The 42,737-nt window shown below is 71.9% G+C and carries 36 protein-coding genes and 2 pseudogenes (1 of these 38 only partly in view); 15 read left to right on the top strand and 23 right to left on the bottom strand.

The window, feature by feature from the left end:
* On the bottom strand, positions 1 to 1,018 hold a 1,018-nt coding region (locus tag ABZV94_RS06300; protein WP_356337768.1), incomplete at its 3' end, for a TIM barrel protein.
* A 114-nt stretch (positions 1,019 to 1,132) separates the two neighbouring features.
* The gene (locus ABZV94_RS06295; protein ID WP_356337766.1) at positions 1,133 to 2,017 is read right to left on the bottom strand and encodes a shikimate dehydrogenase; all 885 of its coding nucleotides are present in this window, start codon (positions 2,015 to 2,017) and stop codon (positions 1,133 to 1,135) included.
* A gap of 165 nt (positions 2,018 to 2,182) precedes the next feature.
* Here ABZV94_RS06295 and ABZV94_RS06290 point away from each other — a divergent pair, with 165 nt between their 5' ends.
* Together ABZV94_RS06290 and ABZV94_RS06285 are read left to right on the top strand one after the other, a co-directional pair.
* A complete protein-coding gene (locus ABZV94_RS06290) occupies positions 2,183 to 2,848 on the top strand; it encodes a TetR/AcrR family transcriptional regulator (protein WP_030983784.1) in 666 nt (221 codons plus the stop codon).
* Positions 2,849 to 3,035: 187 nt separating this feature from the next.
* The gene (locus ABZV94_RS06285) at positions 3,036 to 4,400 is read left to right on the top strand and encodes an MFS transporter (protein ID WP_356337764.1); all 1,365 of its coding nucleotides are present in this window, start codon (positions 3,036 to 3,038) and stop codon (positions 4,398 to 4,400) included.
* A gap of 84 nt (positions 4,401 to 4,484) precedes the next feature.
* On the opposite strand, the gene ABZV94_RS06280 is transcribed toward ABZV94_RS06285, so the two are convergent.
* A complete protein-coding gene (locus ABZV94_RS06280; RefSeq protein WP_356337762.1) occupies positions 4,485 to 5,075 on the bottom strand; it encodes a TetR/AcrR family transcriptional regulator in 591 nt (196 codons plus the stop codon).
* An 81-nt stretch (positions 5,076 to 5,156) separates the two neighbouring features.
* Here ABZV94_RS06280 and ABZV94_RS06275 point away from each other — a divergent pair, with 81 nt between their 5' ends.
* Positions 5,157 to 6,056, top strand: a complete 900-nt coding sequence (locus ABZV94_RS06275) for an NAD(P)-dependent oxidoreductase (RefSeq protein WP_356337759.1) — start codon at positions 5,157 to 5,159, stop codon at positions 6,054 to 6,056.
* A gap of 474 nt (positions 6,057 to 6,530) precedes the next feature.
* On the opposite strand, the gene ABZV94_RS06270 is transcribed toward ABZV94_RS06275, so the two are convergent.
* Positions 6,531 to 6,968, bottom strand: a complete 438-nt coding sequence (locus ABZV94_RS06270; protein WP_356337757.1) for a PPOX class F420-dependent oxidoreductase — start codon at positions 6,966 to 6,968, stop codon at positions 6,531 to 6,533.
* An 89-nt stretch (positions 6,969 to 7,057) separates the two neighbouring features.
* Between ABZV94_RS06270 and ABZV94_RS06265 the strand changes: the two genes are divergently transcribed.
* From ABZV94_RS06265 to ABZV94_RS06255, 3 genes are all read left to right on the top strand, one after another.
* A complete protein-coding gene (locus tag ABZV94_RS06265; RefSeq protein WP_356337755.1) occupies positions 7,058 to 7,642 on the top strand; it encodes a TetR/AcrR family transcriptional regulator in 585 nt (194 codons plus the stop codon).
* A complete protein-coding gene (locus tag ABZV94_RS06260; RefSeq protein ID WP_356337753.1) occupies positions 7,639 to 8,988 on the top strand; it encodes an MFS transporter in 1,350 nt (449 codons plus the stop codon). Before ABZV94_RS06265 ends, ABZV94_RS06260 begins: the two co-directional genes overlap by 4 nt.
* Positions 8,989 to 9,202: 214 nt before the next feature.
* Positions 9,203 to 10,426 (top strand): serine hydrolase domain-containing protein, encoded by a 1,224-nt coding sequence (locus ABZV94_RS06255; protein WP_356337752.1) that lies wholly within the window; start codon positions 9,203 to 9,205, stop codon positions 10,424 to 10,426.
* A 12-nt stretch (positions 10,427 to 10,438) separates the two neighbouring features.
* Here ABZV94_RS06255 and ABZV94_RS06250 read toward each other — a convergent pair whose 3' ends face one another.
* The 4 genes and pseudogenes from ABZV94_RS06250 to ribA all read right to left on the bottom strand — a co-directional run bounded on the left by ABZV94_RS06250 (position 10,439) and on the right by ribA (position 13,890).
* Positions 10,439 to 11,596 (bottom strand): saccharopine dehydrogenase family protein, encoded by a 1,158-nt coding sequence (locus ABZV94_RS06250; protein ID WP_356337750.1) that lies wholly within the window; start codon positions 11,594 to 11,596, stop codon positions 10,439 to 10,441.
* Complete coding sequence (locus ABZV94_RS06245; RefSeq protein WP_356337747.1) at positions 11,593 to 12,651, bottom strand: saccharopine dehydrogenase; 1,059 nt, start codon at positions 12,649 to 12,651, stop codon at positions 11,593 to 11,595. Before ABZV94_RS06245 ends, ABZV94_RS06250 begins: the two co-directional genes overlap by 4 nt.
* Positions 12,648 to 12,977, bottom strand: a pseudogene (locus tag ABZV94_RS06240) (FAD-dependent oxidoreductase); the annotation flags it as partial. The gene ABZV94_RS06245 and the pseudogene ABZV94_RS06240, both read right to left, overlap by 4 nt.
* Before the next feature lie 241 nt (positions 12,978 to 13,218).
* Complete coding sequence (gene ribA, locus ABZV94_RS06235; protein WP_356337745.1) at positions 13,219 to 13,890, bottom strand: GTP cyclohydrolase II; 672 nt, start codon at positions 13,888 to 13,890, stop codon at positions 13,219 to 13,221.
* Positions 13,891 to 13,928: 38 nt separating this feature from the next.
* On the opposite strand from ribA, the gene ABZV94_RS06230 reads away from it, so the two are divergent.
* On the top strand, positions 13,929 to 14,705 hold the full coding sequence (locus tag ABZV94_RS06230) for a creatininase family protein (protein ID WP_356337743.1): 777 nt from the start codon (positions 13,929 to 13,931) through the stop codon (positions 14,703 to 14,705).
* A 158-nt stretch (positions 14,706 to 14,863) separates the two neighbouring features.
* Here ABZV94_RS06230 and ABZV94_RS06225 read toward each other — a convergent pair.
* From ABZV94_RS06225 to ABZV94_RS06205, 5 genes and pseudogenes are all read right to left on the bottom strand, one after another.
* A pseudogene (locus ABZV94_RS06225) lies at positions 14,864 to 15,715 on the bottom strand (lysylphosphatidylglycerol synthase transmembrane domain-containing protein); the annotation flags it as partial.
* 212 nt (positions 15,716 to 15,927) lie between these two features.
* Complete coding sequence (locus tag ABZV94_RS06220; protein WP_356337779.1) at positions 15,928 to 16,887, bottom strand: class I SAM-dependent methyltransferase; 960 nt, start codon at positions 16,885 to 16,887, stop codon at positions 15,928 to 15,930.
* Positions 16,888 to 17,126: 239 nt separating this feature from the next.
* On the bottom strand, positions 17,127 to 18,308 hold the full coding sequence (locus ABZV94_RS06215) for a glycosyltransferase family 4 protein (RefSeq protein WP_356337741.1): 1,182 nt from the start codon (positions 18,306 to 18,308) through the stop codon (positions 17,127 to 17,129).
* Entirely contained in the window at positions 18,305 to 18,703 is a 399-nt protein-coding gene (locus ABZV94_RS06210; RefSeq protein ID WP_356337738.1) for a 6-carboxytetrahydropterin synthase, read from the bottom strand. Before ABZV94_RS06210 ends, ABZV94_RS06215 begins: the two co-directional genes overlap by 4 nt.
* A gap of 114 nt (positions 18,704 to 18,817) precedes the next feature.
* The gene (locus tag ABZV94_RS06205; RefSeq protein ID WP_356337736.1) at positions 18,818 to 19,801 is read right to left on the bottom strand and encodes a zinc-binding alcohol dehydrogenase; all 984 of its coding nucleotides are present in this window, start codon (positions 19,799 to 19,801) and stop codon (positions 18,818 to 18,820) included.
* 107 nt (positions 19,802 to 19,908) lie between these two features.
* Between ABZV94_RS06205 and ABZV94_RS06200 the strand changes: the two genes are divergently transcribed.
* The 3 genes from ABZV94_RS06200 to ABZV94_RS06190 all read left to right on the top strand — a co-directional run bounded on the left by ABZV94_RS06200 (position 19,909) and on the right by ABZV94_RS06190 (position 24,607).
* On the top strand, positions 19,909 to 20,682 hold the full coding sequence (locus ABZV94_RS06200) for a CDP-alcohol phosphatidyltransferase family protein (RefSeq protein ID WP_356337734.1): 774 nt from the start codon (positions 19,909 to 19,911) through the stop codon (positions 20,680 to 20,682).
* 434 nt (positions 20,683 to 21,116) lie between these two features.
* Entirely contained in the window at positions 21,117 to 23,963 is a 2,847-nt protein-coding gene (locus ABZV94_RS06195; RefSeq protein ID WP_356337732.1) for an ABC transporter substrate-binding protein, read from the top strand.
* A 41-nt stretch (positions 23,964 to 24,004) separates the two neighbouring features.
* Complete coding sequence (locus ABZV94_RS06190; protein ID WP_356337730.1) at positions 24,005 to 24,607, top strand: HD domain-containing protein; 603 nt, start codon at positions 24,005 to 24,007, stop codon at positions 24,605 to 24,607.
* 24 nt (positions 24,608 to 24,631) lie between these two features.
* On the opposite strand, the gene ABZV94_RS06185 is transcribed toward ABZV94_RS06190, so the two are convergent.
* Entirely contained in the window at positions 24,632 to 24,931 is a 300-nt protein-coding gene (locus ABZV94_RS06185) for a hypothetical protein (RefSeq protein WP_356337727.1), read from the bottom strand.
* Positions 24,932 to 25,464: 533 nt separating this feature from the next.
* Between ABZV94_RS06185 and ABZV94_RS06180 the strand changes: the two genes are divergently transcribed.
* Positions 25,465 to 27,261 carry an HNH endonuclease gene (locus ABZV94_RS06180; protein WP_356337725.1) on the top strand — a complete coding sequence of 599 codons (1,797 nt, stop codon included), beginning with the start codon at positions 25,465 to 25,467 and terminating at the stop codon, positions 27,259 to 27,261.
* A 75-nt stretch (positions 27,262 to 27,336) separates the two neighbouring features.
* On the opposite strand, the gene ABZV94_RS06175 is transcribed toward ABZV94_RS06180, so the two are convergent.
* Positions 27,337 to 29,223 carry a DUF2075 domain-containing protein gene (locus ABZV94_RS06175; RefSeq protein ID WP_356337724.1) on the bottom strand — a complete coding sequence of 629 codons (1,887 nt, stop codon included), beginning with the start codon at positions 29,221 to 29,223 and terminating at the stop codon, positions 27,337 to 27,339.
* A gap of 133 nt (positions 29,224 to 29,356) precedes the next feature.
* Here ABZV94_RS06175 and ABZV94_RS06170 point away from each other — a divergent pair, with 133 nt between their 5' ends.
* Genes ABZV94_RS06170 through ABZV94_RS06160 form a run of 3 tightly spaced genes read left to right on the top strand, consistent with a single transcriptional unit; the run spans position 29,357 to position 30,259 of the window.
* On the top strand, positions 29,357 to 29,791 hold the full coding sequence (locus ABZV94_RS06170; RefSeq protein WP_356337777.1) for a hypothetical protein: 435 nt from the start codon (positions 29,357 to 29,359) through the stop codon (positions 29,789 to 29,791).
* Positions 29,792 to 29,795: 4 nt separating this feature from the next.
* Positions 29,796 to 30,131 carry a hypothetical protein gene (locus ABZV94_RS06165; protein WP_356337721.1) on the top strand — a complete coding sequence of 112 codons (336 nt, stop codon included), beginning with the start codon at positions 29,796 to 29,798 and terminating at the stop codon, positions 30,129 to 30,131.
* Complete coding sequence (locus tag ABZV94_RS06160) at positions 30,128 to 30,259, top strand: hypothetical protein (RefSeq protein WP_356337719.1); 132 nt, start codon at positions 30,128 to 30,130, stop codon at positions 30,257 to 30,259. Before ABZV94_RS06165 ends, ABZV94_RS06160 begins: the two co-directional genes overlap by 4 nt.
* 183 nt (positions 30,260 to 30,442) lie before the next feature.
* Here ABZV94_RS06160 and ABZV94_RS06155 read toward each other — a convergent pair whose 3' ends face one another.
* From ABZV94_RS06155 to ABZV94_RS06130, 6 genes are all read right to left on the bottom strand, one after another.
* A complete protein-coding gene (locus tag ABZV94_RS06155; protein WP_356337717.1) occupies positions 30,443 to 30,958 on the bottom strand; it encodes a hypothetical protein in 516 nt (171 codons plus the stop codon).
* Between the two features lie 32 nt (positions 30,959 to 30,990).
* Positions 30,991 to 32,865, bottom strand: a complete 1,875-nt coding sequence (locus ABZV94_RS06150) for a discoidin domain-containing protein (RefSeq protein WP_356337716.1) — start codon at positions 32,863 to 32,865, stop codon at positions 30,991 to 30,993.
* Between the two features lie 129 nt (positions 32,866 to 32,994).
* Positions 32,995 to 34,359, bottom strand: coding sequence for a GH1 family beta-glucosidase (locus ABZV94_RS06145; protein WP_356337713.1), 1,365 nt, complete (start codon positions 34,357 to 34,359; stop codon positions 32,995 to 32,997).
* Between the two features lie 29 nt (positions 34,360 to 34,388).
* Positions 34,389 to 35,228, bottom strand: coding sequence for a carbohydrate ABC transporter permease (locus ABZV94_RS06140; RefSeq protein WP_356337775.1), 840 nt, complete (start codon positions 35,226 to 35,228; stop codon positions 34,389 to 34,391).
* Between the two features lie 31 nt (positions 35,229 to 35,259).
* Positions 35,260 to 36,246, bottom strand: a complete 987-nt coding sequence (locus tag ABZV94_RS06135; RefSeq protein ID WP_356337711.1) for a sugar ABC transporter permease — start codon at positions 36,244 to 36,246, stop codon at positions 35,260 to 35,262.
* A gap of 5 nt (positions 36,247 to 36,251) precedes the next feature.
* Positions 36,252 to 37,568, bottom strand: a complete 1,317-nt coding sequence (locus ABZV94_RS06130; protein ID WP_356337709.1) for a sugar ABC transporter substrate-binding protein — start codon at positions 37,566 to 37,568, stop codon at positions 36,252 to 36,254.
* Positions 37,569 to 38,027: 459 nt separating this feature from the next.
* Here ABZV94_RS06130 and ABZV94_RS06125 point away from each other — a divergent pair, with 459 nt between their 5' ends.
* Positions 38,028 to 39,221, top strand: a complete 1,194-nt coding sequence (locus tag ABZV94_RS06125) for a phospholipase D-like domain-containing protein (protein ID WP_356337707.1) — start codon at positions 38,028 to 38,030, stop codon at positions 39,219 to 39,221.
* Positions 39,222 to 39,318: 97 nt separating this feature from the next.
* On the opposite strand, the gene ABZV94_RS06120 is transcribed toward ABZV94_RS06125, so the two are convergent.
* Both ABZV94_RS06120 and ABZV94_RS06115 read right to left on the bottom strand, forming a co-directional pair.
* Positions 39,319 to 42,192, bottom strand: a complete 2,874-nt coding sequence (locus ABZV94_RS06120) for a DUF3962 domain-containing protein (protein WP_356337704.1) — start codon at positions 42,190 to 42,192, stop codon at positions 39,319 to 39,321.
* 87 nt (positions 42,193 to 42,279) lie between these two features.
* Positions 42,280 to 42,737 carry the 3' portion of a signal recognition particle gene (locus ABZV94_RS06115; protein ID WP_356337703.1) on the bottom strand. The gene runs 2,980 nt beyond the window's last position, so the window shows 458 of its 3,438 coding nt (coding positions 2,981-3,438); the start codon falls outside the window, past its right edge; the stop codon is at positions 42,280 to 42,282.

Genomic DNA, 42,737 nt, shown 5'->3' with positions numbered 1-42,737 from the left:
GCCGGGTGCCGGCGCGGCGCGCGGCCGGGCCGGTGTTGACCAGGACCCGGGCCGATCCGCGCTGCCACAGGTCGACGGGTTTGCCGCGGTGCCGGGCGGCCCGGGTGAAACCGAGGACGCCGAGCAGGGCGGTGACGGGTTCCGCGTCCGGGGTGAGGAGTTCGGCGAAGGCGACGCCGTCCGGGACGACCGGCGCGGGCAGCTCCGCGACGCCGGCGGCCTCCTGGAGGAGCAGCAGGGAGCGGTGGGCGTCGACGGCGGTGGGACCGGCGTCGGCCTGCCGGAAGACGTCGTTGAAGACCTCCAGGGAGAGCGGGCCGGTGTAGCCGGTGCGCAGCACGTGGGTGAGCAGGTCCGCGAGGTCGAAGCCGCCCTGGCCGGGGAAGCAGCGGTAGTGGCGGCTCCACTGCAGGACGTCCATGGCGAGCAGCGGGGCGTCCGCCAGTTGGAGGAAGAAGATCTTCTCGCCGGGGATGTCCTCGATGCCCTTGGGGTCGCTGCCCCGGGAGAGGATGTGGAAGCTGTCCAGGCAGGTGCCGAGGGCCGGGTGCCCGGCGGCCTCGACGATGCGCCAGGCGTGGTCGTACGTACTCACGTGCCGCCCCCAGGCGAGCGCCTCGTAGGCCACCCGGATGCCGAAGTCGGCGGCCAGATCGGCGAGTCGGCCGAGCTGCTCGGCGGCGAGGGCGTCGTCGTCCAGGGCGTCCGGTGAGACGCTGGAGCAGACGAGCACGGTGTCGGCGCCGAGCCGCCGCATCAGCTCGAACTTGTGGCGGGCACGGCGCAGGTTGCGCGCGAAGACCTCGTCCGGCACGGCCTCGATGTCCCGCATCGGCTGATAGAGGTCGACGGCGAGACCGAGGTCGGCGCAGCGGGCCCGGATCTCCTCGGGCGGAAGGGGGCTGGCGAGGAGGTCGTTCTCGAAGATCTCCACGCCGTCGAACCCGGCACGGGAGGCGGCGGTGAGCTTCTCGGTGAGGGATCCGCTGAGGGAGACGGTGGCGATGGAGGTGTGCACGGGGGGACTCCTTGGGATTCACGGTGCCTGTGCCGCGCGCCGGAGGGTGCGGGGGCTGTGTGCGACGGGTGGCTCCGCCGGGTGGGTGCGACCGCCACGACGGGCCCGCGGCCGTCAGCCGGCAGCGCTCCCCGAGCGCTCCGCCCCGGCCAGTTCCCCTATGTCGGCCAGCATCCGCCCGGTGTCCGGCTCCCGCCCGGTGAACAGCCGGAACGCGTCCGCGGCCTGGAAGACGGCCATCCCGCCCCCGCTCAGCACGGCGCAGCCGGCCGCCCGGGCGGCCCGCACCAGCTCCGTCTCCAGCGGCCGGTACACCACTTCGGCGACCCACAGGCCGGGCCTCAGCAACTCCGCCGGCAGCGGCAGACCGGGGTGGGCGGCCATACCGGTCGGCGTGGCGTGCACGAGGCCGTCGGCGTCGCGCAGCGACGCCTCCAGCCGGTCCGCCGTCGCCGTCCCCGCCCGGCCGGGGCCGAAGTGCCGCTGGAGGGAGGCCGCCAGGGCGGCGGCCCGGTCGGGCAGGGCGTCCACGACGGTGACCCGGCCGGCGCCGAGGGTGAGGACGGCGTGCGCGACGGCCGCACCGGCGCCGCCCGCGCCGAGCTGGACGACCCGCTCCATGGGGGCGTCCGGCAGACCGCGGGCGAAGGAGGCGGCGAAGCCGGTGACGTCGGTGTTGTGGCCGACGGCCCGGCCGCCGTCGAAGACGACGGTGTTGACCGCGCCGAGCGCCTCGGCCCGCGGGTCCAGCGCGTCCAGGTGCGGCAGGACGAGCTGCTTGCAGGGGTGGGTGATGTTCAGCCCGTCGAAGCCGAGGTCGCGGGCGGCGCGGACCAGGTCGCCGACCGCCTCCGGCGGCACGCCGAGGACATCGGTGTCGAGGAGCCGGTACAGGTACCGCAGGCCCTGCCGGTCCGCCTCCCGGTGGTGCAGGGCCGGGCTGAGCGAGGGGCCGATCCCGGCCCCGACCAGCCCGACGAGATACGAGTCCTTGGCCACGCGGGAACCTCCCGAGGCGGAGCTAATGTACGAACCAGTACGTTAGCTATATCAGCCGGCCGGGTGGTTCGGAAGACCCCCGCCGGGCGCCGGAGCACTGCTTCTACAATCACCGGCACGCGAACGAGCGCGCCGCCCCGGCGCCTCACGGCCCGAAGGACACCGATGACCAGCGTCGACGAACCGGTACGACCCGGCGGGCGGGTGCGCGACGCCGCCCGTACCAAGGCCGAGATCCTCGACGTGGCCACGCAGGAGTTCGCGCGGGCGGGGTACGACGGCGCCCGCGTGGACGAGATCGCCGCCCGCACCCGCACCACGAAGCGGATGATCTACTACTACTTCGGCGGCAAGGAGCAGCTGTTCACGGCCGTGCTGGAGCGGGCGTACGGGGTGATCCGGGACGCCGAGCAGGAGCTGGACGTGGACCACCTGGACCCGGTGGCCGCGATCCGGCGGCTGGCCGAGCTGACCTTCGACCACCACGAGCGGCACCCGGACTTCATCCGGCTGGTCAGCATCGAGAACATCCACGGTGCCGAGCACATCGCGGCCTCCGAGAAGCTGGGCCGGATCGGCTCCCCGGCGCTGGACGTGATCCGCCGCATCCTCGCCGCCGGGCAGGAGTCCGGGCTGTTCACGGCCGACGTGGACGCGGTCGACCTGCACGCGATGATCAGCTCGTTCTGCTTCTTCCGGGTCGCCAACCGGCACACCTTCGGCGCCCTGTTCGGCCGGGACCTGGTGGACCCGGCGCAGCGCGAGCACTACCGGACCATGCTCGGGGACATGGTGATCGCCTACCTGACGGCGGAGCGGGCGGCCGGCTGACGGTTCCGCGGGCGGGCCCGGCGGGCCCGGGACGCACGAACCCTTGACAGCGGGGAAACACGGGCGCAACATCCCACCCACCCCGACTAACTACCCAGTGGGTTAATTAGCCGCCGCGATCCGGCCCCGCCCCCGCTCACTCCCCCTCGCCTCCGCAGGGTGGAGTCCTCCCCGAAGGAGCACCGCCGTGTCCGTCCCCTCCCCTGCTCCCGACCCCGGCTCCGCCGCCCCGCCCGGCCAGCCCTGGAAGGCGGCCACGGCCGCCTGGATCGGCAGCGCACTGGAGTACTACGACTTCTTCCTGTACGGCAGCGCCGCCGCCCTGATCTTCCCCAAGGTCTTCTTCGACGCCTCCGACCCGGCGACCGCGACCCTGCTCTCGCTCGCCACCTTCGGCGTCGCCTATGCGGCCCGGCCCCTCGGCGCGCTGGTCCTCGGGCACGTCGGCGACCGGCTCGGCCGCAAGAAGATCATGGTGTTCACGCTGGTCCTGATGGGCCTGTCGACGTTCCTCATCGGCTGTCTGCCCACCCGCGCGCAGGTCGGCACGCTCGCACCCGTCCTGCTGATGCTGTGCCGCGTCCTTCAGGGCGTCTCGGCGGCCGGCGAGCAGGCCGGCGCCGGCTCGATGAGCCTGGAGCACGCGCCGCCGGACCGGCGCGGCTTCTTCACCAGCTTCACGCTCAGCGGCACCCAGGGCGGCCAGCTCATCGCCACGCTCGTCTTCATCGCCGTCGCCCAGCTGCCCGAGGACCAGCTGCTGTCCTGGGGGTGGCGGGTGCCGTTCTGGCTGAGCGTGGCCGTCGCCGTCGCCGGCTGGGTGATCCGGCGCCGGCTGCACGAGACCCCGGCCTTCGCGCGGCAGGCGGCGGACGGGGGCGTGGCCCGGCTGCCGCTCGCGGTGCTGCTGCGCGAGCACTGGGCGGACGTGCTGCGGGTGATCGCGGGCTCGCTCGTCGCGTCGGTCAGCACGGTCTTCACGGTGTGGGCACTGGCGTACGCCACGAGCGACACGGTCGGCATGTCCCGTACCGCGATGCTGTGGGTGGGCGCGCTGGCCAACCTGGTCGCGCTCGGCGCGATCCCGCTGTGGGCGACGCTGTCGGACCGGATCGGGCGCCGGCCGGTGTATCTGATCGGCGCGGCCGGCAGCGCGCTGGCGATGACCGGTTACCTGTGGGCGATCTCCACGGGCTCCTATCCGCTGACGCTGGTGCTCGGCGTCGTGGCCTTCGGCATCGTCTACAGCGCGGCGAACGGCGTGTGGCCCGCCTTCTACGGCGAGATGTTCACGACCCGGGTCCGGCTGTCCGGCCTCGCGATCGGCACGCAGACCGGTTTCGCGGTGGCCGGGTTCGCGGTCACCTTCGCCGCCGAGATCGCCGGTCCGGGCGGCGACGACTGGGCGGCGGTGGCCCTGTTCACGGCCGCGCTGTGCGTGCCGCCGGTGCTCGCCGCGCTCACCGCCCGCGAGACCCACCGGGTGCCGACGGAACTGCTCGGCGAGCGGGCCGCGCGGAAGGCGTCCCGCCGGGAGCGGGTTCCGGCCTGACACAGAGCGGGTTCCGGCCTGACACCGAAGGGTGCCGGGGGTGCCGGGGGTGCCGCTCTCCCGCGGGGGCGGGCGACCGGGCGATCAGGAGCCTGTGGCGGCGTCGAGCAGGGGGCCCAGTTCCTCCACGACCGTCGTGAGGGGCCGTACGTCCCGCTCGGCGCGCGCCATCAGGATCGCGCCCTCCAACGCGCTGATCATGAGGGTGGCGAGGGACTCGGCGCGCGCCGGTGGGACGCCCATGTCCGTCAGCGCCTCGGCGACCGGGCCCCGCCAGGTCGCGAACGCGGTGGCCGCCGCCTGACGGGTCGAGTCGCCGGAGGTGGCGCAGTCGACGGTGGCGGCGGCGACCGGGCATCCGCCCGCGAAGCCGTCGGCCGTGTACTCGTCGGCCCACTGCGCGGCCATCGCCGCGAACAGGCCGCTCGGCGTCGGCCGGTCGAGTCCGGCGAGGAAGCGGGCGATCCGCTTGCCCGCGTACCGGCCGGCCCACGCGACCGCCTCGTTGACCAGCTGTTCCTTGCCGCCCGGGAAGTAGTGCTGGAGGGAGCCGCGCGGTGCGTCCGCGTGCGCGGCGACCTCGCGCATGCCGGTCGCGGTGACCCCGTTGCGCCGGATGAGCTGGGCCGCGCTGAACACCATCCGCTCCCGCGGTCCGCGCCGCGCCTGCGTCATCGTCGACCTCCGTTCCGTTCGCCGCCACTCTATGACCGTCGTCATAGCGACGGCTACTATGACCGTTGTCATAGTCGGTCCGTGGCGCGGAGGCGGCCTGTCATGCACGTCGGATTCATCGGTCTCGGAGTGATGGGCCGGCCCATGGCCCTGCGCCTGGCGTCGGCCGGCACCCCCCTGGTGGTCTGGAACCGGACCCCGGAGCGCGCGGAGCCGCTGCGCGCCGCCGGCGCCGAGGTCGCCGCGGACGCCGGCGAGGTGTTCGCGCGGGCCGGGGTGGTGCTGCTGATGCTCGCCGACGAGGCGGCGGTGGACGCGGTCCTCGGCCGGGGCACGCCCGAGCTGGCCGCTCGGGTCGCGGGCCGCACGGTGGTCCACATGGGCACGACCTCCGCGGAGTACTCCCGCGCGCTGGAGGCCGACGTCCGCGCGGCCGGCGGCCGGTACGTCGAGGCGCCGGTCTCCGGGTCCCGGGTGCCGGCGGAGGAGGGGCAGCTGGTGGCCATGCTCGCCGGGGAGGAGGCCGCCGTGGCCGCCGTACGGCCGCTGCTCGCGCCGATGTGCCGGGAGGCGTTCGCGTGCGGTGCGGTGCCGGGCGCGCTGCTGATGAAGCTCGCGGTGAACATCTTCCTGATCACCCAGGTGACCGGCCTGACCGAGGCGTTCCACTTCGCCGAGCGGCAGGGCCTGGACCGACGGCTGTTCCTGGACGTCCTGGACGCGGGCCCGATGGCCAGCGGGGTGTCCCGGATGAAGGCGCCCAAGCTGCGCGAGCGGGACTTCGCGGTGCAGGCGGCGGCGCTGGACGTGCTGAAGAACAACCGGCTGATCGCCGAGGCCGCCCGCAAGGCGCATATCGCCTCGCCGCTCCTCGACGTGTGCCACACCCTGTTCGAGGAGACGGTGGCGCAGGGGCACGGCGGCGAGGACATGGTCGCCGTCCTCCGGGCGATCGAGGCTCGGACCGCCGAGGCACCGTGAACGGACGGGCCGGGCACGGGTGCCGGTGCGGGTGGGGGGCGGGTGCGGGGGCCGGTTCGGGTGCGGGGTGAGCGGCCCGCACCGGCCGCCGGGCCGACTTTCCGAGAGGCCGACTCTCCGAGGGGCCGTGAGCCGGCGGCCGGGCGCGCGCCGGCGCTATGAGGCGCCGCGAGCCGGGAGCCAGATGTCGACCGGCTCCGCGAGGCGCCGTGAGCGGGCAGCCGGGCACGGGCCGACTCTGAGAGGCGCCGTGAGCCGTCGACCGGGCGTGGGCCAACTTTCCGAGGCTCCGCGAGCCGTCGACCGGGCGCGGACCGGCGTTACGAGGCGCCGCGAGCCGGGAGCCAGGCGTCGGCCGGCTCCGCGAGGCGCCGTGGACCGGCGGCCGGGCATGGGCCGACTCTGCGACGCGCCGGGGAGCCGGGAGCCAGGCGTCGGCCGGCTCCGCGACGCGCCGTGAACGGGCCGTCGGTGTCAGCTCTTCGGGATGCCGTATGCCCGCTCGACGTGGAGCCGCACCACCAGGCGGCGGTCGCGGACCATCGCGGCCCGGTAGTCGTCCCAGTCCGGGTGCTCGCCGAGGACGTCCCGGTAGAGCCGGATCAGCTCCTCGACGGTCTCGTCGTGCGGGTCGGCGGCGACCGGCGTCAGCTCGGCGGTGCCCTCGGCCACGGTGTACGCCCAGCGGTCGTCGCTGGTGACGTGGTACGAGGCGCGCGGGTCCCGGCGGAGGTTGCGGGTCTTGGCGCGGTCGTCGGTGACCGAGATCCGGATGATCCGCTCGTCGGGGTAGTAGGCGTGGCTGACGTTCGACAGCTGGGGGCGGCCGTCGCGCCGGAGGGTGACCAGTACGCCGGCGTGTCCTGCGGAGAGGAGGCCGAGCAGCGCGTCCTGCGGGGAGTCCTGAGTCATACCGGGGTCAACTCACGGCGGCGCCCCGGGCATTCCCCGTCCACACGGAGCGGTAGACAGTGTCTACGCCCACCTGGTAGACACTGTCTATGACCGATTCCGACGCGGGCCTGCGGGCCCGGCTGGTGGACGTGGGCGTGGAGCTGCTGGCAGCCGAGGGCCTCCAGGCGCTGACCCTGCGGGAGATCGCCCGGCGCGCGGGCGTCTCGCACGGGGCGCCGCGCCGCTACTTCCCCACCCACCTGGAGCTGCTCTCCGCCATCGCCCGGCGGGGCTTCGCCGATCTGGCCGCGCGGGCACAGGCGACGCTGGAGCAGCAGACCGGGGGGCCGCGCGCCCACGTGGCGGCGCTGGCGCGGACGTACCTGGAGTTCGCGCTGGAGCGGCCCGGCATGTACGAACTGATGTTCCGTCATGACCTGCTGGAGAGCGGTCACCTGGGGCTGCGGGACACGAGCCTTCCGCTGTTCACCCTGCTGACCCGGCTGATCGGTGACGCGGACCCCGATGCCGACGCCCGGCGGACGGCGGGCGCCCTGTGGGCGAACCTGCACGGCATGGCCCAGCTGTGGCGCTGGCGCAGTCTGCAACTCGCGCTGGAAGAAGAGGACTTCCGCCCCCTGCTCGACACCGTGCTCGCCGCGCACCTGGGCGCTCCCCGGGACGGCCGGTGAACCGGCCCTGGACGCTGGCGAGCAGCGTGGCCGGCGCGGTGGTGGTCGCGCTGGACGGTACGGTCCTCACGGTGGCGCAACCCAGTCTGCAACGGGAGTTCGACGCGTCGTTCGCCCAGGTCCAGTGGACCAGTACCGCCTATCTGGTCGCGGTGGCGAGCCTGCTGGTCTTCGCGGGGCGGCTCGGTGACCGGTACGGACAGCGGCGGGTGTTCGGGCTCGGCCTGCTGGGCTTCGGTGCCGCCTCGGTCGGGATCGGCCTCGCGCCCGGGGTGGGATGGGTGATCGGACTGCGGGCGGCGCAGGGTGTGTTCGGGGCGCTGTTGCAGCCGGCCACGCTGGGCATGCTGCGCGCCGCGTACCCGCCGGACCGGCTCGCGTCGCCGCTGGCCGTGCGGACCGCCGCGATCGGGCTGGCGGCGGCAGCGGGACCGCTGGTCGGCGGTGCGCTGGTGACCGGTCTCGGCTGGCGGGCGGTGTTCTTCGTCAACGTACTGCCCGCGCTCGCCTTCGGCCTGCCGGCTCTCCTCCGCCCCGAACGGTCGCCGGTACCCGTCCGGACCCCGCTGGACCTGCCCGGGGCCGTGCTGCTCGCGCTGACCCTGGCCGGCCTGGTGTACGCGGTCACGGCCCGGCCGGTCTCGGGGGCGGGCCTCGCCCTGTCCGGGGTGACGGCGGCCGTCCTCGTCCGGCACGAGCGGCGCACGGCGAGCCCCCTGCTGCCGCCCGGGGTGATCGGCTCGCGTGCGGTCGGGGCGGCGCTCGGTGTCCTGGTCGCCGTCTCGGCGTCCCTGTCCGGCACGCTGTTCGTCGCCACGTATGTGCTCCAGCGCCACCTCGGCCTCGATCCGTTCGACAGTGCCCTGCGCAGCCTGCCGCTCGCCGTGTTCCTGGTGGCCTCGGCGTCGCTGTGCCCCGCCCTGCTGCGCCGGTGCGGTGCGCGGGCGACGACGGCGGGGGCGACGACGGTGCTCGCACTCGGCGTCCTCGTGCTGTCCGGGGCCACCGGCGCGCCCGCGCTCGGGTGCGGGTTCGCGCTGCTGGGTGCCGGGTTCGGCACGGTGATGGTGGCGGCCACCCACGTGATCGTGCGGCGGGCGGAGGTGACGGTGGCCGGGGTCGCGGGCGGGTTGCAGCAGACCGCGCTGAACGTCGGCCCGGCCGTCGGCGTGGCCGGCGCGACCGCGCTGCTGAGCACCGGCACCGGACCGACCCTGCTCACCCTGGCGGCCCTGACCACCCTCGCCCTCCCGGCGACCCGCGCGCTCCCCGGCCGTACCCGCCCCGCCCCACCGGCGGCGACCGCGCCCCCCGCGGAGGCCGAATCGCTCACCCACCGCGGCTGAACCCGTTCCCCGGCCGCCACCCGCTCCATCGAACCCGTTCCCCGGCCGCCACCCGCCCACTGAACCCGCTCCCGCCGCCCCGCAGACGTCGAATCGATCACACACCCCCCGGATGACCCGGTCCGGGCCGGTGGTCCTGCGCGACGATGAGAGGTGGGTGCGGGCCCGGGCGGCAGGCGGGACGCACCGGGGACGACGCGACCGGAGGAGAGCGATGGGACAGCTGCGACAGGATGTGGAGCCGGCGGAGGCGGGGCTGGACGCCGAGGCGCTGGACCGCCTGGACCGGCACTTCGCCCGGCACGTCGACGCGGGACGTCTGCCCGGCTACCTGGTGGCCGTGGCCCGCGGCGGCCGGGTCGCCCATCTGACCACGTACGGCCTGCGGGACCTGGCCGCCGGGCTGCCGGTCGAGCCGGACACGCTGTGGCGGATCTACTCGATGACCAAGCCGGTCACCGCGGTCGCGGTGCTGCTGCTGGTGCAGGAGGGCCGGCTGTCCCTGGACGACCCGCTGGACCGCCATCTGCCCGCCTTCGCCGACCCGCGTGTCCACGTGGAGGGTTCGGGCGCCGACGTGCGGACCCGTCCGGCCGCCGGGCCGATCCTGATCCGCCATCTGCTCACCCACACCGCGGGCCTGACCTTCGGCTTCTACTACCGCCACCCCGTCGACGCGCTCTACCGCGAGGCGGGCCTGGAGTACTCGGTGCCGCCGGGCAAGGACCTCGCCGAGACCGTCGAGGTCTACGCGCGCATGCCGCTCCAGTTCGACCCGGGGACCCAGTGGAACTACTCGGTCGCCTCCAACGTGCTGGGCCGGGTGATCGAGGTGGTGTCCGGGCAGCCGCTGGACGCGTTCTTCGCCGAGCGGATCCTCGGCCCGCTCGGCATGACCGACACCGGCTTCCACATCACGCCCGGACAGGAGGACCGGCTGGCCGAGCTGTACGGCGAGACGGACGAGGGCGGGATCGAGCCGGTGCCGGGCCTGCCGGTGCGCGGCCGGCCGCGGTTCCTGTCCGGCAGCGGCGGCCTGGTCTCCTCCGCGTACGACTTCCACCGGTTCATGGAGCTGCTGCGCCGGGGCGGCGAGCTGGACGGCGTACGGCTGCTGGCCCCGGAGACGCTCGCCCTGATGACCCGCAACCAGCTGCCGGGCGGGGCCACCATCCGCTCCTTCGGCGCCCCGGTCCACCGGGAACCGGGCATGGACGGCCTGGGCTTCGGCTTCAACGTCTCCGTCGTCACCGACCCCGCCCGCACCCTGGCCCCGTCCCACCTCGGCACCTACGGCTGGACCGGCGTGGCCACCACCGCGTTCTGGGTCGACCCGGCGCACGACCTGACCGTGCAGTTCATGAGCCAGGTGCGCCCGAAGAAGCTGAAGGTCTTCCCCGAGCTGCGGCGGCTGGTGCACGAGGCGGTGAAGGACTGACCCGGCGGGCGGCTACTGGCCCAGGGTCAGCGTGAACTCCAGCCCGTCGTCCGCGAGTTCGGCCAGCCAGCGGTCCGCGCGCTGGGCGGTCTCCGCCGCCCGGTGCACACCGGCCCGCAGGCTGCCGTCCAGGATGTGCCGGACGCCGAGGGCGAGGGGACGCGAGACGCAGCGGGCCATCGCGGACTCCTCGGCGTCACCGGTCAGGTCGAGCAGGTAGGCGCCGGTCCAGTGCCGGCCCTCGCCCGCGTCGACTTCGAGGGAGACGGAGAGCACCACCCGGTCGCGGTCGGCGTCCGTGGTCGGATGGGCCGCCGCCAAGTGCCGTGCCAGGGCGGCGATCCGCCCGTCGTCGCCCGTCGTCAGCTCCGCGAAGACCGGCTCCCACGCCTTCAGCCAGCCGTCCAGCCGGAGGGTGCCCCGGACGAAGGTGCGCGGGGTCCAGACGGCGGGCAGGCCGTACTGGGCGACGAAGGGGATGCTGTCGCGGTTGGGGTAGGCCTCGAAGGTCTCGCCGCCCAGGACGAGCGGCCGGGTCGCCTCCCAGGGCCGGTCGGCCGTCGTCTCGACGCCGTCCTCCAGATACCGCGCGGGCGAGCGCAGGGCGCCGAGCACACCGAGCGGCGCCCAGCTGAAGCGGTAGCGGAAGTCGTTCGGCACGGCCGGTACGCCGCCGCAGTACGAAGTGAGCCGGTAGGAGGCCGGGGTGTGCTCGCCGACGCGCGCCCGGGCCCGGCCGATGAGGCTGTGCGCGAAGAGGTGGTCGACGCCCGGGTCCAGGCCGGTCTCGGTGAGCACGACGACGCCCGCCGCCCGCGCGGCTTCCGCCTGCGCCAGCAGCTCCGGCGACACATAGCTGGAGCAGGCGAAGTGCGCCCCGGCCCGCACGCAGACGGCCAGCAGCCCGGCGTGCTCGGGCGCCGGCAGCATCGACACCACGACGTCGCCGGGCTCCAGCGCTGCGGCGAGGGCGTCCGGCGCGGTGAGGGCGCGGGGCTCCGCCCGTCCGGTCAGGCCGAGCCCGGCCAGCGCCTCGGCCGCGCGGTCCTCGGTGCGGTGCCACAGCAGGACCCGGCCGGCCGTACGGCACAGGCCGGCCAGCCCGCTGCCGGTGGACAGTCCGGCGCCGACCCAGTGGACGGTTCCGCTCGCCGGGACGCGGTCGGTCATGAGCGCGACCCCCCTCCCCCGGTGCCGAGTTCACGGCAGGCCTGGTGGAACCGGTCGAGGCAGCGGCCCCAGGCACCGCCCGGGCCGAAGGCGAGCAGCTGCGGCAGCAGGGCCGCCGAGAAGTCGACGCTGGACTCCCGGGGCAGCAGCGACGGCAGGTTGTCGATGGCGATCAGGTCCAGCGGCGGCTCCTTGCGCAGGCGGCGCACGGGCTCGGTCCAGTCCGTCGTACGGTCGTAGACCGGCAGGACGTTGAACGGCGAGCCCACGTCACAGGTGACGTCGCACAGGGTGCGCAGCCGGCGGGCCGGGGAGTCAAGGTCCTCCTCGCGCAGGAACGGCGGGACCGGGCCGGTGGCGAGGACCGCGTTCACCATCACGTCGTGCCCGAGCAGGGCCCGCCGGTCCAGGTCGCGGGTCTCCGCCAGGTCCCAGCGGATCGCCTCGACGCCCGCCGTGCCGAAGGCCGCCGACGCGCCGCGCCCGCTGCGCCCGAGGGCGCCGATCACCAGCGCCGTGAACTCCGTGTCCCCGGCGGCCGGCCGCAGTACGGCGTCCAGGTCGTCCTGCGTGGTGGGGGTGAGCGGTGCCGTCAGCCGGCCCCGGTGCTGGAGCACGGCGAGCGCGGCGCCCAGGTACCCCGCCCAGTAGCCGAAGGCGGCGAGCCGGCGGCCCTCGTCGTCCACCAGGTACTCCAGGTCCAGCAGCGCCCCGCCGCCGGCCGCGAACCGGCGCAGCAGCTCGGCGGCGCCCGGCTGCTGCTTGTAGGCGTGCCCGAAGAAGATGTGCCGGTGGATCAACTCGACGGGTTCGTCGGGGAGTTCCTTGAGGCCGAGGATCACGGCGTCGCGGGGTGCCGTCACCCAGGAGCCCGCCGGGGCACGGCGGCAGCCGGCCGCCTCGTACTCCTCGATCGGGAAGATCCGCTGCGGGGACTCCTCGACGGTCAGCGCGATCCCGCTGTCGACCAGGCGGCGGGCGTCGGCGGGGACGACGGGCGTGCGCCGTTCGGTCGTACGGGGCTCGTGGCGCAGCCACAGGTGGAGCTCGGTCATACCGGGTTGGCCTCCGGGCGCGGGGCGTCGGCCGCGAACCGGCCGGCGCTCAGGGGGCTGATGTCCAGGAAGGGTACGCGGCCCAGGCACAGGTCGCGGATCACCTCGCCGACGGCCGGCCGTGAAGGAAGCCGTGCCCGGAGAAGCCGGTGGCGTACATGGACCGCGACACCGTGGGCGCCTCGCCGATCAGGGCGTTGTGGTCGGGTGTGTTCTCGTACCGGCCCGCCCAGCCGCCGGTGCGGGGGCGGGCCGAGCAGGGCGGGGGCGCGTTGCCGCATCGCCTCGGCGAGTCGCGGGATCCACCGGTCGCGGGTGTCGTACGCGGCGGCCAGCAGGCCGTCGGTGCGGATCAGCGGGGGGAGGCGGCGGGCGTCCCGTTCGGCGCGGACGACGTCCCGCACGCCGGCGCATGCCAGGTGCCGGGCGACGCTCGTACCGATCACCCCGCCGCCGACGATGACCGCCTCGGCCCGAAGGTTCACGCCGCCGCCTCCTTCACCGCGCCCCGCGCCCGTCGCCTGTTCCCTTTCCGGAACTCCGCCCGCCGAACCGGCGACCGGGCACTCAGGAACCGTGGGCGACGGCGTCCAGATGGGGCAGGTGGTGGTCCATCCGCTCCCGCTTGGTCCGCAGGTAGGTGATGTTGCTCTCGCACGGCTCGATCAGCAGCGGCACCTGCTCGGCGACCTGGACGCCGTGCCGGACCAGCGCCTCCCGCTTGCGCGGGTTGTTGGACATCAGCCGTACCGAGCGCACTCCCAGGTCGCGCAGAATCTCGGCGGCCACGCCGTAGTCGCGGGCGTCGACCGGCAGGCCCAGCGCCAGGTTCGCCTCCACCGTGTCCAGGCCCTCCGCCTGGAGCGCCATCGCGCGCAGCTTGGCGAGCAGCCCGATGCCGCGGCCCTCGTGCCCCCTCAAGTAGACGACGATGCCGCTGCCTTCGGCGACGACCGCGCGCAGGGCGGCCTCCAGCTGGTCCCCGCACTCGCAGTGCCGGGAGCCGAACGCGTCCCCGGTCAGGCACTCCGAGTGGAGCCGGGTCAGCACGTTGTCGGTGCCGATCTCGCCGTACACCAGGGCCACTTGCTCGTCACCGCGGTCGTGGTCCAGGTAGCCGATCGCCTGGAATTTCCCGTACACGGTGGGCAGCGGTGCATTCACGACGCGTTCCGCGCCGGAACGCCGCGGGGACTTCTTGCCGAGTACGCCGATGTTGACGCCGGTGTTTTCTGTCATGATCTGATTCCTAAGCAGAGACGAAAGGCCGTGAAAAGATGAGTGGTTCGGGCGCGCGGACGGCGGCGTACGGGGTGGTGAGCGGTGTGGTGCCGACGGACACCACGCAGGATGTACGGACCCGGGGGGCGGGCGTGTCAGCACAGGTCGCCGTCCTTCCCGTGGGGAGCTTCGAACAGCACGGTCCGTTCCTTCCGCTGGCGACCGACACGCTGGTCGCCTGCGCCGTGGCGCGGGAGATCGCCGCCGCGTACCCGGTGCACCTCCTCCCTCCGGTGACCGTCTCCTGCTCGCACGAGCACGCGGCCTGGCCGGGAACCGTCAGCATCTCCGCCGTGACCCTGCACGCGGTGGTCTCGGACATCGCGGCGTCGCTGCGCCGCTCGGGCGTCGACGCGCTGGTCGTCGTCAACGGGCACGGCGGCAACTACGTGCTGGGCAACGTCGTCCAGGAGGCCTCCGCGCGCGGCGAGCGGATGGCGCTGTTCCCGGCCGCCGAGGACTGGGAGGCGGCACGGGAGCGGGCCGGGGTGGTCACGTCGCTGCTCACCGACATGCACGCGGGTGAAATCGAGACCTCGATTCTGCTGCACGCTCACCCCGAATTCGTCCGCCCTGGTCACGAGTCCGCCGATTTCATCGCCGACGACCGTCGTCATCTGCTCACCGTGGGAATGTCCGCCTATACCGAATCGGGCGTCATCGGCCGTCCTTCCCTGGGTTCGGCGGAAAAGGGAAAGGAACTGCTGGCGAGCCTGGCGGAATCCTTCGACCCGTATTTCAGGCTGCTCACCTCGGCGCCGGACCGGGACTGACCCCGGCCGGCGACCGCCGGCCGGCCGGGACCCGTGGGGGCGGCCCCGGCCGGCGGGCGGTCGTCGGGGGCGGGGGACGGTTCGGCGGGTGCCGCGGCGGGCCGACTGCGCAGGGTCTCGTACCCGCGCCGGAGCAGGACGGCGGCGCCGGGCAGGCTCGCCACGAAGCTCAGCACACCGTAGACGACGGCGACCGCGACTCCGGTGTCCGCGCCGAGTCCCGCCGCGCCGAACGCCCAGGCGGTGACGCCCTCGCGGGGGCCGAAACCGCCGACGTTCAGCGGCAGCCCCATGGCCAGCAGCGCCAGTACCGCGAGCGGCAGCAGCACCGCGACCGGTGCGGCCGAGCCGGCGACCCGGGCCGCCACGACGAACATGACCAGATGCCCGGCCAGGACGACCGCGGAGGACAGTGCGACCCCCGGCCCGCTGCGCCGGGACGCCAGCCCCTGGCGGGCCTCGCCGAGCGTCCGGCGCAGCGCGCCGTGCGGGCGGCCCGGCGCACGGTTCATCCGGACGGCGAGTACGACGGCCAGCGCGCCGACCGCGGCCAGCACCGCGAGCGGGGCGAAGCCACGGGCCTCGGCGCGCACCGGCGACGGCAGGGCCAGCAGCACCGCCGCGCCCGCCACGGCCAGCGCGATCTGCCCCGCGACCCGCTCCAGCACGACCGCCTTCACCCCGCGCCGCACGTCACCCGTGCTCTGCCCGTGCCGGACCGCCCGGTGCACATCGCCCAGGATGCCCCCGGGCAGGGCCGCGTTCAGGAACAGCGCACGGTAGTAGTCGGCCACGGCCGGACCCAGCGGCAGCCGCAGCCGCAGGCCCCGGGCCACCAGCTGCCAGCGCCACGCGCTGCACACGGTGGTGACCGCGCCGATGCCCAGCGCCACCAGCACCGTCACCGCGTCGATCCGCCGCAGCCCGTCCAGCAGGGGACCGGTACCGAGCCGCCACAGCAGCGCGGCGAGGAGGACGGTTCCGACGAGGGTGCCGGCATGGGTGCGCACGGCCCGGGAGGTGAGGCGCCGGGGACTGGGGGAACCCTGCGCCTGCGTCACGGGCGTGCCCTCCGGAGCCGGCCCGGGGGCCGCGCACGCCGGTCCCGCCGGTGCCGTACGCGCGTACGTGCCGGTGTCCGCATCCGGCGTCGGCGTACGCGCCTCCCTGCCGATGCCCGCCTCCGCCGGCACCCGCGTGCCCGCCGTCGTCGTCCTGCCGTTCACGCCGCCACGCCCCTCGGCCGGGGCAGCGCCAGCAGGTCGGTGTGGTGGACGGTGACCCGCAGCGCGCCGGCCGCGCAGGCGGCGAGCCGCGCGTCCAGATAGGTCTCCGCCCGGTCGCCCAGTTCCGGCCGCTGCTCGACGGCCGCGCCCACCCAGCCGCGCAGCCACTGCTCGGTCAGCGCGGCCTCGCCGGCGCCGAGCCGCCACGGGCTCGCGTGCACCCGGACGGTCGCCCCGCGCTCCGCGAAGGCCTCGCAGGCCACGGTGACCGCGTCCGGGCCGAGCAACCCGGTGCGCCGCTGGTGGGCGTTGAACGCCTCGGTGATCTCGGCGTCCAGCGGGTCCTTCGGGGTGAGTTCGACGCGTCCCGCGACGGAGAGGGTGAGCAGGGCCGGGCAGCCGGCGCCCGCGCAGGCGTCCGCCAGGGTCTCGATGTCCTCCCGGGTGAGCACGTCGAGCAGGGCGGAGGCGGTCACCAGCGAGGCCCCGGTCAGCGCGTCCGGGGTGAGCCGCGCGACGTCACCGCGCCGGGTCTCGACCGTGACGCGGCTGCCGTCGGCCGCGGTGCGGGGGGAGGCCACGGCGGCGAAGTGCAGCAGGTAGGGATCGCGGTCGTGGAGGATCCAGTGCTGGGCACCGTCGAGGCGGGGCGCGAGCCAGCGGCCCATCGAGCCGGTGCCGCAGCCCAGGTCGTGCACGACCAGTCCGCCGGAGCGGCGCGGCAGGTTGGCCAGCCGGATCCGCAGCGGGTCGAGCAGTTCCTGCGCGCGGGCCGCCGCGTCGGCGCCTTCCCGCAGTTGCAGCCACTCGGGCGCGTACCGAGGGGCGTCCTCCGGGTCGCCGTCCCGCAGCCGTACGGTGGCCCGCTCCCCGGGACGGGCCACGGGCCCCGCACCGGCGATGACCGGACCCGCGGTGCCGTCGGCGCCGGGCTCCCCCGGCCCGGAAGAGCCCATGTCACCGCTCTCCCCGCCGGGTGCCTCCGCGCCCACCTCCATGTCCACGGTCTCCACGCCCGGTACCTCCTCGCTCCGCGCACCCGCGGCACCCTGCACGAACTCTTCCGCGGCGGGCCCGGGCTGAGCGGGAATCAGCCCGTCCGCAGCGGACCGGACGCTCACCGCGTCACCATCCCGCGACCCACCCGGCTCCCACCGCACCGGCGCCGTCTCCGCGCCCCTGTCCCCGTGCCCGCTCACGCCGTCCTCCCCGGTGCTTCCGGGAGGCGGCCGAGGACCGCGGCCAGGCTGCGGGCGGTGGCCGCCCAGCCGTCGAGGGCGGCGCGGCGGCCACGGGCCGCGGCCTTCAGGCGGCGGCGCACGTCGGGTTCGCCGAACCAGCCGCGCAGTTCGGCGGCGAGCGCGGCGGGGTCCTCCGGCGGGACGAGGATGCCGGGCACCCCGCCGTCCGGCGCGCGGCCGACCGCCTCGGGCAGGCCGCCGACATCGGTCGCGAGCACGGGGATGCCCCGGGCGAGGGCCTCGGTGACCGCCATGCCGTAGGTCTCGGCGTAGGAGGTGAGGACCATCAGGTCGGCGGCGGCGTAGGAGGCGTCGAGGTCGGCGCCGGAGCGGGGACCGGTGAGGTGCAGCCGGTCGGTGAGGCCGTACCGGGCGATCAGTTCCCGCAGACGGGCCACGTACCCGGGGTCGTGGCCGAGGCCGCCGACGCACTCGCAGGTCCACGGCAGGTCCCGGACCGCCGCGAGCGCCTCCACCAGCCGGTGCTGGCCCTTGCGCGGGGTCACGGCGGCCACGCACAGCAGCCGGGAGACGCCGTCGGTGCCGGGGGCGAGGGGCGCGATGTCGGCGCCGGGCGCGGCCACGTGCACCCGGTCGGGGGCGAGTCCGTGGTGGGAGACGAGCCGGCGGACCGCCCAGTCGCTGGTGGCGATCACCGCGGGCACGGCCCGCAGCACCGCCCGCTCGCGCGCGTCCAGGTCGGCGGCGACGGCCGGGTCCAGGCCGGTCTCGTCACCGAGGGGGAGATGGACGAGGACCGCGAGCCGCAGGCGCTGCGCCTCGGGTACGACGGTCTCGGGGACTCCGCAGGCGACGAGGCCGTCCAGGAGGACGACGGAGTCGTCCGGGAGGCTCCGGAGCGTACGGGCGAGCGCTTCGCGGGCGGCGGCGTCCGGGCGCGGCCAGCCGCCGGGCACGGCGTGCCGGGTGACCCGCCAGCCGAAGCCGGGCAGGTCCAGGCAGACCCGGCGGTCGTAGGCGTTGCCGCCGCTGGGCGCGGCCGGGTCGTCGACGCCGCCCGGCATCACGAAGTGCACACTGCGCAGGGACATGGGGACGATTCCGGCGTTCGGGGCGGCGGTGGGCTGCGCGGGCACGTACGCGAGGCGGGCCCGCTCCACGGTCAGGTCGGTCACAGGCCACGCTCGTAACTCGCCCACGCGATGTGCGACTCGTGGAGCGTGACGGTGATCCCGGCGAGACCCTTGGCGCCCTCGCCGAGCGCGCCCTTCGCGATCCGTTCGGCGAGCCGGTCGGCGATGACCTTGGCCAGGAACTCCGTGGAGGTGTTGATGCCGGCGAACTCGGGCTCGTCGTCCAGGTTCCGGTAGTTCAGCTCCGCGGTGATGGTGCGCAGTTCCTGCGTGGCCAGGCCGATGTCGACCACGATGTTGTCCTCGTCCAGCTGCTCGCGGCGGAATGTCGCGTCCACCAGGAACGTGGCGCCGTGCAGGCGCTGCGCGGGCCCGAAGACCTCGCCGCGGAAGCTGTGGGCGATCATGATGTGATCGCGGACGGTGATGCTGAACAACGGACGACCCTCCAGGTGCGGCGCGTCTGGTCCCCCGCCTTGCCCGCCGGGGGATGCCGTGTAGTACGGCTCTTCGCTTCCCCGTGTTCAGCCGTTCCTCACTCTTTTCTCAGGTCAGGCCGGTCCCGTGTACCGGACCCGGTGGCACAGGGCGGGGATCTCACCGGACGCCAGCCTGGGCATCACCTCCGGGAGTTCCTCGAAAGCGCTCTCCCCGGTGATGAGCGCGTCCAGCGCCGGGTCGGCGAGCAGGTCCAGGGCGAGCGCCATCCGGTCGGCGTAGGTACGGCCGGGGCGAGCGGCCGGGGAGACGGTGCCGACCTGGCTGCTGCGCACGGTGAGCCGGCGGGAGTGGAAGGCCTCGCCGAGCGGCAGGGTCACGCGCCGGTCGCCGTACCAGCTCATCTCCACGACCGTGCCCTCGGGGGCGAGGAGTTGCAGGGCCCGGGTGAGGCCGGCCTCGGTGGCGCTGGCGTGGACGACGAGGTCGCAGTCGCCGAGGGCGTCGGCCGGTGCGGCGAAGTCGACGCCGAGCGCCTCGGCGGTCTTCGCGCGGGCCGGGTCGGCGTCGACCAGCTGGAGGCGGACGCCGGGGAAGCGGGCGAGCAGCGCGGCGACCGCGCAGCCGACCATGCCGCCGCCGACGACCGCGATCCGGTCACCGAGCAGCGGCGTAGCGTCCCACAGGGCGTTGACGGCGGTCTCGACGGTTCCGGCGAGCACGGCCCGCCCGGCGGGGACCCGCTCGGGCACCACGGTGACGGCGCTCACCGGAACGACGTAACGGCTCTGGTGCGGGTACAGGCAGAAGACGGTACGGCCGACCAGCGCGGCCGGGCCCGCCTCGACCACGCCGACGCTGAGGTAGCCGTACTTCACCGGGCCCGGGAAGTCACCCTCCTGGAACGGTGCCCGCATCACGGTGTGCTGGCTCTCCGGCACCCCGCCCCGGAAGACGAGGGTCTCCGTGCCCCGGCTGACCGCGGAGTACAGGGCCCGCACCAGGACCTCGTCCTCCGCGGGCTCCGCGAGGGTGACGTCGCGCAGCTCCCCGTGGCCGGGCGAGCGGAGCCAGAACGCGCGGGCCGAACGGTTCATCGGCATCCTCCTGAACGATCGGGAAGTTGTTCACGTACCGAGTTGTGCACAGGCCGCGCACAGTACGCGGCGTTGATCGACTCTGTCACTCGGCCGGAGGGTGAGCGGTGGCCCTGAACAACACGTATGACGCGAGGCTCCAGCAGGAGACCGCTGTGGGAGCGGGTGTGCAGATCCTGCTGCTGGCCCTGCTCGGCTCGGCGATCGGCATGGGGCCGGCCGGCTGGCTGACGGGGCTCGCCTTCGCGTTCGCCACCTGGGCGGTCCTCTCCCGGGCCGTGCACCGCTCCCGGCTGCGCTCCTTCGGCCCCGCGAACCGGGTCACGCTGGGCCGGGCCACCCTGGTCGGCGGGGTGACCGCGCTGGTCGCGGACTCCTTCGAGAGCGCGCCGCCGGTGACGCTGCTGGTCGCGCTGACCGCCGTGGCCCTGCTGCTGGACGGCGTGGACGGCAAGGTCGCCCGCCGCACCGGCACCTCCTCCGCGCTCGGGGCGCGCTTCGACATGGAGGTGGACGCGTTCCTCATCCTGGTGCTGAGCGTGTACGTGTCCACGCAGCTCGGCCCGTGGGTCCTCCTGATCGGCGGCATGCGCTACGCGTTCGTCGCCGCGGCCCGGCTCGCCCCCTGGCTGACGGCCCCGCTGCCGCCGTCGTTCGCCCGCAAGACCGTGGCGGCGGTCCAGGGCGTCTGCCTGCTGGTCGCGGGCGCGGACCTGCTCCCCCACGCGGCGAACCTCACGATCGTCCTGCTGGCGCTGGGTTCGCTGGTGTGGTCGTTCGGGCGGGATGTGCGGTGGCTGTGGGCGAACGCGCGGACCACCGCCTTCGAGGACACGGTGCCCGAGTCCGTCGGGCTGGAACTGGTGCCGTCGGGGCGCTGACGGCGCTCCCCCCCGGCAGGCCGACACCGGCCGGGACCACCTGTCCCCCGCCCCCACGGCTCCCCCGATCGCTCACCCCGATGTACTCCGGGTATGCCCCCGCCCGGGTACGCGCCCCCGCCCGTGTCCATGGGGCAGCGGCTCCTGACCCCCCGTGAGGAAGCCCGCCCCTCCCCTCGCTGAAGAGGCACGGCCACCCCCACCGTGCCGCCACCCCCACCGCGCCACCGCCCGCGCAGCGTTCCGCCGGGAGCGCATTGGCGTCAGTCAGTGCCCGAGTCACGACCGCCAGAACCTGAGTATCAGCATCAATGTCAGTGCCGGGCGATATCCTCAAGAGCGCTTGTGACACATGTGTCTTCAGACCACGGGGGGTGTCCATGCAAGGCCGTGATCACGGCTTCCCACAGGACTGCCCGGGTGATCACCCGGGCATGTCGACCGAGGCGGGAATCGACGTCCAGCGGCAGCTGGAGTCCCTCATCCAGGACTTCCGCACCGGCGACCGCCCGATGCCGGTCATCGTGCTGCACGCCGAGGACCCCGCGGACGACGACCGCGTGACCGAACTCGTCGACGAGCTGCGCGAGGGGCAGCAGCACCACGGGACGCGCCTGGCCGTCGCCCCGACCGAGCCGCAGCCGGGGGACGTCGACCCCCTGGCCAGGGCCACGCGGCTGCTGTGGGACCTAGGCGACTCCCGGAAGTGGGGCGGCCGGTCCGCCGCCTACCGGCCCTACTCCTTTCCGCGCCTCAACCTCGTCCGCGCCCTCCAGGAGGCCACCGACGCCCCGGAGATGCGCGAGCACTGGCCGACCGCGCCCGCCGGCACACCGGACGGCAACGCACAGCGGGAACAGGCCCAGACGCAGCTGCTGCGCATCCTCGCCCGGCAGCGCTGGCGGCCCCGCAGGCCCTCGCGCTGGCACCGGCAGTTACTCCTCAACGACGTGCAGCAGTTCCTGCCCATGGGCATCCTGGGCGCGTTCACCGCGCTGCTCACCCGCCCCGAGTGGTACGTCGCCGCTCTGGCGGGCATCGGGCTGATGGTCCTGCTCGCCGGCCTCAACCACGTACCCGGACGCGCTCCCCTCTTCCTGTGGCTGCGCAGGGAGAGCCGGTGGTTCCTGACCACGACGTTCCTCCAGTCCGCCGCCCGCCGCCGGTCGACCAGCGTGCGGCTGCTGCGCCCCGTCAACTCCTGGAGGGCGATAGCCGCCCGCGCCTACGACGTGGCCGAGGCGATGCGGGAGGGCGGCCCGTTCCCCCTCCAGCTGTACGTGCTGGCGCTGTTCGAGGACCTGCGGGACAACCACCGGCGCGGCAGCTGGGACCTGCGAGGGCTGAAGCGGACGCGTCCGCCCGTGCTGTTCCTGCGCCGGATCAGCCGGGAGAACGGCGGCGTCGAACTGATCAGGGCGGTCAGCGACGTCCGCAGCCGGCGCAGCGAGCTGGACCCGCTGCTGATCGTGGCGGGCGTGGCGACGGGCGACGCGGCGCTGCTCGACCGCGGCACGGACACGGAGCCACCGGCCGGCCGGCCGCAGCCCCCGCCCTGGCGCCTCCAGCAGCGGTTGCGGCACTGGTACGACGAGTGGGCGGGGAACCTCCGCGCCGACCAGTCGCCGAGCCGGACCAACGCCCTGCCCTGGGTGCTGAGGGTGCCGCTGCCCCGCGACGAGCTGGTGCAGTTGCGGCAGACGGACTGGCGGTGCGTGCGTGCGAGACACCGTCCGCCCCTCGCCCGCGTGGTGTGGTCGGCGTACAGCCTGGTCCTCGTGCTCGTCCTCGTCGGCACCGCGGGTGTCGTGCACTCCCTCGAACTGCACCGTGCGTACTGCTCGGCGGGCCTGGTGAGCGCCGATCGCGACACCGTACGGCGTCCCGCGCCCGCGGGTGGTACGGAGTGCGTCGGCATAGCCACCGGGGACGTCCGGTTCGGCGCGTACCTCACGGACGGGGCCGACGGGGACGGCAAGCGGATGCGTCAGCTGGAGGACCTGGTGCGCGCCGAGAACGCCGACGTGCTGCACCACCACCCCGGCACGTACGTCACCGTCGTGTACGCGGGACCGCTGAGCTCCTCCGCGACGGACTCCTCCCTCGTCAAGGGCGCCGAGGAGCTGGCCGGCGTGTACCTCGCCCAGCGCGTGGTCAACGAGAACTACACCGTGAAACTCCGGGTGCTGCTCGCCAACGGAGGTGTGGACATGGGGCAGCAGCGCGTGACGGCGGACGCGATCGCCCGGTACGCCGACCGCGACCCGACGGTCGTCGGCGTGGTCGGCTTCGGACGCGACCTGCAGAGCAGCACCTACGTCACGCGCCGCCTCCACGCGGTCGGACTGCCCATCGTCTCCGGCACCAACTCGGCGACCTACCTGCCGAAGCAGTTCTCCAACTGGTTCAGCCTCGCGGCTCCCGACGAGCACCAGGCGGAAGCGCTCGGCCTTGTCGCCCGGCAGCTTCGTGCCCGGCAGAAGGACCCGTACGCGCTGGTGCTGGCCCGCGACACCAAGGACTCGCAGGACCGCTACACCGGCGAACAGGCGGCCTACGGCGGGAAGATGCTGTTCAAGGAACGGTTCCGGATGCTGCCCGAGCAGCGCTACCGGGTGGCGAACGGCAAGCCCGAACTGAGGCAGCGCGCGGAGAGCATCTGCCGGGCGGGGAACGTCCCGTCGGTGATCTACTTCGCCGGACGGGTCGAGGACATCGGTCCGCTGATGACCCAGCTGGGCACCGAACCAGGCTGCGCGGACCGGGAGATCTCCATCCTCACCGGCGACGACCTGAGCAAGGCCAGGTTCTCCGGCACGGGCGGCCGTGACGGCGTGGCCCCGCGGATCACGCTCTACCACGCCGCCCTGGCCGAGCTGAAGGAGGCGGCGTCCGCCACCGCCTTCTACCAGGAAGCCTCCAAGTACCTCCCCTGGCTGGAGGGCAAGGAGGTCACGTACGACTCCGCCGACTTCGCCAGCGGCCAGACGGCGCTCGCCCACGACGCCACCCGTGCGCTCTACTGGGCGGCCAGCCTCGGCGACGTGCGCCAGAGCCGCGCGGCGACCTGGGTGAACCTCAGGGGCGTGAAGCTCGACGGGATGGCCACCGGGACGATCGACTTCACCGACGCGCCGCTGTACGGCGCACGGCGCGGCCACAGCATCGTGATCAAGCGGGTCCGCAGGACCCCTCGGGGCACCTCGGAGACGAAGGTGCTGTGCAGCAGACCGGCCGGCAGCACCAGGCCGCTCAGTGCGAAGGAGTGCTCGATCGGATGACCGGAGCCGGCCCGGCCCAGGGCGGTTGTTACGCTCGCCGGATGAGCATTCCGGCACCCGACGAGATCCGTGCGCTGCACGAGAAGTACGCGCCCACCGCCGAGGCGTTCGCCCTCGTTCACACGCACTGCGAGATCGTCTGGAGCATCGCCGAGCAGCTGCTGTCCGCCCCGCGGCTGCGCCACCTCGACGCCGACCTGGTCCGCGCCGGCTGCCTCCTCCACGACATCGGCGTCTACCGCCTCTACGACGCCGACGGCCGGCTGGACCACACGCAGTACATCCGGCACGGACTGCTCGGCCACGAGCTCCTGGAGCAGGAGGGCTTCCCCGAACCGCTGCGCCGGTTCTGCTCCCACCACACCGGAGTCGGCCTCACCCGGCACGACATCGTGAGCCAGGGCCTCCCACTGCCTCCCGCCGACTACCTGGCGGTGACGGAGGAGGAGCGGCTGGTGATGTACGCGGACAAGTTCCACACCAAGTCCCGCCCGTCGGCGTTCCTCACCGCCGACGAGTACGCCGCCCACGTCCGCCGCTTCGGCGAGGACAAGGTGACCGCGTTCCGGTCCCTGCGGGCGGAGTTCGGCGAACCGGACCTCTCGGGGCCGGTGCCGTGCGGGGGCGCGTCGGTCGGCAGGTGACCACAAGCGGGCGAGGAGCGCCTCTCACGTTCCCTGCATCAGCTCCGCGTTGACGGCGTCGACACGTGCGTACAGGGGACCTGCGGTGACGATGCCTGCCCCCATACCCCGGCGATTCGGATCGACGTCGATCACGGTGACGAGCGCGTTGCCCAGTCCGATCACCACCCACCAGTCCCGCTCGTCCGCCCGCACCCGCCAGGTCGACTTCACCCACTTTCCGGTGTCCGTGCGCACCTCTGCCGAGACCAACTCCCAGCTTGCCGGATCGAAGCGGGTCAACGTCTCCAGGGGCGCATCTCGTTGCTGGAGCCGTTCGGTCACGTGCGTGCCGTGTGCTCGCAGCTGTACCGCTTCGCTCAGGATGTGCCGGACTCGTGTGAAGAGGGAGTCGGGGCCTGAGCCGACGTGGAAGCGGGCGGTCTCGAAGCGGGGCGGCACGGTGAACTCCTCGGAGTGGATCGATCTGGCGGCAGGCAGGCGATCAGCGATGACGACAGGTCAAGGCCGATGACCTGTGCGGACAGGGGGGCTCATCCGCCGGTGGTCGCGGTCGAGCATCATGAGGAGCTCTCATGGTTCCGGTGCGTGCCGCGTCCTGGAGGACGATGCGCACCCGATCGGTGAGAGGCCATTGGTGCCTCTCAGGCCCGCCGTCGTCCAAAGTCGGACCTGCCGAAGATCCTAGTAGTTGCCTGCGGTTCCTTTCGGCCGGCCCGGCCGGGCGGTGACCCGCTGCTTATACCGTGCCGGCGCCGACGGAGGGGGCGCGTTGTACCTCACCGCTCGTGCGCCGCCTCGGTCGGCAGCAGCCGAGGGGCCAATGATTGTCATACTGTCCTACTACTCTCCTGTGTATGGGACTTGGGGACATCACACGTGCGGGAGTCCTGGCTGCGGTCGACGAGTGTCGGCAGCTGGGCCGTGAAACGTTTCTCCGCCGGTACGGATTCGGGCAAGCAAGGACCTATGAGTTGGTCTGGGACGGAAACCGCTATGACTCGAAGGCCATCGCGGGCGTAGCGCACCTGTACTCGGTCGGCAGCCTTCTGCCGGCAGATGACTTCAGTGGCGGCGCACGCACCGTGGCACATCGTCTGCGTGCACTCGGCTTCATCGTCAAGGACGGGGTCACTGCCGCGGACGGGCCAGAGCACATGGCACCGCAGATGGTTCTGCAACCCCGCGGAGGAGCTCGTGACCGCGGCCCACAGAACTTCGCCAAGTCGGTGCGCCGCGGCATCCTGATCGCAGACATCAAGGGCGCACTCGCTGAACAGGCGGACGTACTCACGGCCCTGTACCCGGACGGGACCGCTCGGCTGTGGGGCTCCACTCCCACCGCGCAGGTCAACAACGAGAAGGCGAGAGCGCTGCGACAGCGTCGCGTTGGCGACCATGTGTTCTTCTACGCAGAGAACCACTTCATCGCCCGCGCCCGCATACTGCATCTCTTCAACAGCCCGTCCGTTGCGCGGGAAGTGTGGGGAACCGACGAGGACAGCGCCACATGGGAACACATCATGGCCCTCGGAGACGTGGAGGAGTTCGCCGCCCGTGTGCCGGCCGCGCCCATATTGCGGCAGCTGAACGTTTCAGTGCCTCTACGAAGCCTCACTCTGAGGTCCGCCGAGGACTATCGCCGGATCTCTCCGCTCCTTCCGGTGAGGAGCCAAACGGTTCTCCCACGACCTCTGGCACCACTCCCAGCGGCACTTCCCCAACTGTCCCCGACGGACTTGATCGATCGGATCGGCTCCCTCAGCACGCGTCGGCCTTCAGGGAACAACGCTCAGGGGTACCACCAACCATTGGCGCTGCTGTGGGCGATCTCCCGGATCGCCGCGGGCAAGCCGCGACTGGCCCCGTGGGCCTCTTTCCACACGGAGGTCGGATCACTCCTGGCCGAACTCGGGGTGCCCGCCTCCCAGATCACTCCGGAGTCCCCCTTCTGGCAGTTGCAAGACAGTGGTCTTTGGGAGGTGCACGGAACACCGAGCGATGCCGGTCCCATGCCGCGGGTCAGGGTTCTCGACGCGGCACAGCCTGTCGCGGGTCTCACACATGCCAGCGCTGAACTGCTGCGTAACCCTCTTACTCGCCTCGAGGCGGTGGTCAAGTTGTGCCGCACCTGCCTCGACGGCGTCGATCAGCGCTCCCTACTCGGCCGAGTGGGCCTCGCCGGCTACGCGACGGCCGACGGCCTGCTCGACGAGGACGAGGATGATCAGAGGGCCGCCCGTGAAGACCGGATGACCGGCCCGACCGCGCGCCGAGAATCCACCTCCTCACGGCTGGTTCGCAATGCCGCGATCGCCGCTCAGGTCAAGGAACTGCATGGGCACGCCTGCCAGGTGTGTGAAACCCGTCTGCAGTACAAGCGCAGGCCCTACAGCGAGGCTGCCCACATCCGTGGCCTCGGTTCCCCGCATGACGGTCCGGACGAACTGCCGAACCTCCTCTGCCTGTGCCCCAACCACCACGTGCTCTTCGACGGCCTCGAGATATACATCGACGTCGACGGCTACGTGAGACGGACACACGGGGGCGATTCGCTGGGACGCCTTCGCCGACATGTCGACCATGAGATTGATGAGGCATACCTGCACTACCACCGGAAGTTGTGTGAGCTGAACAACCTGACGAAGCAGTAGCGGCTCAGGCACGACAGTCGCCGCTCGGCACTCGCGATCTGACGGCGCGGGGGTGCACGAGCGGCGGCATGTCCGTCACGCCGATACGGCCTCCCGCACCACCCCGCCGGTAAGCTCCCTCAGCTTCTCCCGTGTCTCCGGATCCGTCGAATACACGATCGTTCCGACCATCCCCCGGGTCAGCAGCACCTTGTACGTGTTGCGGATCAGGCGGTCCACATCGGTGTCCGGGGTGGACTTCTTGAACACCGGGTCCTTGGAGGCGCCGCGGTCAGTGATCCAGCGGTCGCCGCGCCAGACGAGGTAAGGGCCGATGATGACACCGGACCAGTCGTACTCGAAGCCCTGAGCGGTGTAGACGCAACCGACCTGACCGAAGCAGGCCGGGTCGGTGGCCCACAGGGCGGCCGGGGGCGCGCCGGAGACCGAGCGGTCCCCGCGCAGGTTCCAAGGGCGGGCCCAGTCACCGATGACCACGTCGGGCGGGAGCGGCTCGCCGGGCTTGGGTTCCGGGGACCAGCGCCAGCAGTAGCCGGCGGACATGCGCGCGCCGTAGCCCTGCGCGCGGCGGGCCTCGAGGAACGCCTCCATCTCCTGTGGACTGTCGGCGACCAGCAGTTGCATACGGTCGTCGGGTTCCCACACGACCGGCCCGCCGGGTTCCAGACCGAGGAGCCGAACGACCCAGCGCAGGTAGGCGTCGCTGCCCCCGCAGCGGAACTGGCTGTCCAACGGGACGACGTGGCAAGGGATGCCGCGCTTCGCGGCTGCCGCCTTGATGTCGGCCACGGTGCCCATCTCGCCGGGACGCACCACTTGGTGCTCGTCGAGGAAGAAGACGGGCACGTAGGCGACGTCGATGAGCTCGTCGATCTGGGCCCTGCCGGTCCGGTGCTCGGCACGGGTGTAGCGGTTGGCCGAGGTTTCCCGGATCCGGTGGGCCTCGTCGCATATGAGGGCACCAAGACTGTTCTTCTCGGCGGTCATGAAGCTGTTGAAGTACTTGAACAGGTCCTGGACCTCCCTCTTGCGGGACCCCGCGACCTTCCGCATCGTCTTGGTGAACGACTGAGAGCCGGTGGCGTGCAGAGCCGGGACTCCGCGCCGGTACAGCTCGCCGAGCAGTTGCAGAGCGATCACGCTCTTGCCGGTGCCGGGACCTCCGGTGACGATCACAACTTCCTTGCGGTCGGCGTGTTTCGCCTTCTCCACCGCGTTGAGCACCATGCGGTAGGCGACCTGTTGCTCGTCGAGCAACACGAACTGCTGGCGTTCCCGGACTTCTTCTGCGGCCACGGACATCAGCTGCTTCGACGGAACCGTGGCGCCCGCGAGCAGTTCGTCCGCTGCCGGGGCCCCGAGGTGCTTGTCGCTCAGCCTGGCCCGGAGGTGGTCGAGGAAGGCACCGCGGCGTTCCCCCGTGAAGAGCAGTCCGTGACCGTCGCGTTCGATTTCGCGCAGGCCCGACACGCCGAACTCCGTGGCGTTGTGCAGGAACGCCACACCGTTGATCCGGTGCGCGTGTTCGGCCACTGCCCCGTTGAAGTTGACCAGGTAGTCGCAGTAGCGGCGGACCTGCTCGATGGGATTGAGGACCGGGTGGGCGTAGGCGTCGACGTGACACAAGGAGGGGTCGTCCTCGTGCGGCAGTGCCTGGCTCCACTGTTTCAGCTCCACCACGACGTACGACGGCTCCCCGGTGACGGGGTGCACGCCGGCGAGCACGGCGTCGGCACGCTTGCTGTTCAGAGGGAGCGCGTACTCCAGCATGATTTCCACGTCGCTCAGACCTGCGTCGTTGAGCGCTGCAGCCAGGATGGGGACGCTGCGCTCCCAGGAGCGCACCTCCGAGGTGCCGGGGCGATAGCCGTGCATGTGAACGAACTGGTCGGTGAGGTGAAGGAACAGCGAACCGTCGAGCGCCATGACGGCCACCGTTTTCGCGGACGCGCGGAGCAGCAAGGACTTCCCCCAGGCAGCACGAAGAAACTCGTGCGGGTGGGGGCATGTCCTTCGAGACTCCACCGAGGTGGAGCGGAAGCCCGTCGGGCCGCGATGACGATGAAACAGAGATTACCTGGTGGGGCCGACACTGATGCGGCTGGCTACCAGGGCGACACAGGAGCCGGCGCTGTCCCGCCTCTCTCGGTCACCGGCTCCCACCGCCGGGGCGTTCGCCCTCGTCGACACGCACTGCGAGATCGTCTGGAGCATCGCCGAGCAGCTCCTGCCGGCGCCGCGCCTTCGCCACCTCGACACCGACGGCCGCCTGGACCACGCGCAGTACATCCGGCACGGACTGCTCCCCGAGGCGCTGCGCCGATTCTGCTCCCACCACACCGGAGTCGGCCTCACCCGGCACGACGTCCTGAGCCAGGGACTCCCCCTGCCTCCCGCCGACTACCTGGCGGTGACGGAGGATGCGCGAACTGGTGCGGAGGCATGCCCGTCGGCACGTGACCGGCCCCGCGGGTCTTTCGAGCGCACGGAGCGAAGCGTCTGCCCCGTCATGTTCGTTGGCCTACGGTGACGTCATGACGACGCAGCCTCTTCCTCGCCTGACTCCGACCGGCACCTGCTGGTGCGGCTGTGCCAAAAATGTCGGCCCAGGATCCTTCTTCGCTCCCGGACACGACAAGGTGGCGGAGGCGGCCCTGCTCGCGGCCGAGTACGGCTCCTCGGTCGCCCAGTTGCTGCACCGGCACGGGTACGGCCCCGGACACTCGGTGAGCGCGCGTGCCGTGTCCGAGGGTGTGTGGCAGAAGTGCCCGTCGTGCGACTACGTCGGCGCACCGGCGAGCATCGCTAACCACGCCAAGAAGGCGCACCCCGCCGCCATCGGCGAGCAGGCGCAGGGTGCGGAGCGGTGACCGGAGCGGTCTCCAGCCAGCGCGCCGACCTGGAGAATGCCGTGCGCCTGTACGGCGGCGCGAGCGAGGGGCTGCTGGTGAAGGTGGGGGGCCGGCCGGTCCGCTACCGCGCCGTGCGGGCGAACTGAAGCGCCGCTCAGCCCCTCTTCCCCCCTGGCACCGGTTGGTCCTGGAGTACTCCCCTTGTCCGAAGGCGGTCACGCCGCCCGAGCTGGACGCCAAGCAGCACGAGACCTGGTCCCGCAATCCGAGCCGGTTCCTGACGGAGGCGGGCGTGTGAAGCCGACCTGCGCACGCGTCGGTCGGCTGGATCAAGCCCGCTGTTCGTACCGGTCGTCGTAGTAGTCCTCGCCGCCCACCAGGACGGAGGTGACGTGCTTCGGGAGACCGTCGGCGTGCCGCTCGGCCTCCTGTGAGGTCTGCCGGGTGAAGCCGAGCGACACGCCGGGGATCACCGGGTGCTCCGGCTGCGACGTGTCGACCGTCCAGCCCCGGCCGGCGGCACGGCGGAAGAGGTCCACGGCGAGGGTGGTGAAGACCTCGTCCCCGTGGAGCAGGACGCGCGTGCTGGAGGTGCGGCCCTCGCCGGGCCACCACAGCTCGATCGCGGTGACGTGGGTGCCGCCCTCGACCAGGGCCTGTACGCCGACGTGGCCGAGGGCCCAGGACGCCTTGGCCAAGTTCCGGCTCGGGCGGCGCAGCACACGGGGCTCGCCCCGTTCGGGGACCGTGGCGAGCGCCTCGTCGAGCGTCATGCCCAGCAGGATCGGCGCGACTCCGCGCGGCGGGTCGAGCACCAGATCCATCGCCAGCCCCTCGGTTCTCACGGCACCTCGTCTCAGCATGCCTTAGTTCATCGTCAGCCCTTCTGCTCCACCCTCACCCAGTCCACCTCCGCCTGCACTCCCCCGCCCGCGATCCGGTCCACGCTGGACTGCGGCAGGCCCCAGTAGGGGGTGGTGACCTTGTTCCAGCCGGCCGGGTAGGCGCCGCCGAGGGCGAGGTTGAGGATGACGTACTGGTTGTGGTCGTAGACCCACTGGCCCCGGGTGGACTCCAGCTTGTTGCGGGTCGTCTCCTGGACCAGGCGGTCGTCGACGAAGAACCGCATCGCCGTCGGGGTCCACTCGACCGCGTAGGTGTGCCACTGGTCGGCCGTTCCGCCGGCCGGGTACGTCTGGCGGGCGCCGATGTTGCCGTCGGCCGAGTAGCCGGGGCCGTGCAGGGCGGTGCTGGTCCAGTCGGGGTAGCCGATGTTCTCCATGATGTCGGTCTCGCCGGAGGCCGGCCAGGAGACGGAGGGGTCGTCCACGTTGCTGCCGAGCAGCCAGAACGCCGGCCAGAAGCCGTCGCCGACGGGCAGCTTCATGCGGGCGCTGACCTTGCCGTAGGTGAAGTCGAAGTGGGTGTTGGTGTCGATGCGGCCGGAGGTGAAGTCGTAGGTGCCGCCGCCCGCCCGGGTGCAGCCCTTGCAGTACTTCGCGCGGAGGATCAACTCGCCGTTCTCGGTGCGGATGGTGTCCGGGGAGTCGACGTACGCCTGGGACTCGCCGTTGACCGGGCCCATCTCGGTGCCGGTGCGGACCACCCGCCACTTCGAGCGGTCGAGTGCGGCGCCCGTGAAGTCGTCGAAGAAGGTGGTGCGGTAGGTGCCCGGCTGATCGGCGGGCAGGGCCGGGTACGCGGCGGAGGCGCTGCCGCCGGTGCCCCAGACCTGGAACTCGTACAGCGAGTAGCCGAACTGGGCGGTGGCGGGCGCCGGGTTGTAGAAGGAGCGGCGCTCGGTGCCGAGCATGCGGACGTAGCGGCCGGTGACCGGTGTGGGGAGGGTGATGGTGTCGTGCAGGCCGACCGCGTCGGCCGGGGACTTCACGTTCGCGCGGCGGGCGGCCACGTCGGCGGCCGAGGGCTGGTACACGGTGCGCCAGGTGCGGTTGTCGTCGGAGACCTGGAGCCGGTAGTCGACGGCGTAGGCCGCCTCCCAGTAGAGGTCGACGGAGGAGATGACCGACGGGGCGCCCAGGTCCACCGAGACCCAGCGGTCCGCGTTCCAGTCGCTGGACCAGCGGGTCGCGTCGTCCTTGAGGTTGGCGGGCCAGCCGCCGTCCGTCACGAACGCCGGTGAGGCGCCCGCGTGTTGGTAGTAGTTGGAGTACGCCGGGTGGTTCAGGGCGAGGTTGGTGCGGGTGGTCGACGCGGGTGCGGGTTCGCCGCCGTAGACCTTGAAGTTCCACAGGGAGTAGCCGTACGGCGTGGCGCGTTCGAGGCCGCGCAGGCGGACGTAGCGGCCGGTGACCTCCTGGGGGTAGGTGTGCGCGGTGACCGAGCCGCCGGTGCCCGCCGTCTCGGTGTAGAAGGGCGTCCAGTCGGTGCCGTTGCGGGACGCCTCCAGCACGTAGCGCTTGCCGTAGGCGGCTTCCCAGTCGAGGACGACGCGGTCGACGCGGATCACCGAGCCGAGGTCGACGCGGATCCAGGCGTCGTCGGCGAAGTTGCTGGACCAGCGGGTGGCGCCGTTGCCGTCGAAGGCGAGGCCGGGTGTGGTGCCGGCGTTCTCGCTGCCGGAGGCGGTGACGGCGGCGGGGTCCACCGCGTAGGCGGCGGCCGCGCGGTCGGTGTCCCAGCCGGCGACGGCGGGGGCCGCGGCGGCGGGCTCGGCCAGGAGCGGGCCGGAGCAGAGCAGGGCCGTGGTGGCCAGGGCGGCGAGCAGGGTGCGGGGGATGCGGGTGGGCATGCGGCTCTCCTTGTGGGGTGGAGGTGCGCTTGCTGATCCATTTCTGTCACGTCCATGACAGCTTTGTGGGGTGGCGGGCCGGTGGACACGAACTCCCCAGTCGTGTCCACCGGCCGTCCGGGCCGGGGCTCAGGCGGCCCGGCGTGTCTGGCCGCGGTGGACGCGGACGATGTCCGCGTACCGGCGGCCACTGCCCTTGATCGTGCGGACCTGCGTGCGGTAGTCGACGTGGACCAGGCCGAACCGCTTGTCGTAGCCGTACGCCCACTCGAAGTTGTCCAGCAGCGACCAGGCGAAGTAGCCGGCCAGCGGGGCGCCCTTGCGGGCGGCGGAGGCGCAGGCGGCGAGGTGGTTCTCCAGGTACTCCTGGCGCTCGGGGTCGTCGACGCTGCCGTCGGGGCGGACCACGTCCGGGAAGGCGGAGCCGTTCTCGGTGACGTAGATCCGCCGGGCGCCGTACTCCTCGGTGAGCCTCAGCAGCAGCGTCTCGATGCCGGAAGCGTCGATCTCCCAGTCCATGCCGGTGCGCGGCACGCCCTCGCGCCGGACGGAACGGACGTACGGAGCGGGCCCCTCGGGGTCGTCGGCGACGTACGCGGGGAAGTAGTAGTTCAGGCCGAGCCAGTCGAGCGGGGCGGCGATCGTGGCCAGGTCGGCGCCGTCCACGGGGAGTTCGACGCCGTAGGTCTCCACCATGTCGGCCGGGAAACCGCGGCCGTGCACCGGGTCGAGCCACCAGCGGTTGACATGGCCGTCGTGCCGGCGGGCCGCCGCCAGGTCCTCGGGGCGGTCGGTGGCCGGGTGCACGGTGGAGAGGTTGTTGACGATGCCGACCTGCGCGCCGGGCGCGGCGGCACGGATCGCCTGGGTGGCCAGGCCATGGCCGAGGAGCAGGTGGCAGGAGGCGCGCACGGCGGCGGTGAGGTCGGTCCAGCCCGGCGCCATGGTGCCTTCGAGATGCCCGATCCAGGCCGAGCAGGACGGCTCGTTGAGGGTGGCCCAGAGGGTGACCCGGTCGCCGAGGCGTTCGGCGACGACGGAGGCGTACTCGGCGAACGCCAGGGCGGTGTCCCGCTCCGGCCAGCCGCCGCGGTCCTGGAGCACCTGCGGCAGGTCCCAGTGGTAGAGCGTGACGGACGGGGTGATGCCCGCCTCCAGCAGCGCGTCCACCAACTCGTCGTAGAAGGCGAGCCCCTTGGGGTTCGCCGGGCCGGTGCCTCCCGGGACCACCCGTGGCCAGGCCACGGACAACCGGTAGGCGTTGACGCCGAGTTGCCCCATCAGGCCGATGTCCTCGCGCCAGCGGTGGTAGTGGTCGCAGGCGACGTCGCCGTTGTCGTCGTTCGCGATCTTCCCCGGGGTGTGGGAGAAGGTGTCCCAGATCGAGGGCGAACGGCCGTCCTCGGCGACGGCCCCCTCGATCTGGTACGCCGCTGTGGCCGTGCCCCACAGGAAGTCGTGCGGGAGGGCGGCGAGGTCGATGGGTTCGGACACGGAAGTCCCTTCGGGATCAGGGGTGTGGGTCACTTGACGGCGCCCGCCGTCAGACCCGCGACGAGATAGCGCTGCAACAGCAGGAAGCCGGCCACCACGGGCACGCTGACGACCAGCGAGGCGGCCATGATCTGGTTCCAGTAGACGTCGTAGAGGGTGGAGTAGCCCTGGAGGCCGACGGCGAGGGTGCGGGTGGTGTCGTTGGTCATGACCGACGCGAAGAGGACCTCTCCCCACGCCGTCATGAAGGCGTAGACGGCGACCGCGACGATGCCGGGGATCGCGGCCGGCACGACGATCCGGAAGAGCGCGCCGAACGGGCCGCAGCCGTCCACGAGTGCCGCCTCGTCCAGGTCGCGCGGCACCGAGTCGAAGTAGCCGATCAGCATCCAGATGGAGAACGGCAGCGAGAAGGTGAGGTACGTCAGGATCAGTCCGCCGCGGGAGCCGAACAGGGCGATGCCGGTGGCGTTGCCGATGTTGACGTAGATCAGGAAGAGCGGGAGCAGGAAGAGGATGCCCGGGAGCATCTGCGTGGACAGCACGGTGACCGTGAAGACGCGCTTGCCGCGGAAGTCGTAGCGGCTGACGGCGTAGGCCGCGAACACGGCGATGACCACCGAGCAGATGGTCGCCGCGCCCGCCACGATCAGCGAGTTCATGAAGTACTTCGCGAGCGGCACGGTCGACCAGATGTCGATGTACGGCCGGATCGTCAGCTCGCTGGGCAGCCAGCGGAACTTGCCGGTGACGTCGGCGAGCGGCTTCAGCGAGCTGGAGACCATCACGTACACCGGGATCAGCACGAACCCGGCGAGCAGGGTGAGGAACACCCTGCGCGACCACAGGAACGAACGCGGCGGCGCCATGGGCGAGTTGCGCGGCGCGGTGAGCGACGGTTCATGCATCGGAGGCCCTCCGTCCGCGCGAGGTCAGCAGCAGGTATCCGCCCGTCACGACGAGCAGGAACAGCAGCAGCAGGACGGACATGGCCGAGCCGGTGCCGAAGTTCCAGGCGACGAAGGAGGACTGGTAGATGTGCACCGAGATGAGGTCGGCGGCCTCGGGGGCGGCCTTGCCGAACAGCACGTACGGGGTGTTGAAGTCGTTGAACGTCCACAGGAACAGCACCAGGATCAGCACCTGGTTGACCGGGCGCAGCGACGGCAGGGTGATGCGGCGGATCTGCTGCCACATCCCGGCGCCGTCCAGGGCGGCGGCCTCGTACAGCTCCCGGGGGATGTTCTGGAGCCCGGCCGTCACGATGAGGAACGCGAACGGCCAGCCCTTCCACACGGACACGGTGAGCAGGGCGTAGAAGCTGTTGTCGCCGATGAGCCAGAAGGACGGCTTGTCGGTGAGGTGCAGCTGGTCGTGCAGCACGTGGTTCACCAGGCCGTTGTCGTGCTGGAACATGAACACCCAGGTGATGACGGCCGCGTAGACGGGCAGCGCGTACGGCACCAGGAACAGGGCGCGCAGCAGGCCGCGCCCCCGGAAGCCGTCCTGCATGTAGACGGCTGCGGCCGTGCCGATCAGCCAGCACAGGCCGACCGAGAGCAGGGTGAAGCCGACGGTGATGCCGAAGGACTGGAGCAGCGCCTTGCCGACGGGGGCGTCGAAGTCCACCGACACCTTGTAGTTGTCGAAGCCGTTCCAGGGGGCGGTGCCCCAGTCGCGGATGTAGAACTGGGTGAGCTCCTTGAAGCTCATCACGATGCCGATCGCCATCGGCACCAGGTGGACGAGGAGTTCGAGGAGCAGGGCGGGCAGCAGGAGCAGGTACGGCAGGGAGACGCGTCTGATCCGCCCGGTGCGGCGGCGGGGTTCGCGCGCCGCACCGGGGGAGGTCTCGCGCACCGGTTCCTTCAGTGCGGTGGTCGTCATCGTGGTCACGCCGCCGGCATCTGCTGCTGGGCCTTCTCCAGCTTCGCCTTGACCGAGTCGGCGGTCACGGCGCGCCCGGCGGCGGCGTCGGCGAACAGCTCCTTGACGGCCGTACCGACCGCGGTCTCGAACTGCGACTCGGCCGCCACCTGCGGCAGCGCGGCGGCGCTCTTGGCGAGGGTGTCCTTCAGCACCGCGGTGTCCGGCGCGTTGAACGCCGCGTCGCCCTGGGCGGCCTTGACCGGCGGGATGGAGCTGTACGCCGTGTTGAGGATCTTCTGCTCGGCGTCGGAGGTCATGAACTTCACGAACTTCGTGGCGCCGTCGAGGTTGTGCGTGTTCTTGAAGACGGCGATGTTGATGCCCATGACCGCCGAGTTGACCTGGGTGCCGGCGCCGGGCGTCCCGGAGATCACCGGTACCGGGGCGACACCGTAGGCGTCCGCGCTCATGCCCTGGGACTTGAGGTTGGAGGCGGCGGACTGCCACAGCAGCATCGCCTGCTTGCCCTTGGCGAAGTCGCTGACGGACTGGTTCTGCGCGTACTCGGCGTCGCCGGCCGGGATGACCTTGTCCTTGGCCATCAGGTCGACGTAGCTCTTCACCGCCTCGACGACCTTGGGGTTGGTGAAGTCCGGCTTGCCGTCCGCGGTGAAGAAGTCGGCTCCGTGCTGCTTGGCGAACACGAAGACGTGGTGGATGTTCTCCGACAGGTTCGCGCCCTCGGCGCCGAGCACGGACTTGCCCTTGGCCCTGATCTTCTTGCCGTCGGCGACCAGCTCGTCCCAGGTGGCCGGGGGCTTACTGATCCCGGCGTCGGCGAAGATCTTCTTGTTGTAGTAGAGGGCGTACGCCATGGAGTACAGGGGCACGGCGGCCGGGTCCTTGCCCTGGGCGCCGGTCGAGCCGAGCGCGGTGTCGGAGAACCGCTCCTTGCCGCCTATCTTGGCGAAGTTCTTCTCGTCCCACGACAGCAGCCCGCCGGTCGCCTGGAGGGAGGCGCTCCAGGTGTTGCCGATGTTCAGCACGTCCGGTCCCTGGCCCGAGGTGGTGGCGGTCAGGATCCGGTTGAGCAGATCCGACCAGGGCACGACCTCCAGCTTGACCTTGATGCCGGTCTGCTTCTCGAACTTGTCGAGCTCGGGCTGGAGAACCTGCTTGTCCACGGCGACACTGGCGCCCTGGTTGGAGGCCCAGTACGTCAGCGTCTTGGGCGAGTCGTTCGACCCGCCGCCGCTGGATGATCCGCCTCCGCAGGCCGTGGCCGCGAGGGCGAGAGACAGGGTGACGGCGCCTACGGCCGCGGCTCGGATGCTGCGCATGGCTCCCGGGTCCCTTCAGGGATTGCACTCATGACTTAATTTAGGACGTGAGTTAATCCGCCGGAGAGGCGATCGTCAAGGGATTCGACAAGCCCGGCCCCGGAAACGGCCCGCAGACCCGGCGCGGCGTTCCACGAGGGGCGCGTGGTGCGGGGCGAGGGGAGGCAGAGGACTGTGTACGGCGTCGCCGGCGGTGGGGCCGGGGGCACCGACGCCGTCCAGGCGCGATCACCGTGACGTCGGCGAACTGCTGGGTTGGAGCACGGGACCCGCTGCCCCTCGCGCGGCCCTCCACACGGCCTTCATCCAGCCGACCGAACCGGCCTCCATGCCGACCATCGCCTGTCGGCATGCACCGGCTACTGCATGTCGTGAATCGGCTTCCCCGCGCGCGTCGCTGGCATACGCTCACTCCCAACCCGCCGATGCGAAGGGATCGTTGTGCGTCGACTGACGAAGATGTGCAGGACAGTCCTGGCGGCTGTCCTCCTCCCCGCAACCGTCCTGATTCTCTCCAGCCCGGCCCACGCCGCTGTCACGGTCACCACCTCGGCCGTCTTCAACGACCCGTCAGGCACCGCCGCCGATCAGAACCGGATCCGCGATTACATCGTCAGCCTGATCGACGCCACGCCGGCCGGGGAGTCGATCACCGCCTCGGTCTACACGTTCACCGACGGCACCGCCTCCCAGGCGCTGGTCAACGCGAAGCAGCGAGGCGTCAGGGTCCGGCTGATCGTGGACCACACCACCGTCACCATGACCGGGGGCGAGTACACGGTCCTGGCCAACGGCCTCGGCACCGACCGCACCCAGCCGTCGTGGGTGATGGCCTGCCCGAGCGACCGCGGCTGCATCGGGGACCGGGAGCTCACCTCCGGCGACCCCGCGATCAACCACAACAAGTTCTGGTTGTTCTCGAAGGTGGGCGGAGCCAGTAACGTGGTCGTGCAGACGTCGTCCAACATGACGGCCTCGCAGCGCACCGACTACTTCAACAACGCCGCGACGATCGTGGACGCCGGCCTGTACGGCATCTACCAGTCGTACTTCTCGGACCTGCTGTCCTACGGGTCCTCCTCGTCGGGCTCGGACGACTACTACAAGACCCCCACCAGTTCCACGGGCCCGTACAAGGCGTACTTCTTCCCCCGCCACGAGGCGTCCGGCACGTCGTGGAACAACGACGCGAGCACCGACACCGTCAAACTGATCCTGGACAACGTCAGTTGTTCCGGAGGCACCCAGATCCGCGTGGGCATGAACCTCTTCAGCCGCGACGAGGTCGCCAAGAAGCTGGTCAGCCTGGTGAACTCGGGGTGCTCGGTCTACCTGGCGGCCGACGGCGCACCGGGGTCGATGAGCCAGGCCGTGACGGACACCCTCTACGGCAAGCTGACCAAGCGGGTGGAGTGCTACGAGAACAGCCCGGACGGCACCTACAAGATCGGGCTGCACTCCAAGTTCCTGCTGATCCAGGGAACGTACGACGGGGTCGCCAACCGCAAGCTGGTGTGGACCGGAAGCCACAACTACACCTACTCGGCGCTGCGGGCCAACGACGAAACGCTGCTGAAGATCGACAACTCGGCGATCTACGACCAGTACAAGGCCAACCACGACAGGCTCATGGCCTACTGCGCGGGGAGCTGAACCCGTCCAGCCGGCCTCCGCCGGAAAAAGAGCGAGGACCGCGACCGTCAGGTCGAGGTCCTCGCTTCCGTGTCGCTGATTCTTTGATGGGATGCGCCTACGCCTCGTCGTCATTCCCTTCATCGAGGTCGAATTCGAAGGCCAGTTGGCCCGACGAAGCGTCGTCCAGCGCGGCCGCAGCCCGGGTCTCCGTCGGGTCCAGGGCCTCCTCGATCTCGTGAGGCAGAGCGTAATCGTCCGCGAGTCGCGCGAGATGGAGGATCAAAGGTAGAGCCAACCCCTCGCGACCAGCACGATAGTCCTCGCTGAAGCGCTGCTGGTGGGCGAATGCGGCCCATGCCTCCGCGTCGTCACCGGGCTGGAGGCACGCGACGGTCAGTTCGAGGAGGTCCGGATTCCAGGCGTTCGCCGTCGGCCGGTAGGCGTTGTTGCCCGAGGCGTTGGTGTGCGGAGTGAGTTTGGCGTCGTCGTTGGTGAGGTTCGGCTGCGAGCCGGACTTGCCGGTCGTGCTGTAGAAGACGCGGTCCGAGTCACCCGGCACTCCCGGCCGCCACAGTCCCATCGCGATGCCTCCACGCTGCTGGCCCTCCAGCTCGGGAGAGAGTTCCTCCGCCTCGGCCCAGCACTGTGCCGTTTCGTCCCGGCTGCCGTCGGCGACCCGAATGACACGGAGCTGCTTGCCGTACAGGCCGATCCGCTGAACGGGACCCCCGTCGAGGCCGAGCCTGTCCCGTTCCAGCCCGTCGTTCCTCAGCCACGGCCAGCGCTTCCGGACGTCCTGGGCGTGGGCCAGAACGAGCGTCGGGGTACTGCGCAACTGCGCGAGGGTCTTCTTGACGAAGGCCGCCATGAGGGCCGACTGCTCCGCACTGTTCTTCCTGCCTTCGACCCGTCCCGTCAACGACTTGAGGAGTTCGGGGTACGGCACCCATTCGTGCATGTCGGCCGACTTGCCAAGCACGCACTTCGCGCCCGGCCGGATGAGCACCGCGATCGGCGTGAACTGCTGCTTGCCAGTGGGGCCGTCAAGACGGCGTTCCACGAGGTGGAAGGCCACCTGGTTCAGGTCCGCGGGGATGCGCGTGTCGCCGAGCGTGTGCTGAGGCACCAGCCGCATACCGGTTTGGCGCAGGCCGTCCGACCAGGCCGCGGCGGCACGCAGCCCTGCGTCAGTGAGGGCCTCCTCCGTCTCCGCATCCGGGTCCGGTGGACGGATGAACTGGGTCACCAGGCCCGCGTCCGCGCATCCGAGGCGGATCGCGTGCTTGGGGTCGCTCCGTCGCTTGGCGTGACGGAAGGCGTCCTGCCCGTCGAGCTCCACGAAGGCCAGCCGCACCCCGGAGACAGCCTCCCGCAGAGCGGCCATGGCCCGCGCGACACCGATACGGCGCTCCTCGATGGCCTTGTCGTGCTCCTGCCCCCGGCGCGGAGCGCTGTCACCTCCCAGCGGTGCCCCCAGGTCCCCCAAGGGTTGCGCGTACAGCCGGACGGTCAGCTCCTCCGCCTCCCACACCCAGGCGCGGGGGCCCTCCGCACGCCTGTACCCGGCCAGCCCCAGCCCCGTCTCCGCCGCAGCGATCATCTGATCGCGGATGGTATCGCTCTGGTGCAGCACGACCGCAGTGAGGTCTTCGCCTTCGAGGGCTTCGGCCAGGCGTGCCCGCAGAACCTGAGCATTGTGGGCCGCGTTCAGCTCACGCTCGTCCAGGATGACCGCGAGGTCTTCGGGATCCCTCTTCTCCATGTTCTTCGGAATGGACGGCAGCTTCTTGAGCTGCTTCTTGGGCGGCCTCGCGAACGCACTGCGCTCGACCTTCGGAACGGGCACGAACTCGGGAGCGATCGCCTGCTCCGCCCACTCGATCAGCCGTCGGCGTTCACTGGGCATCAGTCCGGTGCCGATCGTGTGCCTGCCCATGGCCGCCTGGTGTCCGATCGCGATCCGGATGCCCTCCCGGCCGTGGATCCAGTGGTCGGCTTCCTTCACCAGCCGGTCCGGGGACGGCAGCGCGTCGAGTGCGCTGATCCGGGCGAGCATTCCTTCTGCTCCGCCCTGACGCCAGTCCGTGGTGCCGTTCTTCCACTCCAGCATGGCGACGGCGAAACGCTGCGGCTGCGGGCCGTCGAGGACGAGGGAGTCGTCCGGGAGCAGGTACGCGGACACACCCTTGCCGTACGGCATGTAGACCTTGCCGGTGACGAACCGGCGCACGCCGGCGGCCACGTGGACGCGCGGGACAGGGGAGAAGGGAACGGTGCGCACGGTGATGCGGAGAGTCGCCGCGTAGTAGGCCGGCCGTCCGTCGCCGCCACCGCGCCGCCTGGGTACGTACTCGATCACGTTCGACATCAGCTCGGCGCCTCCGCTTCCCTGCCCCCTGGCCCCCGCGCGGCCGGCGACCTGCCGGAACGACAGCTGCTGCCCGTGGTGCTCGTACGGTCCCTGGCGCGCGATCCGTTCGGCGAGGACGTCGGGAAGCAACCTGTACACGTGGGGCGCGGGCAGAGCGGTTCCTCCCGGCGACACCTTCTGCTCAAGGAGGTCGACCTTGCCGGGCCGCCAGCTGAGAGTCGCGGTGTCGAGGTCACGGAAGCAGTTCATCAGCAGGGCCGTGGTCTCGGGATCGTCGGCATCGCGAGGGAGGCTCTTGAGCCAGGTGGCGATGTAGAGGTTCGTCACCGCCATGGGGTACGCGTCCTGGCAGTACAGCCAGGGGTTCTGCGAGCCGAACCGTGCCGTGGAGTCGACCGTGACGATGTCCGGCGCGGTGGCGCGCATCAGCTGGTTGATCGCCGCTGTGGGTACGCGGCGCCGCCACTCGGCCTGCCCCTCGGTCATTCCGCCGTGGTAGAGGCGCAGCAGTGGTTCCTCCCAGTGGGCGGGCAGGGAGAGCGTGTGCATCGGGACGACGAAGGGTCCCTGTGCCGGGTCGGGCAGGTATGCCGCCAGGCGGTTGTACTGGTAGGCCATGGTGCCGGTTCTCCTCGGGCAGGCGTGAAGTGTTCGGACGCGACGCGGATACGTCGCGGGTGCGGTGCGATGTGGTGGCGGATGCCGTCAGCCCATGTCCACCAAGGCGCGGTAGAGCGGTTCGTACAGTTCACGGACGAGGGATTTGTCGATCGGGGCGGGGTCCCGCTCCGCCGTGTTCCCGTCCTCGAAGTAGGGCGCGAGCACCTCACGCATGCTCGCCAGCAGGCTGGTGTCGGGGGTGTCCGTGTCCTGGAATCCGGCTTCTCGGGGGGAGAAAGCCGCGTCGACGAAGACCACCCTGGCCGGCACGCCCCCGCGCACCAGGCGGCCGATGACCTGCCACATGACGACGAGCTGGTCCCAGGTGAACGCCGCCTTCTCCTCGTCCCGCAGGCTGGACCAGGCCAGCCGCCGGGTGAGGAAGCGGTTCCACTGATGACGGGCGCGGCTGCGGAACGCCACGGCCGCCTGGTCAGGTGTGGCGGCGGCGAGCGCGTTCTGCCGGAAGGCCCCGTCGACGTCGCGGAGCTGGCGTACGGCCC

The organism is Streptomyces sp. NPDC004658 (assembly GCF_040609555.1).
GTDB lineage: Bacteria > Actinomycetota > Actinomycetes > Streptomycetales > Streptomycetaceae > Streptomyces.
Note: the sequence above shows the minus strand (reverse complement) of the source record. Positions and strands in the feature narration are given on the sequence as shown.

What these genes read in the sequence shown, in the direction of transcription:
- ABZV94_RS06290 (WP_030983784.1), top strand. Translation starts at nt 2,183, where the DNA reads ATGACCAGCGTCGACGAACCGGTACGACCCGGCGGGCGGGTGCGCGAC.
- ABZV94_RS06280 (WP_356337762.1), bottom strand. Translation starts at nt 5,075, where the DNA reads ATGACGCAGGCGCGGCGCGGACCGCGGGAGCGGATGGTGTTCAGCGCG.
- ABZV94_RS06270 (WP_356337757.1), bottom strand. Translation starts at nt 6,968, where the DNA reads ATGACTCAGGACTCCCCGCAGGACGCGCTGCTCGGCCTCCTCTCCGCA.
- ABZV94_RS06265 (WP_356337755.1), top strand. Translation starts at nt 7,058, where the DNA reads ATGACCGATTCCGACGCGGGCCTGCGGGCCCGGCTGGTGGACGTGGGC.
- ABZV94_RS06255 (WP_356337752.1), top strand. Translation starts at nt 9,203, where the DNA reads ATGGGACAGCTGCGACAGGATGTGGAGCCGGCGGAGGCGGGGCTGGAC.
- ABZV94_RS06250 (WP_356337750.1), bottom strand. Translation starts at nt 11,596, where the DNA reads ATGACCGACCGCGTCCCGGCGAGCGGAACCGTCCACTGGGTCGGCGCC.
- ABZV94_RS06245 (WP_356337747.1), bottom strand. Translation starts at nt 12,651, where the DNA reads ATGACCGAGCTCCACCTGTGGCTGCGCCACGAGCCCCGTACGACCGAA.
- ribA (WP_356337745.1), bottom strand. Translation starts at nt 13,890, where the DNA reads ATGACAGAAAACACCGGCGTCAACATCGGCGTACTCGGCAAGAAGTCC.
- ABZV94_RS06230 (WP_356337743.1), top strand. Translation starts at nt 13,929, where the DNA reads ATGAGTGGTTCGGGCGCGCGGACGGCGGCGTACGGGGTGGTGAGCGGT.
- ABZV94_RS06220 (WP_356337779.1), bottom strand. Translation starts at nt 16,887, where the DNA reads ATGGGCTCTTCCGGGCCGGGGGAGCCCGGCGCCGACGGCACCGCGGGT.
- ABZV94_RS06205 (WP_356337736.1), bottom strand. Translation starts at nt 19,801, where the DNA reads ATGAACCGTTCGGCCCGCGCGTTCTGGCTCCGCTCGCCCGGCCACGGG.
- ABZV94_RS06195 (WP_356337732.1), top strand. Translation starts at nt 21,117, where the DNA reads ATGTCGACCGAGGCGGGAATCGACGTCCAGCGGCAGCTGGAGTCCCTC.
- ABZV94_RS06190 (WP_356337730.1), top strand. Translation starts at nt 24,005, where the DNA reads ATGAGCATTCCGGCACCCGACGAGATCCGTGCGCTGCACGAGAAGTAC.
- ABZV94_RS06180 (WP_356337725.1), top strand. Translation starts at nt 25,465, where the DNA reads ATGGGACTTGGGGACATCACACGTGCGGGAGTCCTGGCTGCGGTCGAC.
- ABZV94_RS06170 (WP_356337777.1), top strand. Translation starts at nt 29,357, where the DNA reads ATGCGGCTGGCTACCAGGGCGACACAGGAGCCGGCGCTGTCCCGCCTC.
- ABZV94_RS06165 (WP_356337721.1), top strand. Translation starts at nt 29,796, where the DNA reads ATGACGACGCAGCCTCTTCCTCGCCTGACTCCGACCGGCACCTGCTGG.
- ABZV94_RS06150 (WP_356337716.1), bottom strand. Translation starts at nt 32,865, where the DNA reads ATGCCCACCCGCATCCCCCGCACCCTGCTCGCCGCCCTGGCCACCACG.
- ABZV94_RS06140 (WP_356337775.1), bottom strand. Translation starts at nt 35,228, where the DNA reads ATGGCGCCGCCGCGTTCGTTCCTGTGGTCGCGCAGGGTGTTCCTCACC.
- ABZV94_RS06135 (WP_356337711.1), bottom strand. Translation starts at nt 36,246, where the DNA reads ATGACGACCACCGCACTGAAGGAACCGGTGCGCGAGACCTCCCCCGGT.
- ABZV94_RS06130 (WP_356337709.1), bottom strand. Translation starts at nt 37,568, where the DNA reads ATGCGCAGCATCCGAGCCGCGGCCGTAGGCGCCGTCACCCTGTCTCTC.
- ABZV94_RS06125 (WP_356337707.1), top strand. Translation starts at nt 38,028, where the DNA reads ATGTGCAGGACAGTCCTGGCGGCTGTCCTCCTCCCCGCAACCGTCCTG.
- ABZV94_RS06120 (WP_356337704.1), bottom strand. Translation starts at nt 42,192, where the DNA reads ATGGCCTACCAGTACAACCGCCTGGCGGCATACCTGCCCGACCCGGCA.